We start from the raw sequence: 55,180 nt of genomic DNA on the forward strand, positions 1-55,180 counted from the left end.
GCCAGCTTCCGCGAGTTTCCGGCCTGGATCGAGCAGCACCGCGAGGAGCTCGAAGGCCGCAAGGTGGCGATGTTCTGCACCGGCGGCATACGCTGCGAGAAGGCGACGGCTTACGTGAAGTCGCTGGGCTTCAAGAGCGTGTTCCATCTCCAGGGCGGCATCCTGAAATATCTCGAAGAGGTGCCGGCCGAAGAGAGCCTGTGGCAGGGTGATTGCTTCGTCTTCGACGAGCGGGTGTCGGTGTCGCATGGGCTTGCCGAAGGCGAAGCCGAGCTCTGCCGCGCCTGCCGGCATCCGCTCATCGCCGAGGACCGGTATTCGCCGAAATATGCTGTCGGCGTCTCATGCCCGCATTGCTTCGAAGCGCGCACGGACGAGGACCGCGCCCGCTATGCCGAGCGGCATCGCCAGGTGGAACTGGCGCAAACGCGGGGCAGCAAACGCCATATCGGCAGCTAAAACGCGACGGAGTAACGATCGATTGCCCAGAGCCAGGTCCCATCGCTCTGCCGGCGGGCGACCTCAGTTGTAATGCTGCCGTCGGGCAGTTTCGTCGAGGTGAGCGCCAGATCGCCGTTGACAAGGGCAGGGCGCTGCTCGCCGCGCTGGAATTTGCGACCCGCGGCGATGCTTTGTTCGAAAAGCGCGCGGGTCGCCTCGCGGCCGCGGATCAATTCGCCGGCACCGCTGTCGACGACCGCGTCCGGCTCGAAAAGCGCCAGCATCCCTTCGATATCGCCGGCCCATTGCCGTTCGATCAGCATGCGCTCGAGATCCTGGGGATCGCGCGCCGGCTCGCGGTTGGCTGCATTCGACATTCAAATGGCTCCTTCAAAAACAGATCCCCGATCTTAGCGGAAGTGCTGGTTGCTTTCGACACATCGGCTTGCGTTCTGATGCCGGCATCCGGCCAAAACAGCCCGCCCGTCATTGTAAAGTCAGCGCGCGGGGCCTACGTCATGCCGGTCCGAAACCCCGCCCGGGCCGCATTCGGCCGGGCCAATTCTGGAGGCATTGATGCTCGACCCCAAGAAGTTGCTCGACGACCTGCTCGGCTCGCAAATTCCTGGCACGGGATCGACCGTCCGCGACAAGGCGGGGCAAGCGGTGCAGATGGCGAAGGACAATCCGCTCGCCGCCGGCGCGCTGGCCGCTGTGCTGCTCGGCACAGGTACTGGACGGCAGGTGACGGGAGCGGCCATCAAGCTCGGCGGTTTGGCCGCGATCGGCGGCCTCGCCTACAAGGCCTACCAGAACTACAAGAACGGCGCCGAGCCGGCGCAGAAGCCTGCGGCAGGCGAGCCGGAATTGCTGCCGCCGCCGGCCGACACAGCTTTCCATCCCTCTCAGGCGCCGCAGGGCGAGGCCGAATTCACGCTGACGCTGGTGCGGGCGATGATCTCGGCGGCGAAAGCGGACGGCCATGTCGACGATGAGGAGCGGCAGAAGATCGCCGACAAGCTCAAGCTTGCCGGCGTTGGCGCGGAGGCTGAAAAATTCCTGATGGAAGAGCTCGAACGGCCGCTCGACCTCGACACGCTGATCGCCGGCGCCAAGACCGATGCGCAGAAGCTCGAGCTCTATACCGCCTCGCGACTGACCATCGATCCCGACACCCGCACCGAGCGCGGTTATCTCGACCTGCTTGCCGGCCGCCTCGGCCTGCCGGACGCGCTGGTCGACCATGTCGAGGCGACTGTCTCGGCAGCGAAGGCGCAGGCCGGTGCCTGAAACCCGATGACAGCGGGACGAAAAGAGGGCGTTAACCTTTCGTTAACCCAGCAAGCGCATGATTCTAATCAGTCGGGCCGGCTTTCCTCCTCCCAAGCGCGGTTCAGATCAGGGCGGTCGCCAATGACCGCTCTTTTTGTCGGCCCCTCCGTTTTGCCGACCCTCCCTTTTTGTTGACGAGAGCGGCTTGCCACGGCCCCCATCATTTGCGATGCCACGTCTTCTTCCAGCAGTGACCGGGGAGGACGACGATGACCGCTATGACACAGAAAACCGCCATCGTTACCGGCGCCGGCACCGGCATCGGCAAGAGCGTCGCCACGGCGCTGCTCAAAGCCGGCTGGAACACCGTGTTCTGCGGACGCCGCAAAAAGGTGCTCGAAGAAGCGATTGCCGAGGCTGGCAAGACGGAAGCCAAGGCGCTTGCGGTTGCCTGCGACATCAGCAAAGCCGGCGAGGTCGAGGACATGTTCGAGACCGTAGTGGAGGCGTTCGGGCGCGTCGACCTGCTCTTCAACAATGCCGGCATGGGCTATAAGTCGACGCTGATCGACGAGATTCCGGTCGAGGTGTGGAACGATGTCGTGGGCGTCAACCTCACTGGCTCGTTCCTGTGCGCCCGCGCCGCCTTCGGCGCCATGCGCCGGCAAAAGCCGATGGGCGGCCGCATCATCAACAACGGCTCGGTATCGGCCTATGCGCCGCGTCCGGGCTCCGTGCCCTATACGGCGACCAAGCACGCTATCACCGGCCTGACCAAGACGCTCGCGCTCGACGGCCGGCCCTACGACATTGCCTGCGGCCAGATCGACATCGGCAACGCGCTGACCGAGATGGCGCAGCCGATGACGGTCGGCGTGCCGCAGGCCAACGGCTCCATCGCCGCCGAAGCGGTGATGGATGTGCAGCGCGTCGCCGACGCGGTGCTCCACATGGCGAGCCTGCCGCTCGACGCGAATGTGCTGTTTATGACCGTGATGGCGACGAAGATGCCGTTTGTCGGACGTGGGTGAGCCGGCGAGGCCCTACTTCTTCAAAAACGCCTCGATCCGCTCCAGCGCGCGTAAAATGTTCTCCTCGGAATTGGCGTAGGAGAGCCGGATATAGCCTTCGCCGAGCACGCCGAAGTCGGGGCCGCCGATCAGCGCGACACCGGCATCCTCCAACAGCGCCGAGGCGAGCTTCTTCGCCCTCCAGCCGGTCTTCGACACGTTGGGGAAGGCATAGAAGGCGCCTTTCGGCGTGATGCAGGAAATGCCGGGCAGCGCGTTCAGGCCCTCGACCACGATTTTCCTGCGGTTGTCGAAGGCGCGCATCATCTTTTCGACGTCATCCTGCGGGCCATCTATCGCCGCGATGCCGGCATATTGGCTCGGCGCGTTGACGCAGGACCAGCAATTGACCGCCAGCTTGCGCACCTTGTCGTAGAGATAGGCGCCCTTTTCGCCGTTCGGCCAGATCGACCAGCCCATGCGCCAGCCGGTCATCGCCCAGGTCTTCGACCAGCCGTTGAGCACGATCAGCCGGTCGCGGATTTCCGGAAAATTGAGCAGCGAGCAGTGCGTCTCGCCGTCATAGGTCATGACGTCGTAGATTTCGTCGGACAGGATCGCGACCTCGGGGTGCTTCTCCAGGCCCTTGACCAGCTTTTCGATTTCCGCGCGGGGCGTGACGCCGCCGGTCGGATTGGCGGGCGAGTTGAGGATCAGCAGCCTGGTCTTCGGCGTGATCAGCGCCAATGTCTCTTCCGCCGAGAAGGCAAAGCCGTTCTCCTCGCGGATCGGCACGGGAATGGGCGCCGCGCCGGTGAACTCGATCATCGAGCGATAGATCGGAAAGCCCGGATCGGGGTAGAGAATCTCCGCGCCCGCCTCGCCGAACATCAGGATCGCGGCGAACATGGTCGGCTTGCCGCCGGGCAGGATCATCACGTTTTCGGGCGACACCTCGACGCCGGTGGTGGTCAGCGTGCGGCGCACCACCGCCTCGCGGGTGGCCAGCAGCCCGTTGGCCGGCGTGTAGCCATGATGGCCGTCGCGCAGCGCCTTGATCGCCGCCTCGACGATGTGTTGCGGCGTCTTGAAGTCGGGCTGGCCGATGCCGAGATTGATGATGTCGCGGCCCTGATGGGCAAGCGCGGTGGCTCGCGCGAGCACCGCAAACGCGTTTTCCTCGCCGAGACGGTCGAAGGCCGCGATCGTGTGGAGCATTTTTCCCGTCCCTGTGGTTCTTTCTGTGGGCGAGCGTTTTTGTGAGCGTCTCTTCCAAAATGTCAAACGGATTGGAGTTCCCGGTGTCGGAAAATATTGGGGTGTCGAAAAATCTCAAAGATTGGCGGCCGCGCCCGCGTCCGGAACGCAAGGTGCTCGAGGGCCGCACCGTCAGGCTCGAGCCGTTGAGCGCGGCAAAGCACGGCGACGGGCTCTACGAGGCATCGTCTGTGCCGGATGCCGGCGGCCGCTTCGCCTGGCTGCCCGACTACCCGCCGGAAACCCGTGCCGCCTTCCAGCCGTGGCTGGACAAGGTCGAGGCGAGCGAGGATCCGCTGTTCTTCGCCGTCATCGACAAGGCGAGCGGCAAGATCGCCGGGCGCCAGACGCTGATGCGCATCGATGCCAATAACGGCGTCATCGAGATCGGCAACATTTATTGGGGGCCGCTGATCTCGCGCAAGCCGCAGGCGACCGAAGCGCAGTTCCTGTTCACGAAATATGCCTTCGACGAGCTCGGCTATCGCCGCTACGAATGGAAATGCAACAACCGCAACGAGCCGTCGAAACGCGCGGCGGAACGTTTCGGCTTCAAGTTCGAAGGCATTTTCCGCCAGCATCTTGTGGTAAAGGGCGAAAACCGCGATACGGCATGGTATTCGATCATCGACAAGGAGTGGCCGGCGCTGCGCAAGGCCTATGAGGCCTGGCTCGATCCGGCGAATTTCGATGGCGAGGGCCGCCAGAAGCGGCGGCTCGAGGATTTCCGCGCCGAGTTCGGCGCGTAAACCATGATCCCGAAAAGTGGGAACCGGTTTTTGCTGCGCTGACCTTCGGTTCGGACAAGATCATGGTCAGTAAACAGGAGTTGCGCAATGGCGCACGATCACGCTTCACATGGGCACGGTCCGCATGGCCATAGCCACGGCGCCGGCCATGTGCACGGCTCGACCGACAAGAAGCGGGTGCTCATCGCGACCTGCCTGACCGGCGGCTTCATGGTCGCCGAAGCGCTCGGCGGCCTGCTCACCGGGTCGCTGGCGCTGCTTGCGGACGCCGGCCACATGCTGGCGGATTCGATCGCGCTCGGGCTCGCCTGGTATGCCTTCCATCTCGCCGGCCGGCCGGCCACGGGCCGTCTCACCTACGGCTTCGGCCGCGTGAAGACGCTGGTCGCCTACACCAACGGCATCGCCATTTTCGTCATCGCGCTGTGGATCGTCTACGAGGCCTGGGGGCGATTGATGAGCCCGGCTCCGGTGCTGGGCGGACCGATGCTGGTGGTGGCGGTCGCCGGCTTGCTGGTCAACATCGCCTCCTTCTTCGTGCTCAACGGCGGCGATCGCGGAAGCCTGAACATGCGCGGCGCCATACTGCATGTGCTGGGCGATTTGCTTGGCTCGGCGGCGGCAATAGCAGCGGCGCTCGTCATCCTCGCAACCGGCTGGACGCCGATCGATCCGATCCTCTCCGTGCTGGTGGCGCTGCTGATCCTGTCGACGGCGTGGTCGCTGATGCGCGAGGCCGCCCATGTGTTGCTCGAAGGTGTGCCGGCAAGCCTCGACCGCGACCTGATCGCCAAGGATATCGAAGCCACGGTCAAGGGGGTGCGCGAGGTGCATCACATGCATGTCTGGTCGCTGGACGGCACCAGCAACATGGCGACGCTGCACGCCTGCCTCAATGACGGCGTCGATCCGCATATGGCGGTGAGCGCCATCAAGAAGCGGCTTGCCGCAGAGCACGGCATCGACCATGCAACGGTGGAGCCCGAATTCGGACTATGCGCCGACAGCCATGACGAGCATGACCATCACCACGATCACGATCATGCGCATGATGCGCCTCGCGATCGCCGCCATTATCACTGAGCCGGCAATGAGCTTGAAGAGCCTCGGATCGAGGGACGGCGCCTGATGGATCGCGAGACGCGTAGCGCGGCGATCGCCGCGGCCTGTATACTGCTGCTCTTCGGGCTCGCCGCCTATTTCCTGCCCGCCATAATGCTGGCCGCCGGCAGCGTCTCGACGGTGCTTGCGGCAATCGTTGCCGCTATCTTCATGGTGGCGCTGTTCGTCGTCTTCTGGCTGCGCGGACGCAGCCAGCGCAAGAAAGGTCGCTGAAATGAGAATTCTGATCACCGGCGCCGCCGGCATGGTGGGCCGCAAGCTGATCGCAAGGCTGGCCAAGGACGGAGTGCTGCGCGGGCGCAAAATCACGGCGCTCGATCTGCACGATATCGTGGCGCCGCAGGCGCCGGCGCTCGCGGGCGTCGATGTCTCGATCCACACCGGCGACCTTTCCTCGCCCGGCGCAACCGCTAAGCTCGTCGCTTCCCATCCCGATGTGATCTTTCATCTTGCCGGCATCGTCTCCGGCGAGGCGGAAGCCAATTTCGATCTCGGCTACCGCGTCAATCTCGACGGCACGCGCGCGCTGTTCGACGCCGTGCGCCTGGCGGGCTTTGCGCCGCGCCTCGTCTTCACCTCGTCGATCGCCGTGTTCGGCGCGCCGTTCCCCGATGTCATCCCGGACGAATTTCATCCGACGCCGCTTACGTCCTACGGCACGCAAAAGCAGATGAGCGAGGCGCTGCTTGCCGATTATACGCGGCGCGGCTTCTTCGACGGCATCGGCATCCGGCTACCGACGATTTGCGTTCGCCCGGGCAAACCGAACAAGGCGGCGTCGAGCTTTTTTTCAGGCATCATCCGCGAGCCGTTGAGCGGCCAGGAAGCGATCCTGCCGGTGCCGCGCTCGGTGCTGCACACGCATGCCAGCCCGCGTTCGGCGGTGAATTTCCTCATCCATGCGGCAGGGATCGACGGCGAGAAGGTCGGGCCGCGCCGCAACCTCACAATGCCCGGTGTCGCCGTGACCGTCGGCGAGCAGATCGAGGCGCTGGAGCGCATCGCCGGACCCGAGGTGGTGAAGCGGATCCGCGAACAGCCAGACGAAACGATCTGGGCGATCGTCAAAGGCTGGCCGACGCGGTTCGAGGCGCGCCGCTCGCGGGAACTGGGTTTTGTCGCCGAGAAGAATTTCGACGAGATCATCCGCGCTCACATCGAGGATGAGTTGGGCGGAAAGATTTCCTGACAGGGTTCGGGCGGCTTCAGGCGCCGCCCGTCAGGCCGGCCGACAAAAGCAGCAGGCCGACCAGGAAGATGAAGGCCGCGCCGCCGATCTCGACGATCGAATGGATACGGTTGCCGAGGCGTCCGTCGCCGGCGAAATAGACCGCCCAATTCTTCGCCGTCACCGCGAGCGTCGCGAGCGCCGAGACCGTGATCGCGGTGCCGATCGACATCGCCAGCACCGACAGCAGGCCACCCATCCAGAGCCCGTTGAGGAGCGCAAAGCTCAGCACGATCAGCGCGCCGGAGCAGGGGCGGATGCCAACGGCGGCCACCGCCGACCATGCGGTCTTCCAGTCGAAGCGGTCGCCCGAAAGCAGCGCCGGGTCCGGCGCATGCGAATGGCCGCAGGTTTCGCAGACTTCTCCCGGACCGTGATCGTGGTGCGCATGATCCTGCGCGCCATGGTCGTGATGGTGGTGATCGCGCGCGCCATGACCGTGGCTGTGCGGGTGCGAATGGTCATGATGATCGTCATGCACGTGCAGCACGTGGGCATGAGCATGCGCATGAGCGTCGGAATGGCCGGCATGGGAATGCGCATGAGCGTGTGCGTGTCCCGCATGCGAGTGGCCACCATGCGAATGGCCGGCATGGGCGGCCGAAAGGCTGTAGGCCGGACCGGCGCCGAACCGCCGAAGGATGGCCGGACCCGCCTTGCGCCAGAGCAGCCAGGCGCCGAACAGCGTCACCAGCACGTAGCTCGAGATTTCGAGGAACCATGCCGCGTCGGTCATCGACACCGCGGTGCCGCGCAGCACGAAATAGGCGAGTATCATGACGACCACCGCTGTGAGGCCCTGCAGCAGCGCCGAGACGAAGGAGAGCATGATGCCGCGCTTCAGCGCCACTTCGTTGGCGACCATGTAGGACGAGATCACCGCCTTGCCGTGGCCGGGGCCGGCGGCGTGGAAGATGCCATAGGCGAAGGAAAGCCCGACCAGCAGCCAGAGCTTGCTGCTGTCCTGGCGCATCGCCTTCATGGCGGCCGCCAGCGAATGGTAGAATTCCTGCTGGCGAACGTTGATCCACATCAGGACGTGGGCGAACGGGCCGGAAGTGGTGGGCGCCATGCCGTCATTGGTGCCGATGCCGAGCGAGCTCTGGGCATGGGCGACGCCGGGCAGATGCGCCATCACCAGAGTGGCGGCCAACAGGCCGAGCGCCAAGCGCAGCGACGGTTTCATCACCGGTTTATCCTTCTGGCGGGCAGTTCAGTTCGAGCTTGGTGGCGAAAATCTTGCTCATGTTGGTGCCCGTCGGATCGTTGAAGAACGCTTCCGTCAGGGTCTTCTGGTTTTCCTTGATCGCTTCGTCCGGATCGGGACGGATTACTTTCTTGGCGCAGTTCGAGGGCAGGCCCTCGACGGTGAGGTTGGCGTCGTCGGTGAAGTCGATCGCCGTGTAGAAGGTCGGATCGTAGACGCCGATGTCGATCTTGCCGGCAAGCTTGATCGGCGTCTTCGGTTCGGACTCGAACAGGATGATCAGCTGGTCGTTGTCGAAATTGGCCATCAGATGCGGCGGCGGGACCATGGGCACGTCCTTGCCGTCCTGCGTGACCAGCTGGAAGTAGTTGAACTCGGCCAGCGAGGAATGGACGGTGTCGGCCACTTCCTTGAGCTCGTTGTCGTCAAGCTTCAGATCGGAGTTCTTGTCGAACTCCATCATCACCGTACTCGAAAACAGGTCGTCGAAACGCCACAGATGACGCAGCGCTTTCACAGTTTGGTGATCCTCGCTGAGGATGACGTCGAGGCGAGCCTCGGCAAAGACATGCGGATGCACCTCGGCCGGCTCGACCGCGGCAAATGTCATTGCTGCGGCCGAAGCCAGCATGGTTGCTTGCCGTTTCAGGTGCATTCTCAGCCGCGATTCCATCGACTTTGGGAGTGGACCCCGAGAGTTATCAGAAAGGGGGCGAAATTGGGACCGCGAGCCTCCCGGTCGGTCACGCTGCGTCGCGTGTCCTGAACCAGTGCACCAGGAAATCGACGAAGACGCGGACCTTGGCGGGCAGGTAGCGGCGGTGCGGATAGACGGCGAAGATGCCACTGCCCGACAGGATGCGGTCGTCGAGCACCGTTACCAGCCGGCCGCTGGATAGGTCGGGCGCGGCAATGAAATCCGGCAGGATGGTGAAGCCCAGGCCCGATACGGCGGCGGCTCTCGCCGCCATCGGGCTGTTCACCTCGATCGGACCGGACACGGTGACGCTGACCGAATCCTCGCCATCGCCCTTGAAGCGCCAGTTGGCTAACGAGCGGCCATTGGTGTCGACGATGCAGGGCATGTTGGAAAGATCCTGCGGACGCGTCGGCATGCCATGCTTTGCGATCAGTTCGGGCGACGCGCAAAGCTTGATCGAAAACGGCCCCAGGCGCCTGGCGATCAGCGAGGAGTTCTCCAGCCGCGAAATGCGCACGGCGACATCGAAGCCTTCCTCGACCAGATCGACGAAGCGGTCGTCGAGATGGATGTCGAGCACGATGTCCGGATGCTGCTTGGCGAAGTCGATCAATGATTGGCCGATCGGCGCGTCGGCGAAGGTGCGCGCCGCCGAAAGCTTGATCCGGCCGCGCACGTCGCCGGAGGATTCGCGCACGGCATCGGCCAGGCTGTCGACCTCGCGCACGAGTTCAGAGGCGCGCTGGTAATAGGTGTGGCCGGCTTCGGTCAGCGAGAACTGCCTGGTGGTACGGTTCAACAGCAGCGCGCCGAGCTCGTCCTCCAGCTCGCGCACATATTTCGACAGCAGCGCCTTCGAGCGGCCGATCTTGCGCGCGGCGGCCGAGAAGCCTTCCGCCTCGACTACGTCGATGAAGGCGCGCATGCGGGTCAACGTATCCATGATCAGACCTTTCGTGCCGCGTCGAGAATGCTGCGGCCGAGCCGTATCAAAGCGACGTCGCTGCCGAAAGGGCCCAGCAGCGACAGGCCGAACGGCGCGCCGTCGACAGAACCGAGCGGCAAGGTGATTTGCGGGAAACCCGACAGGCCGGCCAGGTACAATAGATGCAGCGCCCTTTCGCGATAGGCCTGGAACTGTTCCGGTGTGCTTGCGGCGAGCGGCGCTGCGCCTGGAACGGTCGGCAGGACGAGAAAACCGTTGTTGCCGAGCAGGGCGCCGAGTTCGGAACGGAAGGCCAGACGGCGTGCCGTCTCGGCGGCAACCGTGCCGGCATCGATCGTACGGCCGAAGCCGAAACGCTCATCGACGCCAGGGCCAAGGCCGTGGTTGCGCGCCGAGATCCAGCCGCCATGAACCTGCCAGGCCTCATAGGCCTGCAGCCGGCGAAAGCACCAATAGAGGTCGTCCGGGAAAGATGCGAAGGCGTATTCGGTCTCGGTAGGCACGCCGACGATGGTGGCGGCCAGTGTCTTCATGCGGTCATATTCGGCGGCCTCGGCCGGGCCGGCGACGAAAGCGTCCAGCCAGCGGATCGACAGCGGGCGGTTGAGCGGATGTTGGTGCGGATCGCGGCCGAGCAAAAGCTTGCCGACCGCCTCGTAGGTCTCGATGTCGTCGGCGAACCAGCCGAAGGTATCGAAGCTCGGCGCGAGCTTCATCGCGCCGTCGAGCGAGATACGGCCGTGGCTGGTGCGCAGCCCGATCAGGCCGCAGAAGCTCGCCGGCGCGCGGATCGAGCCGCCGGTATCGGAGCCGATGGCGATGTCGGCAAGGCCGCCTGCGACTGCCGATGCCGATCCCGAGGATGAGCCACCGGTCACGCGGTTCGGAGCGGCCGCGTTCACCGGGAACGCGAAATGCGAATTCTGGCCGAACAGCGAGAAGGCAAGCTCGTCGGTCTGCGTCTTGCCGACGAATCGCGCGCCGGCATCGAGAATCACTTGCACGGCCTCGGCCGTCTGCGAGGCCGCATGAGCCTCCTCGAACTTGCGCGGGTTGCCGCAGCCGGTGCGGTAGCCGGCGACATCGTAAATATCCTTGACGGCCAGGCGCAGGCCGGCAAGGGGGCCCAATTGCGCATTGGCCACGGGCATTTGGCGCAGATCGAGGAAGGCGTTCAGAGGGCCGTGGGTGCCTGGCATCGTTCGATTTCCGGATACGGTCCACAAACATTGTTCGATGCCGGAATTTTTACAACCGGCGCTTACGATTTTTATTGATTGTAAAACCCTTCGCTCTTATATCGCGCTTGCCCAAAGTCGCACGTGCCTGTGGGTGTCCGCCGATCCTCGAATGGTGAGGGCAACCGGTAAGGTAACTGGAGCCAACCCCTCCAGTCGGTCTAGTGGCCAACCGCCAGACCGAGGACACCTTGAAGCAACGACGGTGCGGGCCTTTCTGGTTCTCTGCCGGTTGTCCAAAGACCGGGGTTACTGAAGAGGCACACCTTCATTGCCGGCAGTGCGGATGGTCTCCCATCCAAGCCAAGGCAGACAAAGCGAACCGAAGCCGGGCAAGGCCGAGGTTCATCGCCGCGAGACGGCGTTTCATGGTTCCGGGGTCTCCACCGGCTGGTTCCATGGATTTTCCGTCCCGCCTTTGTCCACCGCGTGTTCGCGAGGCCGATAGCCCGCGTCCGCACCCTTGTGCGCGCCGAAAGGCGTGATGGAGAAACCCGATGGCTACCCAGCGCATCCTCGACTTCCTCGCCACCCGACGTCCGAACGGCCCGTGCCTGGTTGTCGATCTCGATGTCGTGCGCGACAATTTCCGCGCCTTCGAGAAGGCGTTGCCCGATTCCAGGATCTACTATGCGGTGAAAGCAAACCCGGCGCCGGAAATCCTGCGCCTGCTTGCTGCGATGGGCTCGTCCTTCGACACCGCATCGGTTGCCGAGGTTGAGATGGCGATGGACGCCGGCGCGCCGGCGGACCGCATTTCCTTCGGCAACACCATCAAGAAGGAGCGCGACATAGCGCGCGCCTATCAGCTCGGCATCCGCCTCTACGCGGTGGACTGCGTCGAGGAGGTCGAGAAGATCGCCCGCGCCGCCCCCGGCTCGCGCGTGTTCTGCCGCGTGCTCACCGACGGCGAGGGCGCCGAATGGCCGCTGTCGCGCAAGTTCGGCTGCGTGCCGGCGATGGCCGTCGACGTGCTGCGCCATGCCAAGGCCCTCGGCCTCGACGCCTATGGCGTGTCGTTCCATGTCGGCTCGCAGCAGACGGACCTCACGGCCTGGGACCGCGCGCTGGGCGACGCCAAGAAGGTGTTCGCGACGCTCGCCGAGGAAGGCATTGTGCTCAAGATGGTCAACATGGGCGGCGGTTTCCCGACCCGTTACCTGAAGGACGTGCCGGCGGCACAGGCCTATGGCCGTGCGATCTTCTCGGCGCTGCGCAAGCATTTCGGTAACGCGCTGCCCGAGACGATCATCGAGCCGGGCCGCGGCATGGTCGGCAATGCCGGCGTCATCAAGTCGGAAGTCGTGCTGATCTCGAAGAAGGCCGACAACGACAATGTGCGCTGGGTGTTCCTCGACATCGGCAAGTTCGGCGGCCTCGCCGAGACCATGGACGAGGCGATCCGCTATCCGATCGTCACTCGCCATGACGGCTCGGAGACCGCGCCCTGCGTGCTCGCCGGCCCGACCTGCGATTCGGCCGACGTGCTCTACGAGAAGACGCCTTATCCGCTGCCTTTGTCGCTGACCATCGGCGACGAGGTGCTGATCGAAGGCACCGGCGCTTACACGACCACCTACTCGGCGGTCGCCTTCAACGGCTTCGAGCCTCTCCGATCCTACGTGATCTGACCGGTTCGCAAGGACCGCTCAGATCATCCCAGGTGGGCGCCTGTCGCCCACCCGGGCTCGCTTGTGGAACAGATCTCCGCTCGTGAAGGATCGCGGAAATGGACATTGCAGATTTTATCGTTGAGGGCGCCGCTCGCCGCGTAATCTCCCCCCTTGAGGGGGAGATGGCCGCGCAGCGGCCAGAGGGGGTCGTCTCGCATAGATCGCCTGCGTCGTCACTCGTGGCGGAAGGGGCCGGCGCTTCACGCGCGGCGACCCCCTCTGTCGCCTTTGGCGACATCTCCCCCTCGAGGGGGGAGATAGCCCGCGCGTTTGCGATCGTCGCCGAAGCCGCCGGAGACATTGAGGCGCGCGAAGCCTTGCTCGACCGTGCCATGGGGCCGAAGCGCAGGAAGAAGTCGTCCGAGAAGCTGCGGCGCGGCCGCCGGCCGTCGGAAGGCCTGGCCTTTGTCGCGCGCGATCCCTCGGGCGCGGTCGTCGGCACGGTTCGGCTGTGGGATGTGACGCTGGGCGAGAACGGCCCGGCCGCGCTCCTGCTCGGCCCGCTGGCGGTCGAGCCGGGATTGAAGAGCGGCGGCATCGGTTCGGCGCTGATGCGGCACGCGGTCGCCGAGGCCGCGCGGCTTGGCCATGACGCGATCCTGCTCGTCGGCGACGCGCCTTACTACGGTCGCTTCGGCTTCTCCGCCGGCCGCACGGGTTCGCTGGCCATGCCCGGCCCGTATGAGCGGCACCGGCTGCTGGCGCTGGAGCTGAAGGAAGGCGCGCTCGACGGCGCAAAGGGCACGATCAAGGCCGCCGGCCGCAAGGTCAAGGCGCTCGATTTCGTTTGATCATTGAAAGCTGATGCGGCGCCGTGTCGGTCCTACAAGTGGCAGTCTGTCAGCCGAGCAACTGGCTGAGCGCCATGGCGACCGTCATGTCGCCTTCGACCTTCAGCTTGCCGGCCATGAAGGCCATGGTCGGGTTGAGGTCACCGGCAATCAGCGAGTCGAGATCGTCGAGCGAGAGCCTGATCGTGCAGTCGGCCGGGGCATCGGCGGTCGAGACGGTCGCGCCGTCGATGACGATGACGCCGTCGCTGCCAGTGTCGAACTTGACCGAGTGCTCGAAGCCCGCGCTTGCCACGCGCGACTTGATCCGGTCGGCAATCTCTTGAACGCCCATGGCGGTTCTCCTCGTTTGGTTGCGTTTGACGCGCACCAGCCTTAGCCGCTGGGCGAGGCCGCGTCGCGCAGGAGCGCGGCGACAGCCACTGGCGCATATAGCTTCCAGTTGACGTTTACGTCAACGTGGTCGCCATGCGGCATGGTGGCAACCATGCGGCATGGCGCATCACGTCGGGCTGAGGAAACTGTGGCCAGAGAATCTCGGGCAGGCGATCAATGCTGCTTGAAAGCCTTGGTCATTTCCTGCGCGGTCTCGCCGGCATTCTTGCGACGGCGGATGGCGTTGTCGCGGATTTCGTCCTTGGACAGGAAGTTGACCTGGTCGATCAGCACGTCATGCACCAGCTCGACGCCGACGCGGGCGTTGACGGTGTCGCGGATAGCCTTGCGGAAAGCATCGAGATCGATCGTCTCCTTCTTGGTGAAATCGATCTGCGGATTGGCGTAGAGGTAGGAATAGACCTGGTCGGTGATCAGCGCCGACGCCGGGATCGACAGTTTCTTTATCTGATCCGGTTCCACCGTGTAGACGAGCTTGGTCAGGAAGTAGCCGCCGATCTTGGCACCGCGGACGAGCGGCACCGAAATGATATCGGTCTTGACGTAATCGAGCCCGCCCAGCATCGGCTTCGGCGGCTCGCCGACGCCGCGCTCGCCCGCTGCCTGGAAGGAATAGAACACCGCACCGAGCGTCACGGCGCAGATCCAAAGCGCTGCGGCGATGAACTTGATCACCGGATCCTTCCTTGCGCCATTGTCATCCCATTCAAGCCCGGGCGTATCCGAACTCGCCGGCCGAATAGGTGCCGTCGGTATCGGCGCGCTGGATGGCGTTCTTCAGCAACGTGGCGACCTCGTTGACGGCGTTGAGATGGGCAAGTATCGCCGCCTCGTTCTTCGCCAGCTTCTGGCGCAGCCGCGCCAGCCCCTCACGATGCTGCTCGAGGAACTCGATCTCATTGGCACCCTTCAGGGCGCGGGTCAGTTCGTAGAGATAGCGGCTCTTGCGGGCATTCGAGGCCTTGAGGTCGTAGTCGGTTCCGCTGCGGATGCCCGCCGTTTCCTCGTCCACCGCTTCCTCGATACGGCCGATGATGGCGGCGAGGTTACCAGGCCGCGCAGGCGCGGTCGGCGGTTCCGTGGCGATGGTCCGTGCAGGCAGATTGAAAAGGTCCGTTTGGTCGGCCATGTAAGTCCCTAGATCTTGATGTCCGTTTTTATGGTTGTGTCGTCGCCGGTCATCGACCGGGCGGCTTTGCGCTCAAGCTCCTCGATCATCGAGGTCGAAAGCCTGGTCTGCCGGTCGATCTCGGCTTTCTCCGGTCCGCCCCCAACGGGCCCGACCGACACCTTGTGCTTGCCGTCCAGATAGTGGTCGGCAAGCATTGATTTCGCGATGCCGATGCCGCCGTGCGCGGCCATGGCATCGGCCACCTTTTCGGCAAGCTGTGACTTCCACATGTCGCCGGCCAGCCCCTTGCCATAAACGCCTTCGGTGTCCTTGGGCATCATGTTCTGGATGAAAGTCGTCAGCACCATCGCCTCGAAGCGCTGGAATTTTTTCTCTGGGTTCGCCGCCTCGGCTTTGTCGGCGGTGGCGCGCGACAGCACGGAGCCGGCATCGACGGAGGCAGTCTGGTCGATCGAAAACGTGCCTGAAGCCCTGCCGGCCCGCCTTGCAAGCGCCGCTCGCGCCGCCTCGACATCGGCCGGCTCCGCTGCGCGGGCAACATCCATCACGATGTCGCTGGGGGGAGAAATAGCCAAGAAAGCACTGCCTTTTTGCCGAGTTTTGTTAGTTGCACAATGACTCAACAAGCTTGTGGCAGGCTTGCGGGAGGAGCGATGCGGAATGCAGATTGCAGTCCGATCCCAGGCGGCGGGCGAGCCGCCGCCTGGGAGTCGCATGCCGCCCTTGGCGGCCGACCTCGTCGTCAATGGCCCCAGATCCCCTGGCCATAGCCCGCCGCGGGGATATCGAAGGCGGAATTCCCGCCCACCGCCGATTCACTGCGAACCGTGCCGACGCTGTGCGTGCTGCCCAGATCGAGCGTGTAGGCGTTATCGGACGCCATCGCGTCGCGACCGGTGCTCGGATAGGAATCGGAGCCGGGGATGTAGCCCGAGCCGTAGTTGTCGCTGCCGGCGAAGGCCATGCCGGAGGCAGACAGAAGGGCAACAGTGGCAAGAATGATCTTCATTTCAATTCTCCATCTCTAAAGGTTGAAGTCCGGCGCCGTGCCTGCACCGCGCCGATAAAGCCTTTTTTTCAGGCGCTTAGCCAAACCTGTCAGCCGCGGTCCTTCGGAACGGCGGCAACAGGCGCTTCAGCGCACGATCGTCTTGGGTGTCGTCGTGCGCTGTCGATCTTAGGGATAGAGGCGGGGCGTTTTAGCGAGCGTGGTGGGCAACGTGGTAAAGGGCCGCCACACACGTGGTATTTTGCGTTGAAAGCAGATGGACCGGCGTAGACGTGGGGCTGAAGCCGAGCCACTCCGAAGTTTCGGCCGCCTCGCTCCCTTTCAAGAGCACGCAAGCCTCCTCCGCCGCTTCGGCATAAGCTCAAATCTTATTTTAGAGCGTATTAATATTTTAACGGCGTTGCCTCGCCCAGGCTCGAATTGTGCCCCTTAGAAACCGCTCATTAACCCGCCCCGCTCACCCTAGGAAGCCAAATATCGGAGACGTAGATCGTGAAACGCGATGTCGCGCTGATCGCATTTCTGTTGTCGGTTGCCTGCCCATTTGCCGCCCAGGCCGGAACGACCATGGAAACCAGAGGCAAGGGGTTCGCACCGCCGGCCTTCTATTCGTTCTGCAGCCGCCAACCCGGCCTGTGCAGCACGGCCGGCGGAACAAAGGTCGTCACCTTGCGGTCTGGGCTCAGCGCGCAATTGAAGCAGGTGAACCGTTCGGTCAATTCACGCATTACCGAGCTCAGCGATCGAGCCGTTGTCGGCAAGGATGACGACTGGCGCGTGCCAACGGTGTCCGGCGATTGCGAAGATATTGCGATCCTGAAGAAACTCGAGCTGATGAAGCGCGGCTGGCCGGCCTCGGCGCTACTGTTGACCGTGGCAAGCTATCACGGCGAGGGGCACACCGTATTAACGGTGCGCACCAATGAGGGCGACCTGGTGCTCGACAACCTCACCAACTCGGTCCGTGACTGGTCCAGCACGCCCTACAGCTATTTCGCCCGGCAGGCGCAGGGGAATGGCAGACGCTGGGAACGGATCGGGGCCGCCAAGCCGGTTGGCACGACGGCGACCGGCACCTGACGCCGCCCGGTTCGCCTCGCGGCGGATCCACCGCTACTCATGTCCCCGCTTCTGGGCGATGAGGTCCAGCCGCTCACGGTCTGAGCGTTCGCGCTCGTCGCGCCGGCGGACGTCCTTATAGGCGCGCTCGACCATATTGGTGCGTGCCGTCGCGGTGGCGATCAGCGCCGCCTCCTGCCGGGCGCTCTCAAGGTTCTGTTTCTGCCGGGCGAGCGCATTGGCGATGCGGCGATGGTAAAGCTCCGGGAACAGGCCGGCCAGCGAACTGTCGGCATCGAAATGCCCGACGAGTTCCTTCGCTTCCGATACAGCCGCCGCGGCCGCGGAGAGGAAGCCGGCATGACGGGTTTCGTGGAGCGCCTTCAATTGCTCCTGCACCTTGACCAGTTTCTTCAGCCGATCCTTGCGTGAGGTCATTGCGCTACCTCGCCAGCGTGAGATCGACGAAGCCGTCGACGAACAGCGACAGCAAGGTGCCGATGGCAAAGTAGAAGATGATCAGCCCGCCGGCGATGACGAAGGGCAGCGAGATGAAATAGACCGGGATCTGCGGCGTCAGCTTGTTGACGAAGCCGATCGTCAGGTTGACCAGTATGGCGTAGGCGACGAAAGGACTGCCGAGCCGGATCACCAGAAAGAAGGCATCCGATACGGTGTCGGTGACGTCGACAAGGGCTGCCTGCGGATTGAAGAACACATTGACCGGAGCAACCGTGTAGGAGGCGACCAGCGCCCTGACGATCTCATGGTCGAAGTCGAAGACGAAAAGCAGGAGCAGCGCCGAGAACGAGATGATGGCGGCGAGCGCCGCCTGAGGCTCCGGCTCCTCGATCGCCGGGCCGCCTGAGCCGCCATAGCCGATCATCATGGCGATGGCCGAACCCATGAAGCGCAGCGCTTCCATGTAGAGCCTGGTCATGGCGCCGATCAGACCGCCGACCAGAAGCTCGGAGACGATCATCGGCGCAAGGATCTGCGGGCGCGGATCGACATAAGGGTAGATGCGGTCCCACAGGAAGGCAAGCAGGCCGCCGGTAGCGGCTACCGACACGAACAGGCGAACCTGTATCGGCACGCGGGTGCTCGACAGGCCGGGCATCAGCATGAAGCAGGCGCCGATACGGCAGAAGGCGAGGAAGGCGGCGATGACGACGCCTTGCGAGAGCGCGTTCACGAGATCGTTCCGAGCACCTTGATCTCGACGCCCTTGGCTATCTCGACATGACTGAGCACCGGCAGCGTAGTGAACAGCCGCTCGATGATCATGCGCACATAGGGTCGCGCGTCGGGCGCGGTGACCAGCACGAAGCGCTCTCCAGCCTCGAGATGCTTGCGGATCGCCTTGGTCGCGTCCTGGCCGAACTCCTCGAGCTGGCGCGGATCGATGTCGAACTCGCGCACCTCGCCCTTGGCGTCGCGCTTGAGGCTCTGGTGGAAGGCAAGGTCCCAGCGATTGCCGAGGCGCAGCACCTTGAGCATGCCGCCCTCGGAAAGGTCGCCGCAGATCTGCTGCGCCATGCGGATGCGCACATGCTCGACGATCTGCTCGGTGCGGCGCACATGCGGCGCGATCTCGGCGATGGCCTCGATGATCAAATGCAGGTTGCGGATCGAGACGCGCTCGGCAAGCAGAAGCTTCAACACCGCCTGCAGGCCCGGATAGGAGATGTGCGAGGTGCAGATCTCGTCGGCGAGCTTGCGGTATTCGGGATCCAGCCGCTCGAGCAGCGCCTTCATGTCCTTGTAGGACAGAAGCTGCGGCAGGTTGTTGCGGATGACCTCGGAGAGGTGGGTGAGCAGCACCGACATGTTGTCGGCGAAGGTGTAGTTCTCGCGCTTCAAATCCTCGGCGAAGGTTTCCAGCACCGAATAGGCGCGCATGCCGAAGGCCGGCTCGCGGATCTCCTCGCCGGGGATGTCAGGCACGCCGCGCGTGCCGAGCAGCACCATGACCTCGCCGACGCGCATCTGGTATTCGGCGACGACGGTGCCGTGGACCTTGATCTGGTAGCTCTTGGGCGGAATGGCGAAGTCGTCGGCGACGCGCACCTCCGGCACCACGAAGCCGTATTGCTGGGCGAATTTCTTGCGCATCTTCGACATGCGGAACACCAGCTCCTGATGCGCGACCAGCAGCCGGGTCGAAAGCTGCTTGCCGATCAGGAGCTCGATCTCGGCGGTGGCCAAAGATGCCTTGACCGAATTCTTCTCCTCTTCGGCCTTGTTCGCCTTCTCCTGGTTCTTCAGCGCCTCCGCGGCGGCCAACTCGCGATTTTGGCGCAGCGGGATGACGTAACCGAGGCCGGCCATGGCGCCGGCGAGCGCGAAGAACGGGAACAGCGGCAGGCCGGGCATCAGGCCGAGGATGACGAGCAGCGAGCCGGCGACATAGAGCGCGCGCGGATGCGCGCCGAGCTGGCCGAAAACCGCCTGGTTGGCCGAGCCGCGGGTGCCGCCCTTGGAGACCAGCATGCCGGCGGCGAGCGAAACGATGAGGGCCGGGATCTGGGTGACGAGGCCGTCGCCGACCGACAGCTTGATGAAGACGTCGGCGGCCTGGCCAAGGCCCATGCCATGGCGCAGATAGCCGATGGCGATGCCGCCGACGATGTTGATGGCGGTGATGATGAGGCCGGCGATCGCATCGCCGCGCACGAATTTCGAGGCGCCGTCCATCGAGCCGAAGAAGGAGGATTCCTCTTCCAGCTCACGGCGGCGGAGCTGCGCCGTCTTCTCGTCGATCATACCGGCGGACAGGTCGGCGTCGATCGACATCTGCTTGCCGGGGATGGCGTCGAGGGTGAAGCGCGCGCCGACCTCGGCTATGCGGGTCGCGCCCTTGGTGATGACGATGAAGTTCACCACGATCAGGATCATGAAGACGATGAGGCCGATGACGAAGTCGCTCGACATCACCAGCTTCGAGAAGCCTGAGATGACATAGCCTGCGGCATGCGTGCCTTCATTGCCGTGCGACAGGATCATGCGCGTGGTGGCGATGTTGAGCGAGAGCCGCAGCATGGTGGCGATCAGCAGCACTGTCGGGAAGGACGAGAAATCGAGCGGCCGCTGGATCCACAGCGCCACCATCAGGATCAGCACCGAGAGCGCGATCGAGAAGGCGAGGCCGATGTCGATCAGGAAGGCGGGGATCGGCAGGAACAGCACCGCCAGGATGACGACGATGCCGAGCGCGAAGAAGACGTCGCGGCCGTTCTTGGCCACCACGCCGGACGGGATTGTTTCGCTGATCGCCATGTCGTCCTCGAATCCGCATTTGCCCAGCGCAAAGGCAGGCCCCCCGACCGTAGCCGGCCAAGCTTGCGCGAGGGTGGGACAGGGGCTACGGGATCTCATCCCGGCCTTAAAGCGCGTCGAGGCCAGTACGGATTCAGGCGACGCGCTTTAAGTCTTTGTTTTGATGCATGTCGTTTCCCCAAAACCGCTGCGCACTTTTGGGCGACATGCATTTGCGAAAAGGAAATCGCATGCTCCTGATCATCGGCACGGTTCGGGTGCCGCCGGACAAACTCAACCAGGCCAGGCCGGCTATGGAGCGGATGATCACGGCCAGCCGCGCCGAACCCGGCTGCCTCGGGTATTCCTACGCGCAGGACGTGCTCGATCCTGGCTTGATCCATGTTTCAGAAGCTTGGCGGGATCGCGCCGCGCTCGACGTGCACTTCAAGTCAGGCCACATCGCCGAATGGCGCGCGAGCTGGGCAGAACAAGGCATCGGTGATCGGAAGCTCACTCTCTACGAAGCGTGCGAGGGCATTGCGACATAGAGCTTGTTCTGACGCAATTCCGGACGGAAAACCGCTCACACTTTTCCTGGAATTGCTCTAACCGGTCGCGTCCGCCGTGGCGACGCCGACCAGCCAGCGGCGGACTGCGCGCTCCTCGCTCGCGGACAGTCCGGCCGTCAGCTCGCGTTCAAGCTTCTGCACCCGCTCGCGGCATTTCTTCAGCAAGGCACGCCCGCTGTCGCTGAGATCGAGGTGCTGAATGCGGCCGTGCACTGCGTGGGGCCTGCGCACGAGTGAGCCTGCCTTTTCCAGATTGCCGACGATCAGACTGACAGTCTGCGGCGTGAGCACCGCGAGCCGGGCGAGGTCGGCATTGGATATGCCGGGATAGGCCGACAGCATGGTCAGCGTCGCGAACTGCGCCTGCGTCACGCCGAAGTCGTCTAATGCCCGCTCGACCCGCAGCCTGTACGCGCCCGCAGCCTGTCGCAACAGGTAGCCGAGATAGCCTTCCTCGCCGCGCTTGCCTTCTCCGGGGGCTGGAATGGACGGTTTTTGAATCCCCTTGCGCATGATATCAGAGCTCTTATATGTTGTTCGAACTCTGATATTATCGCGAGATGGAATAGAAGACGATGGGCTATCGAATCTTTCTTGCCGGTGGTTCCGGCGCGATCGGCCGCTGCCTGATCCCGCAACTGGTCGTTGCCGGCCACCAGGTGACGGCGACTTCTCGCCGGGCCGCGAAGACCGAAGACCTCCGCGCGCTCGGCGCCGAGCCGGTGGTTGTCGACGTGTTCGATGCCGGTGGCTTGCGCACCGCGGTCGCGGCGGCAAAGCCTGAGATCGTTATCCATCAGCTCACCGACCTGCCGCCCGGACTCGACCCGGCCAGGATGGGCGAAGCGATCATCGGAAACGCCCGCATTCGCGACGAGGGAACCCGCAATCTGGTCGAGGCCGCGAAGTCGGCCGGCGCCAGGCGCCTGATCGCGCAAAGCATCGCCTGGGTCTATGCGCCTGGACCCGAGCCGCATGCCGAATCCGATCCGCTCGACAGCGGCGCAGAGGGCAGCCGCGGCATCAGCGTCGGCGGCGTGATAGCGCTCGAACGGCAGGTTCTCGAAGCGCCCATGACAGGCATCGTGCTGCGCTACGGGCATCTCTATGGGCCTGGCACCGGAGCGGAAACCGCCGCCGATCCGGCCGTGCATGTCGATGCTGCGGCTTATGCGGCGCTGCTTGCCGTCGAGCGAGGATCGCGGGGCGCCTTCAATGTCGCGGAGCCGAGTTCTTACGTGACGACCGGGAAGGCCGTCAGCGAGCTCGGCTGCCGCGCCGACTTCCGCCTGCCCGAGTGAGTGCGACCGGCCATCGCTGCGATAAGTGAGGTGCTCCAAGCTTCGCTAATCGACGCAGCGCCAAAATGGCGCCACAAGCGGTGGGCATTGCGGTTGCCTCGCGATGCCGCCGCGCGTATCACGCACGGCAGCATACCATCCTTCGCATATCCGGCGAGCCGCTCCGTTGCCTGCCAGAAACGACCCGCAAGTCTACGCCCGCCGGCTTCGCGCCGTGCTGATCAATTCGATCCCCGTGCTCGAAGCGCGGGGCATCGTCATCGTGCTGATGGCGGGCCTCGTCGGGATCATCGCGGGCGCGCTGGTCACCGGCATGAGCGAGTTGGTGCAAGGCCTGCACTTTCTGCTCTTCGACGTGCAGCCGGGCGGGCGGCTCTCGGCGATGTTTTCGCTGGCAAGTCCGGTGCAGGCGATGTTTCCGGCGATCGGCGGCCTTGTGCTCGGCCTTTCGGTGATCTGGCTGCGCAGGCGAAAATTCCGCACGCCTGTCGACCCGATCGAGGCCAACGCGCTTTATGGCGGGCGGATGTCACTGACCGATACTTTCATCATCGTCGGCCAGACCATGATCTCCAGCGGCTTCGGCGCTTCGGTCGGCTTGGAAGCCGGCTATACGCAGATCGGCTCCGGCATCGCCTCGCGGCTGGCGCGCGCCTTCCGGCTGCGCCGCAACGACGTCCGCATCCTTGTCGGCTGCGGCGCCGCGGGCGCTATCGCGGCCGCCTTCGACGCGCCGCTGACCGGCGCCTTCTACGGCTTCGAGCTGGTCATCGGCATCTACTCGGTGGCCAATGTCGCGCCGGTCATGACGGCGGCGATTTCGGCCTCGCTGACGGCGGAGATGTTCGGCGGCGTGCCGTTTCCGCTGGAGCTTTCCGGCCTGCCGACGCTGACCGCCAGCCAGTACGTGCCGTTCCTGCTGCTGGGGCTGCTTGGCGGCGCCGCCTCGATCGCCATCATGAACCTGGTCAGTCTGATCGAGCGCGGTTTCGCGCGGCTGTCGATCGATGCTTCGCTCCGGCCGTTTATCGGCGGCATCCTCGTCGGGCTGCTCGGGCTGGTCACGCCGCAGGTTCTGTCGAGCGGCCATGGCGCGCTGCACCGAGAGTTCGCGATGAATTACGGGCTCGCCGTGGTGGCGAGCGTCTTCGTGATGAAGCTGGCGGCTTCGGCGATCTCGCTCGGGTCCGGATTCCGCGGCGGCCTGTTCTTTGCCTCGTTGTTTCTGGGAGCACTTCTCGGCAAGGTCTTTGCCGGCGTCATGGCGATGGCCGCGCCGACAACGGGCATCGATCCGGCGGTCGCCGCGGTCGTCGGCATGACCTCGCTGGCCGTCGGTGTCGTGGGCGGTCCGCTGACCATGACTTTCCTGGCGCTGGAATCGACCCGCGATCTGACGCTCACCGGCGTGGTGCTGGCGGCTTCGATCATGTCGGCGATCCTGGTGCGCGAGACCTTCGGCTACTCCTTCTCGACCTGGCGCTTCCATCTGCGCGGCGAGACGATCCGCAGCGCCCACGATGTCGGCTGGATGCGCAGCCTCAATGTCGGCTCGATGATGCGCAAGGACGTCCGCACCATCGATGCCTCGACGACGCTTGCCGAGTTCCGCAAGGAAATCCCGCTCGGCTCCGCGCAGCGCGTTATTGCCGTCGAGCAGGGGCAGCATTACGTCGGCGTGTTGCTGGTGCCCGAACTGCACAGCGATCTCTCCGACGGCGAGACACCGGTGCAGGCGCTTGCCCAGTTCAAGGATGCGGTGCTGGTGCCGTCGATGAATGTGCAATCCGCAGCAGAGACCTTCCAGCGTGCCGGCGCTGAAGAGCTGGCCGTCGTTGAAGATTTCGACGATCGCATCGTCCGCGGCCTGCTCACAGAAAGCCATCTGATGCGGCGCTACGCCGAGGAGCTCGACAAGGCGCGGCGGGATCTCTCGGGTGAGGGGTAGCAAGACCTCCCCGCGCGCACCTTGTCGATCCGCCGCCGCGCCTTTCTCCTGCAGACATACCCTCCAGCTTGCAAGCCTGGCCCAAATACTGGCGCGGCCCTGGCGCCACGCGCGGCTTGCCAATTGTACAGTGGTACTGTACAAAGTGTTAAGTGGAGGAGAACAGGATGCCCAAGGCTTCGAATAACGGCCAGGCTCCGGCGGCAAATAGTGCCAGCTCGGCTGCGACGCTTGCCCATCAGGTGCTGGGCATGCGCCTCAAGAGCCTTCGTCTTGCCCGCAGGCTGTCATTGCGCGATCTCGCGGAGGCGACAGGGACAAGCGCCAGCTTCATCAGCCAGCTCGAACGCGGCCTGACCGGCGCAAGCACTGCCTCGCTCAACCAGATGGCCTCGGCGCTCGGTGTCAGCGTGGCAATGCTGTTCGAGGAAAGCACGGCCAAAAATCATCACGGCGCCCTTCGGCGCAGCGAGCGGCCAAGCCTTCCGCCCAGCCACGGCTGCCGCAAGATGCTGCTCTCGCGCCCGCCCTTGAGCGACATGGAAGTCTATGTCGGCGAGTTCGATATCGGCGGCTCGACCGGCTCCGCGCTTTACACGCATGGCGACGCGCACGAGATGCTCGTCGTCCTTCGCGGCATCGTCGAGGTCTCCCTCGGCGACGCACGCCATGTCCTCGAAGAGGGCGACAGCATCGAATACGCGACATCGACACCGCATCGCAGCGAGAACATCGGCAGCGGCCGGGCCGAGGTGATGTGGATCATCGCGCCGCCGACCTCGGCGCGCGCCGAGCTCGATCAATACAAGGCCTGGAAACCGCTCGCGGCCAGGTAGTCCGATTAAACGCGGGCCTCAATGGGAGAGTTACAGTTATGTTGAAGTCGAAACTTGCAGGTATTGGCGCCGTGCTGGCGCTCGGCGTTCTAACGACCGCCGCCTTCGCGCAGGACAAGCCTGTCGCGGGCGAGGTGAAGGAGGGCTCGCTGAAGGGCAAGACCCTGACGCTGGTCTCCTATGGCGGTATCTACCAGGACGGCCAGGCGGCGGCGCTGAAGGAATTCGTCGACAAGTCCGGCGTCAAGCTGCTCAATGACGGCCCGACCGAGATCGCCAAGCTGCAGGCCCAGGTCGAATCCGGCAATGTCACCTGGGACGTCGTCGATACCGCCGACCTGCCGCCCTACGTCTATTGCGGCAAGCTGTTCCAGAAGCTCGACCTTTCGAAGCTCGACGTCTCGAAGATTCCCGAGGGCCAGGTCGGCGAGTGCTCGGTGCCGGCGATGAACTACGGCGTCGTGCTGATGTACAACAAGGAGAAGTACAAGGATAACCCGCCCAAGAGCTGGGCCGACTTCTTCGACATTGAAAAGTTCCCGGGCGTGCGCGGGCTCGACGGCTCGGGCGATCCGACCGGCGGCCTGCTCGAGCAGGCCCTGAAAGCGGCGGGCGGCGATCCGAAGGCGATGACGGCCGGCGATATCGACAAGGCCATCGACGTGATCCGCAAGCTCGGCCCCGACACGATCTATTGGAAGACCGGTGCTGAATCGCAGCAGCTCGCCGAATCCGGCGAAGCCGACATGCTGATGATGTGGACCGGCCGCGCCATGACGGCGGTCAAGAACGGCGCCAAATACGCCCCCGCCTGGCAGGACTGGCTGGTGGTGATGGACCAGATGACCATCCCCGTCGGCGTCAAGGATACGGATGCCGCCTATGCGCTGCTCAACGCCTATCTCGGCAAGCAGTCGCAGGAGATCCTGGCGCAGCAGACTTCCTACACGCCGATCAACAACGACGCGCAGCCCAAGGTCGACTCGTCCGTCGCCGCCTTCCTGACCAACACGCCCGAGCGTCAGAAGCAGGGCTACAAGCAGAACATCAAGTTCTGGGTCGAGAACTTCCCGCTGGCGCAGGAGAAGTGGTCCGCGCTGATGGCCGGCAACTGACCGGCTGACGGAGGCAAGGCCCGTGAGCGCGCTCGAGCCGACGACGCCTGCTGCCGAGAAACGGGCAGGGTGGGCATGGCGGCCGTACGCGCTCACCCTGCCGGCCCTGGTCCTGCTCGCCGCGGTGATCGGCTATCCGCTGGTCACGATCGTGCTGCGCAGTCTGTCGGAGCCGGAATGGGGCGTGCAGAACTACGCCTGGTTCTTTGGCACGCCCGTCAATCTCGCGGTGCTCCAGCGCACCTTCTCCATCTCTGCCTGGGTGACGCTGGTCTGCATCGTCTGCGCTTATCCTTACGCCTATCTGATGACCGCGGTCGGACCGCGCGTCCGGCTCGTGCTGGTGCTTTGCGTGCTCATCCCGTTCTGGGTGAGCGGCGTGGTGCGCACCTTGTCCTGGGTGATCCTGCTTCAGGATTCGGGTGTCATCAATTCGCTGCTCCGGTCGGCCGGCTTCACCGGCATCCGGCTGATCCGCACCCAGACCGGCGTGGTGATCGGCATGGCGCAGGTGCTTTTGCCTTTCATGATCCTGCCGCTCTATTCGGTAATGAAGGGGATCGACCTCAGGTTGGTGCAGGCGGCGCGAAGCCTTGGCGCCCGGCCGTCCCGCGCTTTCTTCACGGTCTATCTGCCGCTGTCGCTGCCGGGCGTCTATGCCGGCGCGATTATCGTCTTCATCCTGGCGCTGGGCTTCTACATCACGCCGGCGCTGCTCGGCGGCCCGCGCTCGACCATGCTATCGACACTGGTGCAGACCCAGGTGCTCAGCCTGCTCCAATGGGGACGCGGCGGCGCGATGGGCGTGGTGCTGCTGGTCACGACCTTCCTGCTGCTTGCGCTCGCAGCGCCGGTGATGCGGTCGCGGCACCGGGAAGCGGGGCGGCGCTGATGGAAATGAAGCCGCTCACCCGCGTTATCCTCGGCCTCGTCTGCTTGCTGGTGGCGATATGGCTGGTGGCGCCGACGCTCGTCGTCGTGCCGATGTCGTTCAACGGCAACAAGTCGCTCGCCTTTCCGCCGCAAGGCTTCTCCTGGCAGTGGTACCAGAACTTCGTCACCAACCCGGAATGGTCGACCAGCTTCCTCAACTCGCTGAAGGTCGCCTCGATGGTGGCGGTACTGGCGACGGTGCTCGGCACGCTCGCCGCCTTCGGGCTCGATCGCATGAAAGCGCGACCGGCCAACCTTTTGCGGATGCTGATGCTGACGCCGATGGTGGTGCCGGGCGTGGTTCTGGCCATCGGCATCTATGCCGTCTATCTCGACGCCCAGCTCGTCGGCACGCTGCCCGGCTTCGTGCTCGCCCACACCATCCTGGCGCTGCCCTTCGTGCTGATCGCCGTGTCGGCCAATCTCGAAGTGTTCGACAAGCGGCTGGAGACGGCGGCGGCGAGCCTCGGCGCCGGTGCGATCACCACGTTCCGGACGGTGACGCTGCCGCTGATCCTGCCTGGCATCCTCTCCGGTCTGCTCTTCGCCTTCGCGACATCCTTCGACGAGATCATCGTCTCGCTCTTCATCACCAACCCCTATCTCAAGACGCTGCCGGTGCAGATTTACTCCTCGATCACGCGCGACGCCGACCCGACGGTCGCCGCCGTCGGCACGATCCTTTTGTGCGCCACCACGATCCTGATCGGCGGCGGCATGCTTCTTCTTGGCCGCGGGCGGAAGGGACGCTTATGAACCCAAGACCGGACAATCGCGGCGCAGCGATCGACCTCGAATCCGTCACCAAGGCCTATGGCGCGTTCAAGGCGCTGGACGGCGTGTCGCTCAGGATAGAGCCCGGCGAGTTCATGACGCTGCTGGGGCCAAGCGGCTCGGGCAAGACGACGACGCTCAATGTGATCGCCGGCTTCACCGATGTGACGAACGGCAAGCTGCTGGTCGGAGGAAAAAGCGTCGTCGGCGTGCCAGCGCACAAGCGCAACATCGGCGTCGTCTTCCAGCATTACGCGCTGTTCCCGCATATGACGGTTGGCCGCAACGTCGCCTATCCGCTGACGCTGCGCGGTGTCGATCAAGCGCAGCGAAGGTTGCGCGTGGCCAAGGCGCTCGACATGGTCAAGATGGGCGACTTCGCGCACCGCTATCCGAGCGAATTGTCGGGCGGCCAACAGCAGCGTGTGGCGCTTGCCCGCGCCATCGTCTTCGATCCGCCGCTGCTCTTGATGGACGAGCCGCTCGGCGCGCTCGACAAGAAGCTGCGCGAATGGCTGCAGCTCGAGATCAAGCGCATCCACCGCGAGCTCGGCACCACCTTCGTCTATGTCACGCACGACCAGGAAGAGGCCTTGGTTCTGTCCGACCGCATCGCCGTGTTCAATCGCGGACGCATCGAGCAGGTCGGCACCGGCCGTCAGCTCTATGACGAACCGGCGACGCTGTTCGTCGGCCGCTTTGTCGGCGACTCCACCGTGCTGCGCGGCGAGGCAAAAAGTGACGGCACCAGCACCGCGCTGAGCATCGCCGGCGAGACGGTCACAGCGCCGCGCCGGCTTGCGGGCGAGGCCAATCCCGTCATGCTGTTGCGGCCTGAAAAACTCGCCATCCGCCGGCCTGGGCAAGCGACAGCTGCCGGCGCCAACCGATTGTCGGGAACGATCGCCGAGGCGATCTATCTCGGCTCGGGCTCGAAATATGAAGTGAAGCTCGCCGACGGCTCGGTGGCGATCGTGCGCTCGCCGTTGACCGGCGAGAGTTTCGGCCTCGGCGAAAAAGTCGAGCTCCGCTTCGACGGCGCCGACGCCAAGCTTCTGCCCGACGACAGCACCGCCGACACGACGCTCACCTGATCCTCTCTCACCTGCTCCCTGGAAATCATCCCATGCACGTCAAGCGCAACGGCGACATCTCGTTCTGGTATGCGGATCTGGGCGCGGTTCCCACGCCGCGGCCGCCTTTGCCCGGCGACATCGATGCCGATGTCGCGATCGTCGGCGCTGGCTACACAGGGCTTTGGACCGCCTACTATCTGAAGAAGGCGAAGCCCTCGCTTCGCATTGTGCTTCTCGAACGCGAATTCGCCGGCTTCGGCGCCTCGGGGCGCAATGGCGGCTGGCTGTCGGGCGGCTTCGGCTGGTCGCGCGAGAAATATCTGAAGACCTCGACCCGGCAAGGCGTAACCGCCATGCAGAAGGCGATGGCGGGCTGCGTCGACGAGGTGATCCGCGTGGCGAACGAGGAAGGCATCGACGCCGACATCCGCCGCGCGGACAATCTGACGGTCGCCACCAATCCGGCGCAGCTCGAGCGCGTGCGCGAGGAATGCGAGACGATCCGCTCCTGGGACGCCGACCCCGGACGCATCGAGCTGCTCGACGCCGCCACGACGCGCGCGCGCATCAACATCAAAAATGTCCTTGGCAGCTTTGTCATCCACGGCCAGGCGCGGGTGCAGCCGGCGAAGCTGGTGCGCGGGCTGGCGGCAGCGGTCGAGCGGCTCGGCGTGCCGATCTACGAAAAGACGACGGTGACGGCGATCGCCAAGGGCAGCGTGACCACCGACCGTGGCACGGTGCGGGCCGAAACCATCATCCGCGCGACGGAAGGGTTCACCGCCGGCATTCCGGGTGAAGAGCGAACCTGGCTGGCGCTCAACAGCGCGCAGATCGTCACCGAGCCGCTGTCGCCCGAGCTCTGGCGCGAAATCGGCTGGGAAGGGCACGAGCTGCTCGGCAATGCCGCGCATGCCTATTGCTATGCCCAGCGCACGCGCGAGGGGCGCATCACCATGGGCGGGCGCGGCGTGCCTTACCGCTACGGCTCGCGCACCGACGTCAACGGCCGGACGCAGCAGGCGACGATCGACCAACTGCACACGATCCTGACGACGCTTCTGCCGCAGACGGCGGGATGCCGCATCGACCATGCCTGGTGCGGCGTGCTCGGCGTGCCGCGCGACTGGTGCACGACGGCCGGCCTCGATCCCAGGACGCGCATCGGCTGGGCTGGCGGCTATGTCGGGCTCGGCGTCTCGAGCTCCAACCTTTCGGGTCGCACGCTTGCCGACCTGATCCTCGGCAATGAGACGGATCTTACGCGACTGCCCTGGGTCAACCGCAAGGTACGGCGCTGGGAGCCGGAGCCCTTCCGCTGGCTTGGCGTCCACTCGATGTATCAGCTCTACCGCATCGCCGATCGGCGCGAAGCCGCAGGGCTGGATCACACTTCGAAACTGGCCGCTCTCGCCGACAGCCTCACAGGCCATTAGGGCGGTCCGTCGTTCGCCGAACCGCTCTAACTATTTGTTTTCACGCAATTCCAGACGGAAAACCGCTTCACACTTTTCCTGGAATCGCTCTGATCATGGAGACCACCAACTTGATCGATCTTTCGACTTTCCACGACCTCGCCAAGGCCGATATCGGTGCGTTCTCGCCCAAGCCGACCTCCATCGAAGGCGATCAGGTCGAGGCTGCGCGCTCGTTCTTCCAGTCGCCCGACGGGACCATCGATATCGGCATCTGGGAATGCACGCCCGGCCGCTTCACCGCCGATCGCACGCTTTCCTCGGAGATTTGCCACATCATCTCCGGCCGGGCGGAAGTCAGCCGCGCCGATGGCGAGATGCGCGAGCTCGGCCCCGGCGATCTTCTCGTCCTGCCTCGTGGATGGAAGGGCGAATGGCTGATCCGGGAGACGACGCGCAAGCTCTACATGATCCAGAGCGCCGGCTGATCTGCGAGGTCGATAGTGCCGAGTTAGTGGTCGATCGGCCCCCTGGGTGAAACGAGCGTCGTGCCGGCGGTCGTCGGGCGCTCGATCAGCCGGCGCACGCGCGGCGGGTTCTCGCCGCTGTGAAGAGCGCGGATGCGCTCGCCGACCACGGCATCGGCATAGGTGGCGCGCCTGTTGTGGCGGATGTACTCGACCCAGGTCGGCGTGTGGTAGTGCTCGATCCAGATGCCGGGGTTTTCGAGATCGCGCGCGAGCGTCCAGGTGCGGGCGCCGTCACGGCGGCGAATGCGGCCGCGCTCGGCCATGGTGGCGAGGAATTCCGGCACGTCCTCCTCGCGGATGACGTACTCGATCATGATGGCAATCGGGCCGCTGCGCGGCTTCAAGTCAAGTCCCAGCATCGGCTCCTTGAACCGGTTGAGCGGATCGAGGTTGAGCGTCTTCTGCTGCGGCAACGGCAGGAACAGGCCAATGGCGCCGCCCGCCAACATGGCGACGGCAGCCGCCATCAACGCGGTCTCCGCGCCATGGGCGTCGGCGACCACGCCCCAGATCCAGCTGCCCAGCGCAATGCCGCCGAAGGTCGCCGTCTGGTAGATCGACAGCACGCGGCCCACCACCCAGCGTGGCGTCGACATCTGCACCGTGACGTTGAAATGCGAGAGTGCGATCACCCAGCAGGCGCCGCCGATGAGCAGGCCGGCCGATGTCTGCCAGGCATCGTGGCTGACAGCGGCGTTGAAGGCGCAGAGCGCGAAGCCGGCGAAGGCAGCGCGCACCATCGTCTCGCTGGAGAGCAGTTGCCTCAGCCGCACGCTGATCAGCGCGCCGCCGACCGCGCCGATGCCGAAGGCGCCGAGCATGATGCCGTAGGTCAAGGCATCGCCCTTGACGACGTCGCGCGCCACGAGCGGCAGCAGCGCCAGCACCGCGCCGGCGCTGAAGCCGAAGGCAAAACCCCGAACCAGCACCTTGGCGATGTTGGGCGACATGGCGACGTAGCGCAGGCCGGCGCCCATCGCAGCACCCAGCGCTTCGCGCGGCAGCGTCGGCGCGGGCACTTCGGGCTTCCAGCGGAACAAAACGACGATCAGGCCGATATAGCTGATGGCGTTGGCGGCGAAGGCTGCGGCGGCACCCGCGGCAGCGACGATGATGCCACCGATCGCCGGGCCGACGCTGCGGGTGATGTTGAAGCCCATCGAATTCAGCGCGATCGCTGCCGGCACCTTGGCGCGCGGCACCATGTCGCCGACCGAGGCCTGCCATGACGGGCTGTTCAGCGCCGTGCCGCTGTCGATCAGGAAGGTGAAGGCAAGCAGCGTCCACGGCGTCATCCAGCCGAACCAGGTGAACACGGTGAGCAGCGCCGAGACGACCAGCATGAAGCTCTGCGCGACCAGCATGACCTTGCGGCGGTTGAAGCTGTCGGCGATGGCGCCGGCAATGAGCGCGAACAGCATGATCGGCAAGGTGGTCGATGCCTGGACCAGCGCCACCTGGTAGGAAGAGGTGGCGATCGTGGTCATCATCCAGGCGGCGCCGACCCCTTGGATCAGGCCGCCGAAATTCGACACAAGGCTCGCCGACCAGACGGCGCGGAAGATGCCATGCCGGAACGGCGCCAGCGCCGAGACGCGTTCGCTTTCCGGCTCGTCGTCGATCATGGTCGCTGTCCCGCCTTCACTGCTACTTCCACTCGCCAAGCCGGTCGTCGCGTTGCGGCTGTGCTGGCGACCCGTCAAGAATCGCGGTCCAACAACAGGAAGGCAAAGGCGAAAATGCGTCGGCGAAGCTTTAAGCCAAGCATCTTGCCGGTCTGGACCAAATTTTTGATCATTTCGCGCCGCTGAACTCGGCATGCAATGCCTCGGTCAGGTTGCCCATCGTCTCGCTGCCCATATACAGTCTCAGCAACATTTCCATGCCGACAAGCCGCAGCCGGGATGGCTCCTGGTTTTTCGCCAAATCGATGAGGTCGTCCAGCTCGGACGCCGACCATTTCATGGCGTCGCGCAGGAAGCCGCCGCGCAGCAGCCCCTGGGTGCCGGCCGAAAAGGCGCCGGACATCTCGAAGCCGTTCTTTGCCGCAGAAATGTTTTCGCGCGGCAGATGGCGCTCGGCGACTTTCTTCAGCAACCATTTGCTCGTCCGGTTGCGGTATTTGTGCCGCCTCGGCAGATGCATGGCGAAATCGATCAGCCGGTTTTCGAGGAATGGCACTCTGAGCTCGACCGAAGCTGCCATGCTGAGGCGGTCATGCCGGTGCAGCAGGTCCTGCAGATGCGAATAGAGATCGTAGAAGCAGCTTGCCAGGAAAGCGCGGTCGCTGTCCGGGCTGACGCCGTCGAGCCGGTCGAACAGCTTCGTCTGCAGAAAGTTCAGCTCGGGCGACAAGGCCCTCAACACGATGTTGCGATCCCAGGGCGAGCCGCGGCCGATCGAATTGCGGAACGGCGCCCGGCGAAGCTGGGCGAATTTCCGTTCGCGCGCCGACTTGGAGCGGAACAAGTGCCGAAGCCACGGCGGACGCCACAATCGCATGGTCGATGCTTGCCATTTGTAGCCGCCGAACAGCTCGTCGGAACCCTCGCCGGTGAGCAGCACCTTGACGCCGTCGGCGCGGCATTGATCCGCGAGCGCCAGCAGGCCGGCAATACTGGCATGCCAGCCATCGCTCTCGAGATGCCAGACCGCGCGTGGCCAGAGCTCGAAGAACTGGTTCCGGTCGACAGGCACGCGGCGCAGGTCGACGCCGACATGGCGGCCGGTCCGCTCGGCGTTTTCCGCCTCGCTGCGGCCGAGCTTTGGATCGACCACATAGCCGTGCATCTCCGGCCTGTGGCGCTTGGCGAGCGCGGTGATCAGACCGGAATCGACACCGCCGCTGCAGGCGGTGGCCAGGCTGGCATCGGCGATGCAGTGCAGCTCGACGCTTTCTTCGAGCAGCGCCTGAAGGGCGGCCAACTGCCCGGCGTCGGACGTCCTGTCGTTGACGATGCGCGATGTCTCCAGCACGTCGAGCACATGCCAGAAACGCCGCTTCTCGATGCCGCCATCGCTGATCTTCCAGAGGCCGGCGGGAGGCAGGCGCTCGACGCCTTCGAAGATGCTGTAGCTGGAATCGCGGCTCTGCCAGGCAAGCCGCAAGGTGATCTCGCGCGCGTCGACCCGGCGCGGAAAATCCTGGCAGGCGAGGATCGCCTTGTCCTCGGAGGCGAACAGCAGCCGCTCGCCTGTGTCGGCCACGGATATCGGCTTGATGCCAAGCCTGTCGCGGGCAAGCCACAACGCGCCGTCGCGTTGATCGAAATAAGCAAAGGCGAACATGCCGTCGAACAGCGGCACAGCCTTTTCCGCGCCCCAATGATGCAGGGCCTGGAGCACCACCTCGGTGTCGGAGACCGTGCGGAACTCGCGGCCTTCGGCTTCCAGCGACTTGCGCAGCGAGCGGTAATTGTAGACCTCGCCATTGTAGCAAAGGACGCCCTGGCCATCGGTTGTCAGCATCGGTTCTCGCGCGGCGGGCGACGGGTCGATGATGGCAAGCCGGCGGTGGCCGAGCGCCAGCCTGGCGCTGTTCCAGCTGTCGTGGTCGTCCGGGCCGCGATGCGCCAGCACCTGCATCATGCGGGCGATGTCGGAAAGATCGCCGGCGCCGATCGGATCGCGCTTTCGCCAGACGCCGGCTATCCCGCACATGGCCCGCCGGCCGACTTTGGCTGATCCATCGTTTTTCGAAACCGTCGTATCCAAGGCACCGCCGAAGCGGGCGCGGCTTACAATCTAGCCGCAACGGGGACAGCGGCAAGCGATCTTGCGGCTTGTACCCAAGCGCCTCAACACCTGCGCCGGCCTCGTATCAGAAGCCGTGTTCGATGCGTTCGAAGATGACGTTGGTGAAGGCCGAGATCTGGCTGCCGATGAACGGCCCGGTCAGCGCCACGACCAGCATGATGGCGACGATCTTGGGCACGAAGGTCAGCGTGATTTCCTGGATCTGGGTCAATGCCTGGATGAGCGCGATGCCGATGCCGACCGCCATGGCCACAAGCACGACCGGCGCGGAGGCGGTAAGCACCGTCCACACCGCGTACTGGACGATATCGAGGGCGTCGGCCTCGTTCATTGGCAGACCCCTTACGAAATACCGGCTAGGCGGCCGGCTTGATCGATACGCCCGCGCCGACGGGGACTTCGGTGCCGTCCTGAAGCACCGCTATCAGGCCGCTGCTGGCGAGTTTCACCGAAGCCACGGTCCCCGTGGTCTTGCCGTCGGCGGAGGTGATCGAGCGGCCGATCAGCGCGTCCGCCTGCGATAGCGCCGAGGACTGCATGATCTGGTCGAGCTTGCTGTTGGTCTGGACCGACTGCTCGACCTGCGAGAAGGTCGCGAGCTGCGCGACATACTGCGTCGAGTCCATCGGCTTGGTCGGATCCTGGTTCTTCATCTCGGCGATCAAAAGCTTCAGGAACGACTGATAGTCGACGGCGGTCTTCGAGGTCTGCTGGCTTGCCTGGTTGGCGCCAACCGGGATCGTCGTTGTCATGTCCACGGCCATCCTTATGCTCCTACAGCCAGCGCGCGCGGCGCTTCGGAAATGTCTTCGTTGCCGTTGAGCGCCTGGCGCTCGAGCGGATACAGCGCGCGGATCGCCTTCAGCGCCTCATAGATATGATCCTCGCCGACCATGCGGTCGATCTGCTTCAGCCCGCTGCAGATTTCCTGGTTGTCGAAGCTGGAGATCAACATCGGCAGCGAGCGGCGGAACATGTCGCGGGCCTCGGAGGCGCCCGACGGGTTCATCAGCATGATCTGCACGATGAAGTAGAGTTGTCTCAGCGGCGTCGAGGCCTGGTCCGCCTGGATTACATGGCTTTCGAGCAGGAACTGGACGTCGTTCATCAGCTCGATCGAGACCTTGCGGTCGACGCGGATGACGGCGCCGTTGATGTAGATCTTCTCGTTCGGCTTCAGCGAGATCTTCAGCGTGTTGGTCATTGGATGCCGTCCCGGATGATCTGGGAGACCTCGATCAATCCTTCGAAATTGTTGGCGCGGCCCTGCCGGATGTCCTCCGTCTCGCGCAGCAGCCACAGGCCGATCGAGATCAGGTTGGCGCGCAGTTCCTTGGGCAGCGCATTGTCGCTGGAGCCGAGATCCTCGACGAAGGTGGTCCAGATGCGGTTGGTGAAGTGCAGCGCCTCGACCGCTTCCATCGACTCCGGCCCGACGGCCGCCGCTGCCGCCAGCATGTCGATCGAGCGGGTGAGCAGCTGCCGCTCCCGGTCCTTGGCGTCGGCGACGGAGTCGGTCTGGATGTCGGCGTAGGAGAATTGATACATCGTCGGAGCTCTGGCGTTCCGGTGAAAGTGTTCAGGTGAGATAGTTCAACAGGCTGAGCTGCTGCAGGCGCGCGGTCAAGGCGAAGGACGTTTCGATATGCTGCGTCAGGTCGGCCACGCGGGTGGCGGCCTCCGTTGGGTCGACGCCCTCGAGATCGATGATGTGCTTCTCGAACAGATCAACCTGGGTCTTCATGCGGTCGCTGGCGTCGGATACGCGCTTCTGGGCGAGGCCGGCTTCGGATCGCACCTGGACGATGCCGCCGATGGCTTCGCCGACCAGCTTCTGCGCGCGGCTGACGATCGTATTCTGCCCCTGTTGGCTGATGTTGCCGGTGAAGAGGGTGCTGACCATGGCGGCCGCCATGGCGAGCTTGCGGATGCCCTGCTCGTTGGCGCTGACCGAGGTCTGCGTGGTCTCGCTCAACGAAATGCGGCTGGTGATCTGGTCGTCGGTGGCGCTCGACCAGTTGGTCTGCCAGCCGGCGCCCAGGAACTGCGGCTCGACCTTGGTGGTGATGAAGCCATCCATCTGGGCGGCGGTGATGTTGGCGGCAGCCGGGTCGCTCTGGGCGAAGCCGAAGTAGCTGGTGAAGGCAGCGTCGAACGCCGCCTTGGCGGGCGAGCCGGCGGCGCTGAAGTCGTCGATCGGCTTGACGTCGGTGTTGGTGCCGGCAAACAGATATTCGCCGTTGACGCTGGTGTTCAGGATACCCGTCATCTGCTGCAGCGCCGTGGCGCCGGCGGTCTGGGTGATTGCGGTCGAGGAATCGCCCGACACGGCGCTGGTCAGCGCCGTCAGAAGGTCCTGCGCGACATCGGAGAGCTGGCCAAGCGAATCCTGCGTCGATGTCAGGCGTGCCGCGACCAGCGAATTGGAATCGATGATCCCGTTCAGCCGGTCGAGATCGCGCTGGAAGGTGACAGCCTGGGTCGTGCGCCCGCCAAGCGCCAGGCCGACATCCGCGACCTTGCCGGTCTGGGATTCCGTCGTCGCCTTGACGAGCTCGGCCTGCATGCGCATCTGCTGATAGCGCAGAGCGTTGGAGATGGCGGCCGAGGAGACGGCTGTCGCTTTCATGGCTTATCCCACCGCGCTCAATAGGGCGTCCAGCATGTCGTCGACGGTTTTCATCATGCGCGCTGACGCCTGATAAGTGTGCTCGAGGTCGAGAAGCAGGGACATTTCCTGGTCGACGTTGACGCCGGTGTCGTTCGACAACGCTTCGGCGGTGCGCGTGGCCAGCGCCTCCTTGGCGTCGGCGTTGGTCGACGCCTGCTGGCGCACGCCTTCGAACCAGCCGATGGCGCTGGCCGCGTAGTCCGAGACGCCGGAGCTGACCGTGATGCCGGCGGACGGATCGAAGGCCATCGGCTGATCCAGCCTGTTGCCATAGGCGATCAGCAGGTCCGAGTAGGAAGCCCCGCCGCCGGTGTTGGAAATATAGGCTGCGCCGTTGGCGCCGCCGTCGCGCAGGAGCGACGGGCTGCCGCCGGTGCTCGGGTCAAGGGCGGCGTTGACGCTGATCGAGCCGGCGAGGCCGTTGACCAGGGTGCCGGCAGCCGGAACGGCCGGCGCGCCGGACCAAGTGAAAAGGCCGGCTGCGTTGGGCTTAGACGGCGCGGTCTCGGCGAATGCCGTGATCAGGCCGCGCGCGATCTCGTCGAGCTGGCTCTGCATGGTCGCGGCGACGCCGTCGCGCAGCTTCAGCATGCCGGCGAGCTTGCCATCGGCGCTGGCGTTGTCGGCGGCGCCTGCCGAAAGCGGCACGTTGTCGATATAGATCGTGTTGCCGGGAGCGCCGGCCGTGTAGCCGGCCGAGGGTGTGAAAGTTACCGAGCGCGGCACCGTCTCGAACAGCGTCGTGCCGTCCTTGGTGGTGATGACCATATCGTTGTCGCCGCGCGTGAAGGTCGAGACCGGCACATATTCCGCGATCTTCTTCAAAATGGCGTCGCGCTGGTCGAGCGCGTTGGACACATCCGTGCCGGAGCGCGTCCCGGCGATGACGGCCTTGTTGGCGTCCTGGAACTGGCTGAGCAGCGAGTTGAGGTCGTCGACCGCGGTGGCGATCTGGCCATCGGTCTGGGTGCGGAAGTCCTGGATCGCCTTGGTGCCGTCGTTCAGCGAGCTCACCACCTGCTTGGCCGCGTCGATGACGCTGGCGCCGAGATTCTGGTTCGACGGCGTGGTGGCGTAGAGCTGCAGCGCCTGCTGCAGATTGGCGATCGCCGTCGATGGAGACGATGCGTTGTCGACCCCGTTGACCGAAAGGTCGAGCTGATCCATGCCGCTGTAAAGCGCGCTCTGGCCGCTCCATGCCGACAGCGCGGAAAGGTTCTGCCGGAACAGAAGGTCATTGGCTGCGCGCTGGATCTCCACCGATCGTGCGCCGGGCGCCGTGCTGGTGACGACGGCGACGCGGCGGGCATAGTCCGGGTTGGAAGCGTCGGCCACATTGCGCGACACGACGCTGGTTTGCTTGGATGTGGCCAGGAGCGCCGACTGGGCGATGCTTAGTGCGGTGGAAAGCGACATGCGGGTCTTTCACGGGCTGGCGCCCGATGGGTTATCTCTTCAGGTTGACGAGGACGTCCATGAGGTCGGAACCGGTCTGGAAGACCTTGGAATTGGCGGTGTAGCTGCGCTGCGCCGCGATCATGTTGGTCAGTTCCTCGGCGATGTCGACGTTGGAATTTTCGAGCGCGCCCGAGACGACCGCGCCAAGTTTTCCTTCGTTGGCAAAGCCGATGCGAACGGCGCCGGAATCGGCGCTCTGCACATAGACGTTGCCCGGCATCGCGGTGAGGTTGTCGGGGCTCTGAACATCGGCCAGCGGAATCTTGTAGAGCGGTTTTGTGGAGCCGTCCTGGTACTGCGCGTAGATCACGCCATCCTGCCCGATCTGGATCTTCTCGATGGTGCTCGGGGCATTGCCGTTCACGTCGGCGTCGGCAACGGTGTAGCCGGTGCCTAGCTGGGTCAGCGTGGAGAGATCGAGCTTGAGGGTCGAGCCGTTCGGCACCGTGAAGGAGACGTCCGTGGTCGCGCCGGTGAGCTTGCCGGTGGTGGTGTCGAAGGTCAGGTTGGCCGAACCCAATGCGCCGCCGGTGTAGGGGAAGGACGTGCCGGGGGTCGCCTTCGACTGGTCGAAGACCGAGACCTGCCAAGTTCCGGCGCCGGTCTTGGTGAAATAGACGTCGAGCAGCACCTTGTTGCCGAGATTGTCGTAGGCGACCAGCGAGGACTTCGAGGTGTACTGGGCCGCGGCGGTGTTGGTGGTGGGCAGGCTGCCGGCTGCGACCGGAGTGGCGCCCGATGGCAGATTGCCGGAGAAGGTGCCCTCGGTGCTGGGCGTCGCCGTCATCTCCTGGTCGGATATCTGCACCGGCACCAGGCCCTCAAAGCCGTTGGCGGTGGCCGCGGGCACGCCGTTGGCATAGCTGTAGGCCATCAGCTGGTAGCCGGCGGCGTTGACCAGCCTGCCCTCGGCATCCGGAACGAAGGCGCCGGCGCGGGTGAGGTAGGGCGTGCCGCTCGGATCCTGCACGACGAAGAAGCCGTCGCCGTTGACGGCGAGGTCGGACACCGACGTGGTGTACTGCATGACGCCTTGCGAGCTGATGGCGGAGCGGATCGTCGTCGTCACGCCGCCCGAATTATAGGCGCCTCCGGTGCCGGGCATGATCAGCGTCGAGAATTCGGCAGAGGAGCGCTTGTAGCCGGTGGTGTCGGAGTTGGCGATGTTGTCGGCCACCGCGGACAAGCGGTTGGCCTGCGCGTTCATACCGGAAACGCCGGTCCGCATCATTCCGTAAAGGCTCATCGATACATCTCCGCAGTGCCTGGGTAGGAGGCCACAAAACTAAGCCTCGTGTCTTGCGCGAGGCTGGCGCGGGACGTCGCGGCGGCGGCCATCAAAACACCAGCCGGTAGCCGAGGAACCTCTTGGAATCGATCGGGTCATGGCCGAGCTTCTCGCGCAGTTTCTTGCGCAGCTTCGAGATGTGGCTCTCCACCACGTTCTCCTCGACCTCTTCGTCGAAGATGCCGTAGATGGCGTTGAACACTTGCGTCTTGGTCACGCGCCGGCCGCGATTGCTGGCCAGATATTCCAGGATGCGCCGCTCGCGGCGCGGCAGCGGCAGCGGCTCGCCGTTGATCTCCGGATCGCGGCCGTCCATGAAGATGCGCATCGAGCCGACTTCGGTGTAGGCGGCCTCTTCATGGGCGCGGCGGCGGATGGCGGTGATGCGGGCGAGAATCTCGCGGATGTGCACGGGCTTGCGGACGACGTCGTCGACGCCGCTCTCGAAAAGCCGCAGCGTGTGTTCCAGTGAATGCTGCTCGCTGAGCGCGATCACTGGCGCGCCGGTGCGGTCGCGGATTTGGCGCGGCGAGATGGCGCCGTCGCGGCAGTCGCCGATGAGGAAGGCCCTGACCGATCTCAGATCGGTATCGGCGGCGGAGCTCACCCACTCGCCGAACTCGCCCGGCGCGAAGCCGGCAGTAGCGACGCCTTCGCGATCGAAAAGCGAGCTATAGCCTTCAGTTACGAGCTCGCGCTCATCAACGATCACGATCATCGGACCACCCCTCCGAATCAGCTCATTTGCCCCGTGCGGAAAGGGGTACCCGGCTCGGCGAATCCTGAAAAACCGTCATTTCTTGTAGCTATTTTCTTGGGAGTTTTTTTGGGAGCCGTAATAAAGGCGGTTGTGCAACGTGTATTGGCGGCACCGGATCGGGGACGATACTCGAGCCGCCGGGAGCCTCGACGGCGGCCCGGATCGAAATCGCTGCGGAAACAACTATTGATTGCAGAAAGCGGTGGCGTTCGGCGTCCATTTGCCGAAGCCGGTCGCGACCATGTTGGCGATGACGCGGCAGACATAGACCTTCTGCGCCGGGTCGTTGTTCGGGCCGGCGTGATAGCGGGCGACAGCCATCGACCAGGTCATATGGCGGGCATGGAGGCTCACCAGGAAGCGCGCCGCATAGTCGACGTTCCGGTGCGGATCGAGCATGTCGTCGACGCTGCGGAAATGATCGCCGTGATAGCGATGGTTGATCTGCATGCAGCCGAGGTCGATCAGCGTCTTGCCCTCGCGACGGGCATTCTCGAATGTCGCCAACGCTTCGCCGCGGCTGCGCGGGAAGACAGCTTTTCCTTCTATATTCAAAGCGTTGGGCTGGAGGCTGCCCTTCTTTCCAGTCTCCGTCAGGCCGACCGCGTAGAGGATACCCGCCGGCACGCCGTAACGATCGGCGGCGCGCAGGATTTCCGGCTCGCAGGGATTGGCGGCGGCTTTGGCGGCGCCGACAGCCAGGCTAGATATAGATATCGTCGCCAGCGCGCTCGCGAAGAGGCGAAGCAGCACGGCTGAATTCCTGTGCGCCATTGCGGTCGTTCCTTCCCGATTGCCGATCGCCGCCGGCGCTGTTGCCGCCCGAATTCCCCGGTTGGAATGAAGGCTGGTCGCGGCCCGTCGACATCGGCAGCGCGCTGTTCGCATCGGCGCGGCTTGCCGAATGCGCTGCTATCGAGGGTTGCAGGATGGTGACGTGATCGACCTCGAAGCCAAGGCCGCGGAGCGATTTGACGATGGCGTCGCTGTCGGCGGTCAGCCGGCGGTATGCCTCATGCGTCTCCGGCTTCATCTCAATCGAAAGTTGCTCTCCCGAGAGCCTCAGGCTGGCGGTCACCATGCCGAGCTCCGAAGGGTGGAGCTCGATCTTCAGGACATGTGTCGGAACGGCAACAGAATTGGCCGTTTGGGAGCTGACCGACGCGCTTGAAAAGGCCTGTTGAACGCCATCGTCCGAGGCGATCGCCTCAACCAGCCCCGATGCCGTCTGGCTAAGGGGATTTTGCGCCGGCGCCGGGAAGCTCTGCTGGCTGACGACATCCATGCGCCCGGCGGCAGAGGATGGCCTGGCCTGATTGATCGACGCGATGGACTGCGCCGTTTTCTGGGCGGTTGCCGGCCGCCAGCCGTGCGGCGTTGCGGCGTCGGTTTCGGTGCCTTGCGTTCCTGGCGGGATGTCGTCCTTGCGGACCAATGCGTCCGCGGCCGGATCCGCGCTCACCGGTTTCTGTCCGAAATCGGGCCCGGATTTCTCTGTCTCCAGTCCCGCGCGACCGGATTGCGGCAACGGCTCGGAGGTTTCGGAAGCGTCGGCCGATGTGCGTCTGCCCTGACGGATCGCCAGCTGCGAAGCGGCGGACCGGCCAAGGGGGGGCTGGATCCCTGCCTCTCCCTCGGCAGTGGATCCGTCGCGACCGGCATTTGTCGACGTTGCGAAATGGCGGATGTCGCCCAACGCCATCAGCAAGGGCAAGCCATCCTGGAGCGGAGCGGCGTCGGACGATTGCGCCGCCGCGTCGGCATCGTCCGCTGCCTTCGCATGACCGGTGTCGGCGCTGCTCTTGGTGGCTTTTCCGGCTGCCGGCTTTTGCGCGGCGGTCTTGTTCTGCCCATCCTGGTCAGCCTGTACCTTGGGCGAACCGGCGAGGGTGCGACGCGCCGAGTGCGCATCGGAAGACAGAGGCTCGGCCGGCTGCTTGCCTTGCCGGACCGGTTTTTCGGCGCCATGCACCATCTCGCCGAAATTCGAGCCTTTTTCCGTCCCGTCGGCGGCCTGCTCGCGGGACTGGGTGTGAGCGGAGCCGAGCCCCGGCAAGGCCTGACTCACGCTGGTCATTTGGGCGCTGGTCATTTGGGAGCGGCTCCGAGCAATTGGTCAATCTGGTCGAGCTGCCGGCGCGCGTTGAGCATCGCGGCGTCAGTGGGATCGTGCGTGTCAAGACCCGAAGCCGCCGGCGCGGACGTAGGCAGCACCGGCAACGTTTCGGGTGGCGCAGGAGCGGAGGCCGGAGCTTCCGCCGTGGACTGAGCCGTCATTGGCGTGGCCGGCGGCATAGAAGCCGCGGCCGGCGCGTCCGCCGCCGGCTTGGGCGAGGCCGCGACAGCCGGCTGCTCGGACACCGCGCCTTCCACCGGCGGCAAGGCGTCGGCGTCGACCTCGCCCGCGGGGTCGGTTTCGGCGGCGGGTTTCGCCGCATCGCTCTTTGCCGGATCTGCGGCCTCGGTCTCGTCCTTGGCGGCCGCCGGCACAGGAGCGACAACCTCGCCGGCGACGGCTTGCGCCGCATCGAGCAAGGCGCGGTCGCTTTCCGAAAGCTTGCCGCGATCGATCTTGCCGAGCCTGACACGCACGTCGTCGATCGTGGCCGACGTCACCGTGGAGAGGCTCGAGTAGAGCACGGCGCGCGGATCGTCCTGATTGCCGTTGCCGTTGCGGCCCTGCTCGGCCCGCGCCGAGGCAAAGGCCGAGAGGTCGGTCAGCCCGTCGATCGCGGCGCGGCGCGCGATGCGCAGGTAGATCACCTTCTCGCGCTCGGCGTCCATCATCGACGTGATGTCGGCCAACTTGTCCTGGCTGATCGACATATGGAGCGCAATGACACCGGAGACGAAGGAGTCGGCGAACTGACTGGCATAGGGCGAATAGAGATAGCCGGCGACATACTGCGTCGAGGCGAGCGCGAAGCGAGCGGCGTCGCCTTGCGCCGCAGCGATGCCGACGGAGCGGCGAAGGGCCGCTTCCTCGACCAGCGTACCGGGGCTGAGCAGGCGCGCCTCATCCAGCAGGGTGAGCGCGGTTAAGGGTTCATCGGTCGCAAGCAGCGAACCCTTGACCAGCGCCAGGAAGGCGCCGAGGTCGGGGGGCACGCTCATCGGATCGATCGGTTTCAGGATTTCGATCGCGGCGGCCGGCCGGCCGTTCAGATAGGCGACGATCCCTTTGGCGATGGCAAGGCTCTGCGGGTCGGTCGTCGCGCGCGAAGCCGCTGCCTCGACGGTGACCGGGTTGCCGCCGCTCATGCCGTAGACGAGCAGAGCGCGGAAATTCTTCGGGTCCTTGAAATCCCCGGCATCGGCCACGCGAAGCCTGTCATCGGCCATTTCCAGAAGCTTGGCCTGCATCGGCAGCGCCGCATGGTCGCCGCCGGCGATGCGGTCCTGAATCAGCTGCAGCGAACGCACCAGCTGATAGGCCTGCAAGCCATCGTCTTGCGCGAAAGCCGCCCCGGGCGACCCCGCGGCAAGCAGGAGCAGCCCGACGGCGCGGCCGATGACGGTCCTGCCCCTCATCCGCCGGTCGCCATCAGGATCTCGATGCGGCGGTTTGCGGCCGCCAGCGGATCGGACGCGATCTTGGGCTGGCGGTCGGCGAAGCCGGCGACCTCGGTGATGCGGCTTTCGTCGACGCCGCCGCGCACCAGCATGTAGTAGGCGGAGTGGGCGCGGGCGGTGGACAGCCGCCAATTGTCGTAGGTGTCGCTGCGGAACGGCCGCGCATCGGTATGGCCGCCGATGGTGATGGTGCCTTTCTTCTCGTTGATGATGTGGCCGATCTTCTCCATCGCCAGCACCAGCTCGCGGCGCGGCAGGGCCGAACCGATCTCGAACATGCCGAAGTCGAGCTGGTCGGTGATCGAGATGACGACGCCCTTGCCGGTGGCCTCGACGGAGACGCCCGCCGCCAGTTTTTCGCCTGGCGCGAAGGCCTTGGCCAGTTCCTGCTTGATCTCGGCCGCGGCCTTGAGGGCGGCGCTGCTCGGGGTCTTTTCCCCCTTGTCGGAAGCTTGTTCCGGCTCGGCCTTTTCCATCCCCGCCTTGGCCGCTTCGGTCTTCGCGGTATCGGATTTGGCGGCACCTCCGGCTCTTTCGACGTCTGCCTTCTCGCCTTCGACTTTCTCGCCCTTGACCTCCTTGCCGTCGCCTCTCCCAATTTTCGTGCCGCCCGACCCGGCAGCCGCCTTGGCACCGGGTTTTTCCGGTGTCGCCAACGTCTCGAGCGGTGCATCCAACTGCGGCGGCGTGGGCGGAACGGTCTTGACCTTCGGCACTTCGGTTTCGGCGACCTTCTCGCCAGGCTTGGCCGGATCGCCTTCGATCTTCTTGCGCTCGGCGCTGGCTTCGGCACCGGGCGTCGCCACCTGCTGCGACCAGAAATCCGGCGCGAAAGGATCGCGATAGGATTCGCCGCCGGAAGCGCCGGTCGCCGGACCGGCATTCTGAACACCGCCTTCGCCCTTGGCGCTGACATTCTGCATCACGCCGGTATCGGTGGCGATTTCGGCAAGCACGGCGTAGGGATCGGCAAACAGGTGCTCGTCGGAAAGGTCGGACTTCTGCGAGGCTTCCTTAGTCTGCCTGCGATCGGAGGAGCCGGCGCCGCCCTTGCCGTCCTCGCCGGCCTTGCTCGCGCCATCCTGCGGGTTATCGGCGGTGAGGCCGACCTTGCTTGGGCCGTCGCCGAGATCCTCCAGGCCCTTGCGGCTGGAGTTGCGGTCGATCAGCTCGACCGGGTTGAAGTAGCTGGCTACCGCCGCCTTGGTCTGCTCGTTGGCGGCATTGATCAGCCACATGACGAGAAAGAAGCACATCATCGCGGTCATGAAGTCGGCAAAGGCGATCTTCCAGACGCCGCCGTGATGGCCGTCGTCGTGACCGTCGTGATTGCGCTTGACGATGATGATCTCGTGCCGGGGCTCACCGTCGATGGCACTCATGACAGGACCTCCGAGAAGGAAGCCGACCATTCGGCCATGCGCGTCTCGAACACCGTTTCATCGATGGTCACGGTCAGGTCGAAACTCGGAGCCTCGGTGAAATCGAGATTGGCCGCGCGGAACCCAAGCGCGGCCTTCAGCGTCTCGAACAGCGACAGCGGCCCGCGCACACCGATGCGCACGGCCTCACCGTCTGCGACCGCGGCGCTGATGGTTTGGGCAAGGGCAGCGAGCGAGCGCTTTTGCAGATCGTCGCCGACGATGCCGCCGATGATGCGGGCAACCGTCGTGGCGGTGAGATCGGCAACGCGCTCTTCCATGGCATCGATGCGCATCGCGACCGCCGCGCCGAGATCGCCGCCAAAGCTTTCCAGGAATGCTTTCGCCGCATCGTCATTGGCCCGGCGCTCGGCTTCGAGCGCCGCCTGATGGGCGGCCGTGAGCCGGGCCTCGAGCGCTGCTTCCGCATCGGCCACCGCCTCGGCGATCAAAGCGCCAATGTCGGCCTGCGGCGGCGACACCTCGGGCTTGCGCTCGACGTCGACGGCCACCGGCGCCTGGCCGGTGCGCGGGGTGCGCGAACCGAAATCAGGCAAGAGATCGAAAAGGGCTCTCGAAGCCATGACTTATGCCGCCGCTTCCGGGGCGGCAGCCCATTTGCGCAGGATCTGGGCGGTACGCTCCTCGTTGAGGTCGACCATGCGCGCCAGCCGTTCCTGCGGCGCCGGCCTGAGCTTCTGACGCAGGTCGTCGAGCGGGGTGGACCCCGAGCGGGCGTCCGGCAAGGCGCCGGCCGGCGTATCGGAGGCAATCGCGGCCACCGGCGCGTCAGGCGTCGGCAGCGAGCGCTGGACATCGTCGAAGCTCGGGCCGGCGATGGCCGCGGGCTTCGCCGACGCCGTCAGCGCGGCCGCCATCGGCCGCAGGCCGAAGAAGGCGACCAGGAACACGACGACGATGAAGGCACCGGCATTGATCATCGTGCCGGTATAAGTGCCGATCGAGGCGAGGATACCGGGCTGGTCGATCGGCTCGCCGTCGAGTCCGACGATGAACTCGACCGCCGAAACGTCGATAGCGTCGCCGCGCTTGTCGTCGAAGCCGGTCGCCGAGGCCACCATCTTCTGGATGTCGGCGACGCGCTTGGCGATCTGCTCGGGGGTGGCGTCCTTGCCGAGGATGGTCTTCAGCCGCTCTTGGTTGACGACGACGGCGATCGACATCTTGGTCACCGAATAGCCGTTGGAGACGGTGGCGATCTTCTTGGAGTTGATCTCGTAGTTGGTGATCTCTTCCTTGCGGTCGTTCTGCGAGGAGGACTGCGGCCCTTCAGTGCTGGTCGTCTGCGTCTCGGGCAGATTCTGCTCAACGCTGGTCGGCGTCGAGGCTTGTTTCTGGTTGCTGGCCTCATTGGTGCGCACCGACTGCACCGACCGCTCGACGCGGGATTCGGGATCGAAGATCGTCTCTTCGGTCTGGCGGGTGTCGGTGTTGACGTCGGCCTTGACGCTGGCGCGGAAATTGTCGGGGCCGAGATAGGGGGTGAGCGCGCGGCGGATGTTGTCGCCGATCTGCGCCTCGACCGTCTGCTCGACGCCAAGCGTGCGGGCAGCGCTGGTGTTGGAGGTGTCGTCGCCTGCGGCGAGCAGGTTGCCGTTGGCATCGAGCACGGTGACCTTGTCGGCCGACAGGCCTGGAACCGCCGCCGCGACCAGGTGGCGGATCGACTGCGCGCTCTTCTCGGCATCGACGCCGGCATAGCGGATGACCACCGAAGCGGAAGGCTGCTGCTCGTCGCGGCGGAAATTGGCGCGCTCGGACATGACGATGTGGACGCGCGCCGCCTTGACGCCGGCAATCGACTGGATTGTGCGCGCGATCTCGCCTTCCAGCGCGCGCACGCGGGTGATCTGCTGCATGAAGGAGGTGAGGCCAAGCGAGCCGACATTGTCGAACAGTTCGTAGCCGGCGTTGGCGCTGGTCGGCAGTCCCTTCTCGGCAAGCAGCATGCGCGCCTGCGCGGTGGTGCCGGCCGGCACCAGCACCGACGTCCCGTCGGCGCCGACGTCGAAGCCGATGCCGGCCTCGCCCAGCACCAGGCCGATCTGGTTCACGTCGCTGCGGTCGAGCCCGACATAGAGCGTCTCGTAGGCCGGACGGTTGAGATAGACAGAGGCGAGGCCGATCACGGCCATGACCAGCGCGGCAATGCCGCCCATGAGAGCGAGACGCCTGACGCCGAATCCCCGCAGGTTCGCGATGAGGCTCTGGATCTGTTCCGGCACGATTCAACCGCTCCCAGCATGACTGTCCGCCGGAAGACTAGACCGCGAAGCTTGTGCGAGGATGATAGTGCGTGCCGCCAAGCGCCACGCGGGACCCGGAAGGCACGAAAGCAGCCATCCGACGCGCAAGAAAAAAAGGCCGCGTTCAGACGCGGCCTTGTGATGGAAGGGTTGTCTCGGCCGAACTATCAGCTCTTGAACAGGGCCAGGATCGACTGCGAGTTGCCGTTGGCGATCGACAGCGCCTGGATGCCGAGCTGCTGCTGCACCTGGAGGGCCTGCAGGCGGGTCGATTCCTTGTTCATGTCGGCGTCGACCAGCGCGCCGACGCCCTTGTCGATCGAGTCCGAGAGGTTGGAGAGGAAGCTCTTCTGGGTGTCGATGCGCGACTTGGCGGCGCCGAGATAGGCAGCGCCGGTGGCGAGCTTGGCGAGCGCGGTTTCAACACTGGCAAGCGCGGTGTCGATATTGGCGTCGGAGACAGCAGCGGCGCTCGGGTCGAAGAAGCCCGTGGCGAGAAGGCCGCCCACGATGCCGCCGGTGCCGGCGACGTCGAGAACCTGCGTGTCGGCAGACTTGACGGTGATGGTGTCGATGGAAACCGTCGTGCCGGTGCGGTTGTATGAAGCGACGATCTGCAGGTCGGACGCGGTGGTGCCGTCGTTCCGCAGGAGATTGGAGCCTGCATAGCTGGCGTTGGTTACCGACGACTTGATCTGGTCCTGGATGGCCTTGATTTCGGTGGCGATCTTCTGCTGATTATCCTGACTGGCGCCCCGGGCAGTGACCAGCTTGGTCTTGATCGCGTCGACCTGATCCTTGATTTGGGTGATGGCGGTGTAGGCGGTGTCGACCTTGCCGGCGCCGAGGCCGAGCGCGTCCTGGACGGCCGAGAGGGCCTGGTTGTCTGACCGCATCGAGGTGGCGATCGACCAGTAAGCGGCGTTGTCGGAAGCGGTGGCGACGCGGTAACCGGTCGAGATGCGGCCCTGTGTGGTTTCAAGCGCCTTGTTGGTGGCGTTGAGGCTCTGCAGCGCGGTCAGCGCGGCGGCGTTGGTCATGATGCTTGCCAAGATACACCTCTTCTCACAGCAGACATGCCTCGCGCATGCCGGTCAACTCTCTGGCGGGCGCGTCATGCCTGTCGACCACCGGTCGGCCCGTCATAGCGATTGGTTAACCATAACTAGCGCGTCACGGTTAATGCCGCGTTAAAAGCGGGCCTTGAAACCGCGATGCGGCAGTATTTCTTAAGGGAAGAGGCGCGCCTCGGAGGGCGGTGGCGTCACAATGAAAATCGGGCCGCGCTGATGGCGCGGCCCGATCCGGATGCCTGAAGTTCGCTGGGTGATCAGCCGCGGAAGAGCGACAGGATCGACTGCGAGTTGCCGTTGGCGATCGACAGCGCCTGGATGCCGAGCTGCTGCTGGACCTGAAGGGCCTGCAGGCGGGTCGATTCCTTGTTCATGTCGGCGTCGACGAGGGAGCCGACGCCCTTGTCGATCGAGTCCGACAGGTTCGACAGGAAGCTCTTCTGGGTGTCGATACGCGACTTGGCGGCGCCGAGCGAGGCAGCGCCGGTGGACAGCTTGCCGAGCGCCGTTTCAACGGAGCCGAGCGCGGTGTCGATGGCGGTGTCGGCGACAGCGGTGGTGCTCGGGTCGAAGAAGGTCGCGGCAAGCAGGCCGCCGACGATACCGCCCGTGCCGGCGACGTCGAGGACCTGCGTGTCGGCGGACTTGACGGTGATCGTGTCGATAGTGACGGTCGCGCCGGTGCGGTTGTACGAAGCGACGATCTTCAGGTCGGAAGCCGCCGTGCCGTCATTCTGCAGCAGGTTCGAGCCGGCGAAGTTGGCGTTGGTGACCGACGACTTGATCTGCGCCTGAATGGCGTTGATTTCGGTCGCGATCTTCTGCTGGTCTTCCTTGCTGGCGCCGCGGGCGGTGACCAGCTTGGTCTTGATCAGGTCGACCTGGTCCTTGATGTCGTTGATGGCGGTGTAGGCGGTGTCGACCTTGCCGGCGCCGAGGCCGAGCGAGTCCTGGACAGCAGACAGCGCCTTGTTGTCGGACTTCATCGACGTGGCGATCGACCAGTAAGCGGCGTTGTCGCTGGCGGTGGCGACGCGGTAACCGGTCGAAATGCGGGACTGGGTGATCTCGAGCTGCTTGTTGGTGCTGTTCAAGCTCTGCAGCGCGGTCAGCGCGGCGGAATTGGTCATGATACTGGCCATGGTACTCGTACCTTGTTTTTACACGGATTTTTTTGACATACCGGCTTGTCCGGTATGACGGTGCGGCATCATGCCAATGATCGCTGAGACCCGATCACCCGCCATCTGAGGCGGACTATGCGGGCAACTTCCTACCAAACGGCTAAACTGGACGGTTAATCGAAAATATATCGCGCGAAATTCGAGCGATGCATTTGCCGTGTCGCCGGCGAGGCGGTCAGGTAAAGGACCGCACCAGGCTGCCAACCAGAAGGTTCCAGCCGTCGATGAGCACGAAAAACAGGATCTTGAACGGCAGGGAGACCACCGTCGGCGGCAGCATCATCATGCCCATGGCCATGGTGACGGTGGCAACGATGAGGTCGATGACGAGGAACGGCAGCACGATCAGGAAGCCGATCTCGAAGCCGCGCCTGATCTCCGAGATCATGAAGGCGGGCACCAGGATGCGCAGATCGACGGTCTCGCGCGAGACGGTCTGGCCGCGCTCGCGGGCGAGATCGGCAAAGAGGTCGAAATCCTTGTCGCGCACATTGTGCAGCATGAAGCCGCGGAACGGATCCGAGATCTTCTCGAAGGCCTCGGTCTGGGTGATCTGGTTGTCCATCAGCGGCTTGACGCCGGTGTTCCAGGCCTGGTCGAAGGTCGGCGCCATGACATAGAAGGTCATGAACAGCGACAGCGAGATCAGGATCAGGTTGGCGGGCGTCGACTGCAGGCCGATGCCGGCGCGCAGGATCGAGAAGGCGATGACGAAGCGGGTGAAGCTCGTCACCATGATCAGCAGGCCCGGGGCCACCGAAAGCACGGTGAGCAGGCCGAACATCTGGATGAGGTAGCCGACCGTGGTGCCGTCGGCCTTGCCGATGCCGCCGAGATCGAGCTGCTGGGCCGCGGCGACAGAGGTGGTGACGACGATGAGCGCCGTGGCGATGAGGAACTTTCTCATTCGAGCAGCATCGTCCTGATGAGTACCTGTTTGACGTGGCCGCCGCTGCGCAGCGCCGCTCGTTCGTCGAGATCGGCCTTGAGATGCTGGTAGCCGCTGGCGCCTTCGATCTGATGCATCTTCAACGTGCGCACGTATGCGAGAAGGTCCTGCTGGATCTGCTCGGTCATTTCCGGCGGCTGCGGCGCGTCGTAGAGCACCGATGCCTCGAGCCTTATCCAGACTTCGCTCGGCGAAGCGAGATTGGTGGTGATCGGCGCCAGCTGGACCACCGTCGGTCCGGGAGCCGCTTTGTCGGCCTCGGTCTTCTCGGCGGTGCCCGCGTTCTCCGGCGCGGCAGGTACCGGCGCCGGCGCCTCTCCCTGCTTGAGATAGCCGCCGGAAACCCAGCCCATGCCGACGGCCGCGCCAGTCATGACGAGAAGCGCGGCGAGCTGGATCACCAGGGAAGGTCCCTTCTTGGGCTGTGCCTGCTCGACATTTGCCACGACAGCCGGTCTCCCGTCCTAGAAAGGAAGAACCTGGTCGAGGATCTGCTGGCCGTAGGCTGGCTGCTGGACCTCGCTCACACGGCCGCGGCCGCCATAGGAAATGCGCGCCTCGGCGATACGCTCGTAGGGGATCGTGTTCTCGGCGCCGATGTCGGAGGGACGCACCATGCCGGCGATGGTGAGCACCCGAAGCTCGTAATTGACGCGCACCTCTTGCGAGCCCCTTATCATCAGATTGCCGTTGGGCAGCACCTCGGTGACGACGGCGGCGACATTGAGCTCGAGATTCTCCGAGCGCTTGATCTCGCCGTCGGCGTTGGTCTCGGTGCTGGAGCTCAAGCCCGCATCGCCCTTGCCGCTGGTGCTCTTGCCGTCCCAACCGAGCGTGACGTCGTAGCCGAGTTTGCGCGCGGCGGTGCGGCTGCGGTCGTTCTGGTTCTTGAAATTGGCCTTGTCGTTGAGCTTGATGTTGACGGTCAGGATGTCGCCTTCCTGCAGCGCTCGCGGGTCGGTGAAGAGCCTGCTCTGGCGGTCGTCCCACAGCGAGAATTTCTTCACGGGAGCGGCCGGCGGCTCCGGATAGCTGTAGGGCGCACCCCCGCCATTGCCGATGCCGGAGCCGACCGGCGACAGCGCAGGCTCCCGGCCGACCTCCTTGAGATCGGTGCCGCAGCCGGACAGACCGACAGCCGCGACAAGGACGAGCAATTTCAACTTCATGACGGATCAACCCTTCGCGCCGCGCTGGCCATGATGCCGGTGAGCGCAGCCGCCGCCTTCTGGTCCATCTCGTTGAGAATGACGCCGGCCTTGCGCGAATCGAGCTTCATCAGGATGGCGGCCGCGAGCTCGGCATTGACCATCGCCAGGCGCTCGGCCGCGGCGTCGGGCTTCATGCCGGCATAGATCTTGACCACGCTGTCCTCGGCGCGCGCCAGGAACACTTCGCGGCGCTTCAGCCATTCTTCGTATTCGGTCCGCTTTGCCTCCAGAGCTTTCATGCGCTCGTCGATGCCGGCCTGGAGCTGCTTCAACTCCTCGGCCTGCAGGGCATAACGGCGGTCGCGCGCGGCGTCGGCGATGTTGGAGCAGAAACGCTGGATCTCGCTTTCGTCCGGCGCCTTTTCGCGCGTGAGCTGCGCGGGCTGAGCCGGCGCCTGTCCGCCGGGCAGCACCTGGCGGACCTCTTCCGCGCGGGCGGCGGCGCTTACCAGGGTAACGATCGCGGCAGCGGCGACGAGGCACATTCCAGGATGAAGTCTCGGGCGACGATGCGGTTTTGAAGAGAAAAGCTCGATCATCGGCGTGCCTATTGGAGAACCAGGTCGGCCTGCAAGGAGCCGGCCGACTTGATGCCTTGCAGGATGGCGATGATGCCGTCGGGCTTCACGCCGAGACGATTGAGGCCAGAGACAAGCGTTTCGAGATCGGGACCGTCGAGCAAGGCGACGCGCGCGTCGGGTCGCGTGGCCTCGATTGCGGTGAAGGGCTCGACCGCAGTCTCGCCTCTGGAGAAGGGCTCCGGCTGGACCACTTTCGGCGCCTCGGTGATGCGAACGGTGAGCGTGCCGTGGCTGATCGCGACGCGCGAGATCTTGACGTTGTTGCCGATGACGATGGTGCCGGTGCGCTCGTCGATGACGACGCGGGCCGGCGTATCCGACTCGACGACCAGGTTCTCTATCTCGGCGTAGAAGCGCGCGGCGGAGACGCTCTTCGGCCGCCTGATCTGCACGGTGCGGGCGTCGCGCTCGGCCGCGACACGCATGCCGAAGCGCTGCGAGGTGTAGTCGTTGACGGCGTCGGCGATGCGGATGGCGGTCGAGAAATCCGGATTGCGCAATTGCAGCGTCAGCACGCCCTGGTCGTCGAACTCGGCGGGCACTGGGCGCTCGACGATGGCGCCGTTCGGCACGCGGCCGGCGGTGGGCACGCCTTGCGTCAGCTCCTCGGCCTGGCCCTTGGCGGTGAAACCGCCGACGATCACCGAGCCTTGCCCGACGGCGTAGATCTCGCCGTCCGCCGCCTTGAGCGGCGTCATCACCAGCGTGCCGCCGGCGAGCGAGGTGGCATCGCCCATCGAGGAGACGTCGATGTCGATGCGCGCGCCCGACTGGACGAAAGGCGGCATGTTGGCGGTGACGATGACGGCGGCGACGTTCTTGGCGCGCGCGCTGCCGCCCTCGGTGGCGATGCCGAGATTCTCCAGCATGGCGCGGATCGACTGTTCGGTGAAGGGCGAGTTGCGCAGGCTGTCGCCGGTTCCGGCCAGGCCGATGACGAGGCCGTAGCCGACTAGCTGATTGTCGCGCGCGCTCTGCAGCTGGGCAATGTCCTTGATGCGCGCCGCGACCTGGCCCGGCGGCAGCGTGCTCGGTCCCGTCGAAACACGAAACATGCGCGTGGTGGTGGCGGGATCGTATTCAGGATCGTCGTAGACGCCGCCATTTTTTTGCGCAAGTTCGCGCTTGGCCTTGGGCGTGAGTCCATCGGCCAGTGCCGGCTGAAGGCTGATGGCGGCGCTCAGCAGAAGTGCAAAGGCGCGCATCACGATGCGCCGACCTTGATGGTGCCGTCGGCCATCACCGTGCCGGAGATGATCTTGCCGCTGTCGATGTTGCGGATCTTGATCTGGTCGCCGGCGGCGCCCGGCTGCAAGGTGACGCCGGCGGCCGAAATGGTGAGCGCGCCGGCGGTGAAATAGACCTGAACGGAGGCTCCTTGTTCGACCAGCCAGGCCTCGCGGATGGCGGCTACCGGGATGTAGCGGCCGGGCAGCAGCGTGCGCTTGGCGACCTTGCCTTGCAGTTCCTCGGAGCGCGTCGCCATGCCGTCCGGCTTATGTCTGCCCGGCACAAGGGTCACCTGCTTCAGCGCCGCAAGCTCGATGGCCTCGCCGGGGTAGATGACACGGTTGGGGATCAGCACGGCCTCGCCGACCGGCTGATTGGCGGCGATCTGATTGGCCGATTCCTGCGCAAGCGCCGGCATGCCGACGGCCACCAGCGCAAGGGCCAGCACGGCGCGGCGGAAAGCAGGGCAGGAGGCCGGCATAGCCATTATCCGTTACCTGATGTTCTTGGAGACCACCGAGGCCATGTCGTCGGCGGCCTGGATGACCTTGGAGTTCATTTCATAGGCGCGCTGCGCCGAGATCAGCTCGGTGATTTCCTTGACCGGATCGACGTTGGAGGATTCCAGATAGCCCTGCTCGATCGTGGCAAAGCCGGGATCGCCTGGAACGCCGACATTGGCCGGACCGGAAGCCGCCGTCTCCTGGAACAGATTGTCGCCGAGCGGCGCCAGGCCCGCTTCATTGGCGAAGTTGGCGATCTGGAGCTGG

60 protein-coding genes (2 of these 60 running past the window's edge) are annotated in these 55,180 nt (G+C 64.8%); 20 read left to right on the forward strand and 40 right to left on the reverse strand.

What is annotated here, in order from left to right:
* Positions 1–459, forward strand: the 3' portion of a protein-coding gene (trhO, locus tag RFM40_RS00775) for an oxygen-dependent tRNA uridine(34) hydroxylase TrhO (protein ID WP_320277045.1). 471 nt of this gene lie to the left of the window's left edge; only the last 459 of its 930 coding nucleotides appear in the window; the start codon falls outside the window, past its left edge; its stop codon occupies positions 457–459.
* On the opposite strand, the gene RFM40_RS00780 is transcribed toward trhO, so the two are convergent.
* A complete protein-coding gene (locus tag RFM40_RS00780) occupies positions 456–818 on the reverse strand; it encodes a YybH family protein (protein ID WP_320276985.1) in 363 nt (120 codons plus the stop codon). The genes trhO and RFM40_RS00780 overlap by 4 nt on opposite strands.
* A 199-nt stretch (positions 819–1,017) precedes the next feature.
* Between RFM40_RS00780 and RFM40_RS00785 the strand changes: the two genes are divergently transcribed.
* Both RFM40_RS00785 and RFM40_RS00790 read left to right on the forward strand, forming a co-directional pair.
* Entirely contained in the window at positions 1,018–1,731 is a 714-nt protein-coding gene (locus RFM40_RS00785) for a tellurite resistance TerB family protein (RefSeq protein ID WP_320224804.1), read from the forward strand.
* A gap of 251 nt (positions 1,732–1,982) precedes the next feature.
* Complete coding sequence (locus tag RFM40_RS00790; RefSeq protein WP_430691627.1) at positions 1,983–2,744, forward strand: SDR family oxidoreductase; 762 nt, start codon at positions 1,983–1,985, stop codon at positions 2,742–2,744.
* Positions 2,745–2,756: 12 nt separating this feature from the next.
* Here RFM40_RS00790 and RFM40_RS00795 read toward each other — a convergent pair whose 3' ends face one another.
* Positions 2,757–3,941, reverse strand: a complete 1,185-nt coding sequence (locus tag RFM40_RS00795; RefSeq protein WP_320276986.1) for a pyridoxal phosphate-dependent aminotransferase — start codon at positions 3,939–3,941, stop codon at positions 2,757–2,759.
* A gap of 101 nt (positions 3,942–4,042) precedes the next feature.
* Here RFM40_RS00795 and RFM40_RS00800 point away from each other — a divergent pair, with 101 nt between their 5' ends.
* The 4 genes from RFM40_RS00800 (at position 4,043) to denD (ending at position 7,040) form a co-directional block, all read left to right on the forward strand.
* Positions 4,043–4,729 (forward strand): GNAT family N-acetyltransferase, encoded by a 687-nt coding sequence (locus tag RFM40_RS00800; RefSeq protein ID WP_320224976.1) that lies wholly within the window; start codon positions 4,043–4,045, stop codon positions 4,727–4,729.
* A gap of 87 nt (positions 4,730–4,816) precedes the next feature.
* Positions 4,817–5,812: a cation diffusion facilitator family transporter gene (locus RFM40_RS00805; protein ID WP_320224806.1), complete on the forward strand. Its 996-nt coding sequence runs from the start codon at positions 4,817–4,819 to the stop codon at positions 5,810–5,812.
* 45 nt (positions 5,813–5,857) lie between these two features.
* Complete coding sequence (locus RFM40_RS00810) at positions 5,858–6,064, forward strand: hypothetical protein (protein WP_320224807.1); 207 nt, start codon at positions 5,858–5,860, stop codon at positions 6,062–6,064.
* 1 nt (position 6,065) lies between these two features.
* The gene (gene denD / locus RFM40_RS00815; RefSeq protein ID WP_320224808.1) at positions 6,066–7,040 is read left to right on the forward strand and encodes a D-erythronate dehydrogenase; all 975 of its coding nucleotides are present in this window, start codon (positions 6,066–6,068) and stop codon (positions 7,038–7,040) included.
* 16 nt (positions 7,041–7,056) lie between these two features.
* On the opposite strand, the gene RFM40_RS00820 is transcribed toward denD, so the two are convergent.
* The 4 genes from RFM40_RS00820 to RFM40_RS00835 form a co-directional block, all read right to left on the reverse strand.
* Positions 7,057–8,265 carry a nickel/cobalt transporter gene (locus RFM40_RS00820; RefSeq protein ID WP_320276987.1) on the reverse strand — a complete coding sequence of 403 codons (1,209 nt, stop codon included), beginning with the start codon at positions 8,263–8,265 and terminating at the stop codon, positions 7,057–7,059.
* 7 nt (positions 8,266–8,272) lie between these two features.
* Entirely contained in the window at positions 8,273–8,941 is a 669-nt protein-coding gene (locus RFM40_RS00825; protein WP_320276988.1) for a DUF1007 family protein, read from the reverse strand.
* Positions 8,942–9,029: 88 nt separating this feature from the next.
* Positions 9,030–9,929, reverse strand: coding sequence for a LysR family transcriptional regulator (locus RFM40_RS00830; RefSeq protein ID WP_320224811.1), 900 nt, complete (start codon positions 9,927–9,929; stop codon positions 9,030–9,032).
* A 2-nt stretch (positions 9,930–9,931) separates the two neighbouring features.
* Entirely contained in the window at positions 9,932–11,131 is a 1,200-nt protein-coding gene (locus RFM40_RS00835) for an amidase (protein ID WP_320276989.1), read from the reverse strand.
* 536 nt (positions 11,132–11,667) lie between these two features.
* On the opposite strand from RFM40_RS00835, the gene odc2 reads away from it, so the two are divergent.
* Together odc2 and RFM40_RS00845 are read left to right on the forward strand one after the other, a co-directional pair.
* Positions 11,668–12,801 carry an ornithine/lysine decarboxylase gene (gene odc2 / locus RFM40_RS00840; RefSeq protein ID WP_320219642.1) on the forward strand — a complete coding sequence of 378 codons (1,134 nt, stop codon included), beginning with the start codon at positions 11,668–11,670 and terminating at the stop codon, positions 12,799–12,801.
* 278 nt (positions 12,802–13,079) lie between these two features.
* A complete protein-coding gene (locus tag RFM40_RS00845; RefSeq protein WP_430691630.1) occupies positions 13,080–13,634 on the forward strand; it encodes a GNAT family N-acetyltransferase in 555 nt (184 codons plus the stop codon).
* A 49-nt stretch (positions 13,635–13,683) separates the two neighbouring features.
* On the opposite strand, the gene RFM40_RS00850 is transcribed toward RFM40_RS00845, so the two are convergent.
* From RFM40_RS00850 to RFM40_RS00870, 5 genes are all read right to left on the reverse strand, one after another.
* The gene (locus tag RFM40_RS00850; protein WP_320224813.1) at positions 13,684–13,968 is read right to left on the reverse strand and encodes an SCP2 sterol-binding domain-containing protein; all 285 of its coding nucleotides are present in this window, start codon (positions 13,966–13,968) and stop codon (positions 13,684–13,686) included.
* 215 nt (positions 13,969–14,183) lie between these two features.
* Entirely contained in the window at positions 14,184–14,705 is a 522-nt protein-coding gene (locus RFM40_RS00855) for a hypothetical protein (protein ID WP_320224814.1), read from the reverse strand.
* 31 nt (positions 14,706–14,736) lie between these two features.
* Positions 14,737–15,159, reverse strand: a complete 423-nt coding sequence (locus RFM40_RS00860) for a hypothetical protein (protein WP_320224815.1) — start codon at positions 15,157–15,159, stop codon at positions 14,737–14,739.
* Between the two features lie 8 nt (positions 15,160–15,167).
* Positions 15,168–15,737 carry a rod-binding protein gene (locus RFM40_RS00865; RefSeq protein ID WP_320224816.1) on the reverse strand — a complete coding sequence of 190 codons (570 nt, stop codon included), beginning with the start codon at positions 15,735–15,737 and terminating at the stop codon, positions 15,168–15,170.
* Between the two features lie 167 nt (positions 15,738–15,904).
* The gene (locus tag RFM40_RS00870) at positions 15,905–16,171 is read right to left on the reverse strand and encodes a hypothetical protein (RefSeq protein WP_320224817.1); all 267 of its coding nucleotides are present in this window, start codon (positions 16,169–16,171) and stop codon (positions 15,905–15,907) included.
* 492 nt (positions 16,172–16,663) lie between these two features.
* On the opposite strand from RFM40_RS00870, the gene RFM40_RS00875 reads away from it, so the two are divergent.
* A complete protein-coding gene (locus RFM40_RS00875) occupies positions 16,664–17,251 on the forward strand; it encodes a transglutaminase-like cysteine peptidase (RefSeq protein WP_292302700.1) in 588 nt (195 codons plus the stop codon).
* Between the two features lie 33 nt (positions 17,252–17,284).
* On the opposite strand, the gene RFM40_RS00880 is transcribed toward RFM40_RS00875, so the two are convergent.
* The 3 genes from RFM40_RS00880 to flhA are packed head-to-tail and all read right to left on the reverse strand — an operon-like array spanning position 17,285 to position 20,509.
* Entirely contained in the window at positions 17,285–17,668 is a 384-nt protein-coding gene (locus RFM40_RS00880; RefSeq protein ID WP_320276990.1) for a hypothetical protein, read from the reverse strand.
* A gap of 4 nt (positions 17,669–17,672) precedes the next feature.
* Complete coding sequence (gene fliR / locus RFM40_RS00885) at positions 17,673–18,425, reverse strand: flagellar biosynthetic protein FliR (protein ID WP_320224819.1); 753 nt, start codon at positions 18,423–18,425, stop codon at positions 17,673–17,675.
* A complete protein-coding gene (gene flhA / locus RFM40_RS00890) occupies positions 18,422–20,509 on the reverse strand; it encodes a flagellar biosynthesis protein FlhA (RefSeq protein WP_126098078.1) in 2,088 nt (695 codons plus the stop codon). The genes fliR and flhA overlap by 4 nt, the downstream gene beginning before the upstream one ends.
* 230 nt (positions 20,510–20,739) lie before the next feature.
* On the opposite strand from flhA, the gene RFM40_RS00895 reads away from it, so the two are divergent.
* Positions 20,740–21,039, forward strand: coding sequence for a putative quinol monooxygenase (locus tag RFM40_RS00895; protein WP_320276991.1), 300 nt, complete (start codon positions 20,740–20,742; stop codon positions 21,037–21,039).
* A gap of 57 nt (positions 21,040–21,096) precedes the next feature.
* Here RFM40_RS00895 and RFM40_RS00900 read toward each other — a convergent pair whose 3' ends face one another.
* A complete protein-coding gene (locus tag RFM40_RS00900) occupies positions 21,097–21,573 on the reverse strand; it encodes a MarR family winged helix-turn-helix transcriptional regulator (protein ID WP_320224821.1) in 477 nt (158 codons plus the stop codon).
* Between the two features lie 62 nt (positions 21,574–21,635).
* Here RFM40_RS00900 and RFM40_RS00905 point away from each other — a divergent pair, with 62 nt between their 5' ends.
* From RFM40_RS00905 to RFM40_RS00945, 9 genes are all read left to right on the forward strand, one after another.
* Positions 21,636–22,361 (forward strand): NAD-dependent epimerase/dehydratase family protein, encoded by a 726-nt coding sequence (locus tag RFM40_RS00905; RefSeq protein WP_320224822.1) that lies wholly within the window; start codon positions 21,636–21,638, stop codon positions 22,359–22,361.
* Between the two features lie 166 nt (positions 22,362–22,527).
* Positions 22,528–24,309: a chloride channel protein gene (locus RFM40_RS00910; RefSeq protein WP_320224823.1), complete on the forward strand. Its 1,782-nt coding sequence runs from the start codon at positions 22,528–22,530 to the stop codon at positions 24,307–24,309.
* Positions 24,310–24,476: 167 nt separating this feature from the next.
* Positions 24,477–25,145 (forward strand): helix-turn-helix domain-containing protein, encoded by a 669-nt coding sequence (locus RFM40_RS00915; RefSeq protein WP_320224824.1) that lies wholly within the window; start codon positions 24,477–24,479, stop codon positions 25,143–25,145.
* Between the two features lie 38 nt (positions 25,146–25,183).
* Positions 25,184–26,260, forward strand: a complete 1,077-nt coding sequence (locus tag RFM40_RS00920; RefSeq protein ID WP_320276992.1) for an extracellular solute-binding protein — start codon at positions 25,184–25,186, stop codon at positions 26,258–26,260.
* Positions 26,261–26,282: 22 nt separating this feature from the next.
* A complete protein-coding gene (locus tag RFM40_RS00925; protein WP_320219675.1) occupies positions 26,283–27,152 on the forward strand; it encodes an ABC transporter permease in 870 nt (289 codons plus the stop codon).
* Entirely contained in the window at positions 27,152–27,949 is a 798-nt protein-coding gene (locus RFM40_RS00930) for an ABC transporter permease (RefSeq protein WP_320219677.1), read from the forward strand. Before RFM40_RS00925 ends, RFM40_RS00930 begins: the two co-directional genes overlap by 1 nt.
* Positions 27,946–29,061 carry an ABC transporter ATP-binding protein gene (locus tag RFM40_RS00935; protein ID WP_320224827.1) on the forward strand — a complete coding sequence of 372 codons (1,116 nt, stop codon included), beginning with the start codon at positions 27,946–27,948 and terminating at the stop codon, positions 29,059–29,061. The genes RFM40_RS00930 and RFM40_RS00935 overlap by 4 nt, the downstream gene beginning before the upstream one ends.
* Before the next feature lie 32 nt (positions 29,062–29,093).
* Positions 29,094–30,479, forward strand: coding sequence for an NAD(P)/FAD-dependent oxidoreductase (locus RFM40_RS00940; protein ID WP_320276993.1), 1,386 nt, complete (start codon positions 29,094–29,096; stop codon positions 30,477–30,479).
* 95 nt (positions 30,480–30,574) lie between these two features.
* Positions 30,575–30,946, forward strand: coding sequence for a cupin domain-containing protein (locus RFM40_RS00945; RefSeq protein WP_320224829.1), 372 nt, complete (start codon positions 30,575–30,577; stop codon positions 30,944–30,946).
* Positions 30,947–30,969: 23 nt separating this feature from the next.
* Here RFM40_RS00945 and RFM40_RS00950 read toward each other — a convergent pair whose 3' ends face one another.
* From RFM40_RS00950 to flgG, 25 genes are all read right to left on the reverse strand, one after another.
* Complete coding sequence (locus tag RFM40_RS00950) at positions 30,970–32,613, reverse strand: MFS transporter (protein ID WP_320224830.1); 1,644 nt, start codon at positions 32,611–32,613, stop codon at positions 30,970–30,972.
* Positions 32,614–32,782: 169 nt separating this feature from the next.
* Positions 32,783–34,648 carry an asparagine synthase (glutamine-hydrolyzing) gene (gene asnB / locus RFM40_RS00955; protein WP_320224831.1) on the reverse strand — a complete coding sequence of 622 codons (1,866 nt, stop codon included), beginning with the start codon at positions 34,646–34,648 and terminating at the stop codon, positions 32,783–32,785.
* Between the two features lie 160 nt (positions 34,649–34,808).
* Positions 34,809–35,075 carry a flagellar biosynthesis protein FliQ gene (gene fliQ, locus RFM40_RS00960; RefSeq protein ID WP_027165133.1) on the reverse strand — a complete coding sequence of 89 codons (267 nt, stop codon included), beginning with the start codon at positions 35,073–35,075 and terminating at the stop codon, positions 34,809–34,811.
* A gap of 25 nt (positions 35,076–35,100) precedes the next feature.
* Positions 35,101–35,508, reverse strand: coding sequence for a flagellar hook assembly protein FlgD (gene flgD / locus RFM40_RS00965; RefSeq protein ID WP_126098093.1), 408 nt, complete (start codon positions 35,506–35,508; stop codon positions 35,101–35,103).
* 2 nt (positions 35,509–35,510) lie between these two features.
* Complete coding sequence (flbT, locus tag RFM40_RS00970) at positions 35,511–35,948, reverse strand: flagellar biosynthesis repressor FlbT (protein ID WP_320224832.1); 438 nt, start codon at positions 35,946–35,948, stop codon at positions 35,511–35,513.
* Entirely contained in the window at positions 35,945–36,292 is a 348-nt protein-coding gene (gene flaF / locus RFM40_RS00975) for a flagellar biosynthesis regulator FlaF (protein ID WP_126092177.1), read from the reverse strand. The genes flbT and flaF overlap by 4 nt, the downstream gene beginning before the upstream one ends.
* Positions 36,293–36,323: 31 nt before the next feature.
* Positions 36,324–37,373 carry a flagellar hook-associated family protein gene (locus tag RFM40_RS00980; protein ID WP_320224833.1) on the reverse strand — a complete coding sequence of 350 codons (1,050 nt, stop codon included), beginning with the start codon at positions 37,371–37,373 and terminating at the stop codon, positions 36,324–36,326.
* 3 nt (positions 37,374–37,376) lie between these two features.
* A complete protein-coding gene (flgK, locus tag RFM40_RS00985) occupies positions 37,377–38,831 on the reverse strand; it encodes a flagellar hook-associated protein FlgK (RefSeq protein ID WP_320224834.1) in 1,455 nt (484 codons plus the stop codon).
* A 31-nt stretch (positions 38,832–38,862) separates the two neighbouring features.
* Positions 38,863–40,119, reverse strand: a complete 1,257-nt coding sequence (locus RFM40_RS00990; RefSeq protein WP_320224835.1) for a flagellar hook protein FlgE — start codon at positions 40,117–40,119, stop codon at positions 38,863–38,865.
* A 91-nt stretch (positions 40,120–40,210) separates the two neighbouring features.
* The gene (locus RFM40_RS00995) at positions 40,211–40,879 is read right to left on the reverse strand and encodes a response regulator transcription factor (protein ID WP_320224836.1); all 669 of its coding nucleotides are present in this window, start codon (positions 40,877–40,879) and stop codon (positions 40,211–40,213) included.
* A 225-nt stretch (positions 40,880–41,104) separates the two neighbouring features.
* Positions 41,105–41,695 carry a transglycosylase SLT domain-containing protein gene (locus RFM40_RS01000; protein ID WP_320224837.1) on the reverse strand — a complete coding sequence of 197 codons (591 nt, stop codon included), beginning with the start codon at positions 41,693–41,695 and terminating at the stop codon, positions 41,105–41,107.
* A complete protein-coding gene (fliK, locus tag RFM40_RS01005) occupies positions 41,625–43,013 on the reverse strand; it encodes a flagellar hook-length control protein FliK (RefSeq protein WP_320276994.1) in 1,389 nt (462 codons plus the stop codon). Before fliK ends, RFM40_RS01000 begins: the two co-directional genes overlap by 71 nt.
* Entirely contained in the window at positions 43,010–44,452 is a 1,443-nt protein-coding gene (locus tag RFM40_RS01010; protein ID WP_320276995.1) for a chemotaxis protein MotC, read from the reverse strand. The genes fliK and RFM40_RS01010 overlap by 4 nt, the downstream gene beginning before the upstream one ends.
* The gene (locus RFM40_RS01015; RefSeq protein ID WP_320273670.1) at positions 44,449–45,876 is read right to left on the reverse strand and encodes a MotB family protein; all 1,428 of its coding nucleotides are present in this window, start codon (positions 45,874–45,876) and stop codon (positions 44,449–44,451) included. Before RFM40_RS01015 ends, RFM40_RS01010 begins: the two co-directional genes overlap by 4 nt.
* Entirely contained in the window at positions 45,873–46,499 is a 627-nt protein-coding gene (locus RFM40_RS01020; RefSeq protein WP_320276996.1) for a hypothetical protein, read from the reverse strand. Before RFM40_RS01020 ends, RFM40_RS01015 begins: the two co-directional genes overlap by 4 nt.
* A 3-nt stretch (positions 46,500–46,502) precedes the next feature.
* Complete coding sequence (gene fliF / locus RFM40_RS01025) at positions 46,503–48,161, reverse strand: flagellar basal-body MS-ring/collar protein FliF (RefSeq protein WP_320276997.1); 1,659 nt, start codon at positions 48,159–48,161, stop codon at positions 46,503–46,505.
* Positions 48,162–48,349: 188 nt separating this feature from the next.
* Positions 48,350–49,234: a flagellin N-terminal helical domain-containing protein gene (locus RFM40_RS01030; RefSeq protein ID WP_320219694.1), complete on the reverse strand. Its 885-nt coding sequence runs from the start codon at positions 49,232–49,234 to the stop codon at positions 48,350–48,352.
* 278 nt (positions 49,235–49,512) lie between these two features.
* Positions 49,513–50,397 carry a flagellin N-terminal helical domain-containing protein gene (locus RFM40_RS01035; RefSeq protein ID WP_320219695.1) on the reverse strand — a complete coding sequence of 295 codons (885 nt, stop codon included), beginning with the start codon at positions 50,395–50,397 and terminating at the stop codon, positions 49,513–49,515.
* A gap of 217 nt (positions 50,398–50,614) precedes the next feature.
* The gene (gene fliP / locus RFM40_RS01040; RefSeq protein ID WP_320219696.1) at positions 50,615–51,346 is read right to left on the reverse strand and encodes a flagellar type III secretion system pore protein FliP; all 732 of its coding nucleotides are present in this window, start codon (positions 51,344–51,346) and stop codon (positions 50,615–50,617) included.
* Positions 51,343–51,834 (reverse strand): flagellar basal body-associated FliL family protein, encoded by a 492-nt coding sequence (locus RFM40_RS01045; RefSeq protein WP_320276998.1) that lies wholly within the window; start codon positions 51,832–51,834, stop codon positions 51,343–51,345. The genes fliP and RFM40_RS01045 overlap by 4 nt, the downstream gene beginning before the upstream one ends.
* An 18-nt stretch (positions 51,835–51,852) precedes the next feature.
* A complete protein-coding gene (gene flgH / locus RFM40_RS01050; RefSeq protein WP_320273667.1) occupies positions 51,853–52,557 on the reverse strand; it encodes a flagellar basal body L-ring protein FlgH in 705 nt (234 codons plus the stop codon).
* Entirely contained in the window at positions 52,554–53,084 is a 531-nt protein-coding gene (locus tag RFM40_RS01055) for a MotE family protein (protein ID WP_320224845.1), read from the reverse strand. Before RFM40_RS01055 ends, flgH begins: the two co-directional genes overlap by 4 nt.
* 62 nt (positions 53,085–53,146) lie before the next feature.
* A complete protein-coding gene (locus RFM40_RS01060; RefSeq protein WP_320224846.1) occupies positions 53,147–54,388 on the reverse strand; it encodes a flagellar basal body P-ring protein FlgI in 1,242 nt (413 codons plus the stop codon).
* Positions 54,385–54,897 carry a flagellar basal body P-ring formation chaperone FlgA gene (gene flgA / locus RFM40_RS01065; protein ID WP_320224847.1) on the reverse strand — a complete coding sequence of 171 codons (513 nt, stop codon included), beginning with the start codon at positions 54,895–54,897 and terminating at the stop codon, positions 54,385–54,387. The genes RFM40_RS01060 and flgA overlap by 4 nt, the downstream gene beginning before the upstream one ends.
* A gap of 6 nt (positions 54,898–54,903) precedes the next feature.
* Positions 54,904–55,180: the 3' end of a flagellar basal-body rod protein FlgG gene (gene flgG / locus RFM40_RS01070; protein WP_126087856.1), read on the reverse strand. 512 nt of this gene lie beyond the right edge of the window; 277 of the gene's 789 nt are visible here — the last part of the coding sequence; its start codon lies off the right edge, out of view; it ends in the stop codon at positions 54,904–54,906.

Origin of the sequence: Mesorhizobium captivum, assembly GCF_033977165.1 — a bacterium.
GTDB classification, from domain to species: Bacteria; Pseudomonadota; Alphaproteobacteria; order Rhizobiales; family Rhizobiaceae; genus Mesorhizobium; species Mesorhizobium captivum.

Excerpts from the sequence above, each read along its gene's own strand:
- RFM40_RS00795 (WP_320276986.1), bottom strand. The coding sequence starts at position 3,941 with ATGCTCCACACGATCGCGGCCTTCGACCGTCTCGGCGAGGAAAACGCG.
- RFM40_RS00935 (WP_320224827.1), top strand. The coding sequence starts at position 27,946 with ATGAACCCAAGACCGGACAATCGCGGCGCAGCGATCGACCTCGAATCC.
- RFM40_RS00870 (WP_320224817.1), bottom strand. The coding sequence starts at position 16,171 with ATGAAGATCATTCTTGCCACTGTTGCCCTTCTGTCTGCCTCCGGCATG.
- flgD (WP_126098093.1), bottom strand. The coding sequence starts at position 35,508 with ATGGCCGTGGACATGACAACGACGATCCCGGTTGGCGCCAACCAGGCA.
- fliK (WP_320276994.1), bottom strand. The coding sequence starts at position 43,013 with ATGACCAGCGCCCAAATGACCAGCGTGAGTCAGGCCTTGCCGGGGCTC.
- RFM40_RS01010 (WP_320276995.1), bottom strand. The coding sequence starts at position 44,452 with ATGAGGGGCAGGACCGTCATCGGCCGCGCCGTCGGGCTGCTCCTGCTT.
- RFM40_RS00945 (WP_320224829.1), top strand. The coding sequence starts at position 30,575 with ATGGAGACCACCAACTTGATCGATCTTTCGACTTTCCACGACCTCGCC.
- flaF (WP_126092177.1), bottom strand. The coding sequence starts at position 36,292 with ATGTATCAATTCTCCTACGCCGACATCCAGACCGACTCCGTCGCCGAC.
- flgA (WP_320224847.1), bottom strand. The coding sequence starts at position 54,897 with ATGGCTATGCCGGCCTCCTGCCCTGCTTTCCGCCGCGCCGTGCTGGCC.
- RFM40_RS00915 (WP_320224824.1), top strand. The coding sequence starts at position 24,477 with ATGCCCAAGGCTTCGAATAACGGCCAGGCTCCGGCGGCAAATAGTGCC.
- RFM40_RS00830 (WP_320224811.1), bottom strand. The coding sequence starts at position 9,929 with ATGGATACGTTGACCCGCATGCGCGCCTTCATCGACGTAGTCGAGGCG.
- RFM40_RS00920 (WP_320276992.1), top strand. The coding sequence starts at position 25,184 with ATGTTGAAGTCGAAACTTGCAGGTATTGGCGCCGTGCTGGCGCTCGGC.
- RFM40_RS00995 (WP_320224836.1), bottom strand. The coding sequence starts at position 40,879 with ATGATCGTGATCGTTGATGAGCGCGAGCTCGTAACTGAAGGCTATAGC.
- RFM40_RS00895 (WP_320276991.1), top strand. The coding sequence starts at position 20,740 with ATGCTCCTGATCATCGGCACGGTTCGGGTGCCGCCGGACAAACTCAAC.
- fliQ (WP_027165133.1), bottom strand. The coding sequence starts at position 35,075 with ATGAACGAGGCCGACGCCCTCGATATCGTCCAGTACGCGGTGTGGACG.
- flbT (WP_320224832.1), bottom strand. The coding sequence starts at position 35,948 with ATGACCAACACGCTGAAGATCTCGCTGAAGCCGAACGAGAAGATCTAC.
- RFM40_RS00950 (WP_320224830.1), bottom strand. The coding sequence starts at position 32,613 with ATGATCGACGACGAGCCGGAAAGCGAACGCGTCTCGGCGCTGGCGCCG.
- RFM40_RS00905 (WP_320224822.1), top strand. The coding sequence starts at position 21,636 with ATGGGCTATCGAATCTTTCTTGCCGGTGGTTCCGGCGCGATCGGCCGC.
- RFM40_RS00990 (WP_320224835.1), bottom strand. The coding sequence starts at position 40,119 with ATGAGCCTTTACGGAATGATGCGGACCGGCGTTTCCGGTATGAACGCG.
- RFM40_RS00810 (WP_320224807.1), top strand. The coding sequence starts at position 5,858 with ATGGATCGCGAGACGCGTAGCGCGGCGATCGCCGCGGCCTGTATACTG.
- asnB (WP_320224831.1), bottom strand. The coding sequence starts at position 34,648 with ATGTGCGGGATAGCCGGCGTCTGGCGAAAGCGCGATCCGATCGGCGCC.
- RFM40_RS00850 (WP_320224813.1), bottom strand. The coding sequence starts at position 13,968 with ATGGGCGTTCAAGAGATTGCCGACCGGATCAAGTCGCGCGTGGCAAGC.
- RFM40_RS00820 (WP_320276987.1), bottom strand. The coding sequence starts at position 8,265 with ATGAAACCGTCGCTGCGCTTGGCGCTCGGCCTGTTGGCCGCCACTCTG.
- odc2 (WP_320219642.1), top strand. The coding sequence starts at position 11,668 with ATGGCTACCCAGCGCATCCTCGACTTCCTCGCCACCCGACGTCCGAAC.
- RFM40_RS01000 (WP_320224837.1), bottom strand. The coding sequence starts at position 41,695 with ATGGCGCACAGGAATTCAGCCGTGCTGCTTCGCCTCTTCGCGAGCGCG.
- RFM40_RS00930 (WP_320219677.1), top strand. The coding sequence starts at position 27,152 with ATGGAAATGAAGCCGCTCACCCGCGTTATCCTCGGCCTCGTCTGCTTG.
- flhA (WP_126098078.1), bottom strand. The coding sequence starts at position 20,509 with ATGGCGATCAGCGAAACAATCCCGTCCGGCGTGGTGGCCAAGAACGGC.
- RFM40_RS01055 (WP_320224845.1), bottom strand. The coding sequence starts at position 53,084 with ATGTGCCTCGTCGCCGCTGCCGCGATCGTTACCCTGGTAAGCGCCGCC.
- RFM40_RS01035 (WP_320219695.1), bottom strand. The coding sequence starts at position 50,397 with ATGGCCAGTATCATGACCAATTCCGCCGCGCTGACCGCGCTGCAGAGC.
- RFM40_RS01020 (WP_320276996.1), bottom strand. The coding sequence starts at position 46,499 with ATGGCTTCGAGAGCCCTTTTCGATCTCTTGCCTGATTTCGGTTCGCGC.
- RFM40_RS00825 (WP_320276988.1), bottom strand. The coding sequence starts at position 8,941 with ATGCACCTGAAACGGCAAGCAACCATGCTGGCTTCGGCCGCAGCAATG.
- RFM40_RS00880 (WP_320276990.1), bottom strand. The coding sequence starts at position 17,668 with ATGACCTCACGCAAGGATCGGCTGAAGAAACTGGTCAAGGTGCAGGAG.
- denD (WP_320224808.1), top strand. The coding sequence starts at position 6,066 with ATGAGAATTCTGATCACCGGCGCCGCCGGCATGGTGGGCCGCAAGCTG.
- fliP (WP_320219696.1), bottom strand. The coding sequence starts at position 51,346 with ATGAGAAAGTTCCTCATCGCCACGGCGCTCATCGTCGTCACCACCTCT.
- flgK (WP_320224834.1), bottom strand. The coding sequence starts at position 38,831 with ATGTCGCTTTCCACCGCACTAAGCATCGCCCAGTCGGCGCTCCTGGCC.
- RFM40_RS00900 (WP_320224821.1), bottom strand. The coding sequence starts at position 21,573 with ATGCGCAAGGGGATTCAAAAACCGTCCATTCCAGCCCCCGGAGAAGGC.
- RFM40_RS00860 (WP_320224815.1), bottom strand. The coding sequence starts at position 15,159 with ATGGCCGACCAAACGGACCTTTTCAATCTGCCTGCACGGACCATCGCC.
- RFM40_RS00785 (WP_320224804.1), top strand. The coding sequence starts at position 1,018 with ATGCTCGACCCCAAGAAGTTGCTCGACGACCTGCTCGGCTCGCAAATT.
- RFM40_RS00940 (WP_320276993.1), top strand. The coding sequence starts at position 29,094 with ATGCACGTCAAGCGCAACGGCGACATCTCGTTCTGGTATGCGGATCTG.
- RFM40_RS00805 (WP_320224806.1), top strand. The coding sequence starts at position 4,817 with ATGGCGCACGATCACGCTTCACATGGGCACGGTCCGCATGGCCATAGC.
- RFM40_RS00790 (WP_430691627.1), top strand. The coding sequence starts at position 1,983 with ATGACCGCTATGACACAGAAAACCGCCATCGTTACCGGCGCCGGCACC.
- RFM40_RS01015 (WP_320273670.1), bottom strand. The coding sequence starts at position 45,876 with ATGAGTGCCATCGACGGTGAGCCCCGGCACGAGATCATCATCGTCAAG.
- RFM40_RS00780 (WP_320276985.1), bottom strand. The coding sequence starts at position 818 with ATGTCGAATGCAGCCAACCGCGAGCCGGCGCGCGATCCCCAGGATCTC.
- RFM40_RS00835 (WP_320276989.1), bottom strand. The coding sequence starts at position 11,131 with ATGCCAGGCACCCACGGCCCTCTGAACGCCTTCCTCGATCTGCGCCAA.
- flgH (WP_320273667.1), bottom strand. The coding sequence starts at position 52,557 with ATGAAGTTGAAATTGCTCGTCCTTGTCGCGGCTGTCGGTCTGTCCGGC.
- RFM40_RS00980 (WP_320224833.1), bottom strand. The coding sequence starts at position 37,373 with ATGAAAGCGACAGCCGTCTCCTCGGCCGCCATCTCCAACGCTCTGCGC.